Below are 54,179 nucleotides of genomic sequence, written 5' to 3'. Positions count from 1 at the left end.
AAACCAGTCGGCTCCGGGCCCTGGAAATTCGCCGACTACATCCAAGGACAACAACTCATCCTGGAACGCAACGACAACTACCACGGCGAAAAAGCGAAATTTGCCAAAGTGACCATCTTGTTGATGGCCTCAGACGCCGGATTGGCGGCAGCCAAAGCGGGGCAGGTGGACCTGGCGTTCACCTATCCGAACTTCTCGCAACAGGTCCCGACCGGGTTCACCATGGTCTCGTTACCGACCTTCGACTACCGTGTCATTTCGCTTCCCTGCCAGCAACCGGGAGCCTGGGAGGTCGATGGCAAGGCCGTCGGCAACGCGGTGACCAGCGACCGGGAGTTGCGTCGCGCGATGGCGCTGGGCGTTGATCGCAAACAACTCGTCGACCAGTGCCTGCTGGGCTACGGCGACGTCGCCTTCGATGCCTTCGACGTCTTCCCCTGGGGTGTGCGAGCCGAGGAGAACTCGCTCACCGACGGAGACGTCGAACAGGCACGCCAGATCCTTGACGCGGCCGGCTGGGCCACCGGCGCGGATGGAATGCGAGCAAAGGGAGACCTCAAGGCGAGTTTCACCCTTCACTATCCGCCAACCGACCCTGCCCGCCAAGCCTTGGCGGAAGGCTTTAAGAAACAGATGCAGGCCTTGGGCATCGACGTGCAATTAGATGCCTTGGATTTCACCGGCATCAAGGAGAATAACCGAGTGAACTCCGTCGTACTGGGCGGTGGCAAATTCACCCCCTACTCGGTTCACAATCAGCTCAGCAGCGAAGGCACCCGAGAGAAGGGATGGCTGAATATCGCCTGCTGCACCAATCCCACCGTGGAACAGAATCTCACGAAGGCCTTGGAATCCACCGATACCGAAACCGCTAACCAGCACTGGCGCGATGCCCTGTGGGATGGCGAGACCGGGGGTAGCATCCTCGGTGACAGCCCCTACATCATGTGTTGCTACGTCAGGAACAACTACTTCGTGCGTCAGGGGCTGGACATCGGTGAGCAGCACCTGCACCCGCACGATCACTTCCTACACGTCATCTACAACCTCAACACCTGGCAGGTGAGTTCCTGATGACGGCATCGTCTCCCGCGACGGCTCCCGAGAAACCTGGAACCACTGGAAGTGAACCACAACGCAATCCACTAGGCCGCTGGTCCGGAATTGCCAGCTACATACTGTGGCAGATCCTGAAATGCATCTCACTCATCGTCGCCGTCAGTGCGCTCACTTTCTTTCTGGCGAAGATCTCCCCCATCGATCCGGTCGCAGCCTATTTCGGTAGTGAATCCCAGGCCTCACCCGAGCAGCAGGCGGCGCTGGCCGCCAAATGGGGACTGGACAAACCGGCACTAGTGCAATTCGGACTGTGGTGGCGCAATCTGCTGCATGGAGATCTGGGAACCTCCCTGATGCTGGAACGCCCGGTCGTCACCGTGATCCGCGACGGTTTGGCCAATTCTTCGCTGTTGTTGTTCTCCGCCTGGTTGATCTCCGGAGTCATCGGAGCGTTCCTGGGAGTAGTCGCCGGAAAGAATGAAGGAAAATGGATCGACCGGATCATCTCCGGAGTGTGCTACGTCTTCGCCGCGATCCCCACCTTCTGGTTCGGAATGGTCATGCTGCTGTTGTTCGCGGTATGGCTCGGTTGGTTCCCGATCGGGCTGTCGGTGCCTATCGGCAGCACCCTGGGCGACGCCAGCCTCGGTGAGCGGATCCATCACGCAGCCTTGCCCGCACTGACACTGAGCCTGCTGGGAATCTCCACGATCACCATGCAGACCCGCACGAGGCTGATCAACGAACGCCACTGCGACTACGCCCTGTTCGCTACCTCGCGCGGAGAGACCCCGTGGCAGTTCATCTGGCGCCACGGCCTGCGCAATGCCTTGATGCCCTTCGTCACCCTGCAATTCGGCTCGATCTCGGAGATCATCGGTGGCTCGGTGCTCGCCGAGTCGGTGTTCAGCTACGCCGGATTGGGAGCGATCACCGCGTCGGCCGGGGTCAAGGGTGACCTCCCACTGCTCATCGGCATCACCTTGATCAGCGCGACACTTGTCTTCCTAGGCAACCTCGTCGCGAACCTGCTCTACCCCATCATCGATCCCCGCATCAAGGAGAAATGGTCATGAGTGCCCTGCTGCTGAATTCCGACCCGGTCGTCGAACGGTGGAACGGGCACAAGACCGCAACGCTAGTCTTCGCCCTCACCTTGGTTCTGCTGCTGACGGCAGGCATCGGAGGATCGCTGATCCCCGAGAGTACCTACGCAGTCCATTTTGATCAGACGAACCTCCCACCGAGCCCGGCCCACCCCTTCGGCACCGACTGGCTCGGACGCGACATGGGATTCCGGGCGCTCAAAGGATTGTCGATCAGTATTCGCATCGGCCTGTTCGCATCGATCGTTTCCTCTCTCATCGCCTTGCTGATGGGTATCGGGGCCGCGGTGCTGGGCGGGTGGTTCGACCGTTTCGTCCTATGGCTCGTCGACCTGATGCAGGGTATGCCGCACCTGATCTTCATGATCTTCATTGCCATTCTCGTGGGCCGTGGCATCCCGGGAGTGATGATCGGCGTTGCCGCCACCCACTGGGTGGGACTGTGCCGTATCGTGCGCGCCGAGACCATCCATCTACGCACCAGCCCCTATGTGATCGCCTCGCGGCAGATGGGGCGATCCAAATGGTTCATCGCCACACGCCACTACATCCCCTACATCGTCCCGCAGACCCTCGTCGCCACGGTATTGATGTTCCCTCACGCGATCCTGCACGAATCCGGTCTGACCTTCTTGGGGTTCGGCATACCGATGGAGTTGCCCGCCATCGGCGTGATCTTGTCCGAGTCGATGCGCTACCTCAGTTCCGGTTACTGGTGGTTGGCGGTCTTCCCAGGGCTGTTGCTGCTGGGATTGGTACTGACCATCGACCGCTGCGGCAACTCCCTGTCCACGCTGATCAGCCCGTCCACGGCACAGAAGTAGGTGTGAGATGGCACTTCTCGAAGTACACGATCTATGCGTCGGATTCCGGATGTACCGCAGCTTCTACCGCCGGTCGCTGGGATTCGCCGTCGACCACCTGAGTCTATCCGCCGAGCCCGGGCAGATCCTGGGCATCGTCGGAGCCTCGGGCTCGGGAAAGAGCTTGCTTGCCCACGCCATCATGGGTCTGCTGCCCCACAACACGGTGGTGCAGGGGGAGATCTCCTATGATGGTCAACCCATCACCAAACAGCGTCTCCCCGAGTTGCGACGCACCGAGTTGGCTCTCATCCCGCAGTCGATCAGTTACCTTGACCCACTCAAGCGGGTGCGTTCCCAGTTGATTGAGGGCAGGACTCCCGATGCCGAGGAATTGGAACAGATTGCCGAACGGTTCGGATTTCAGCCCGGCGATCTGGCCAAGTATCCCTTCCAGTTGTCGGGGGGCATGGCCCGGCGAATCCTGTTGGCCACAGCGATGCTCAGTTCCGCACGATTGATCATTGCTGACGAACCGACCCCTGGGCTACCGGTGGATCTTGCTCGGCAGATGCTCGCCGATTTCCGTTCCCTTGCCGACGAGGGCCGCAGCGTCATCATCATCTCGCACGACGTGGATCTCATCGCGGCCGTCGCCGACCGGGTGGCGATCCTCAACCGGGGCAGGCTCGTCGGCGAGATGAGCTCCCATGAATTCACCCATCCCGACGAATCAGACACCGATCCCTATGCCAAGGCGCTGTGGAAAGCCCTTCCGCAAAATGATTTCATTACCTCTGTCTCCGGAAAGGCCGATTCATGCTGAGCGCACGCAACATCACTTTCGGCTACCGGGGGCACCAGCCGATTCTCAACCATGTCACCCTTGAGGTAGCCGAAGGTGGAAGGACCGGGCTCGTCGCCCCGTCGGGATACGGGAAATCGACTCTCGGCAAGATCATGGCAGGGTGGATCCGTCCTCGCCATGGCACGGTCGAGGTAGACGGGAAGCCGCTGGCCCGCACCGGAGTCTGCCCGGTGCAGTACATCAACCAGAATCCGGAGCTGAGCGTCAACCCACGATGGCGGATGCGGGAAGTGCTCGTCGAGTGCTGGGACGTAGACCAGGAGACCAGGGATAGCTTGGGCATTGAGGATGCCTGGCTGGAGCGCTTCCCGGGGGAGCTCAGCGGTGGCGAGCTGCAGCGGTTCTGCATCGCTAGGGTGCTGCATCCCGGGCTGCGCTATCTCATCGCGGACGAGATGACGACGATGCTCGACCCGCTCACCCAGGCTCAGATCTGCACCCGGCTGGTTGCCCTGGCCTCCCAGCGCGGAATCGGCCTGTTGTTCATCAGCCACAATCCCGCCCTTCTCAAGAGATTGTGCACGACGATCATCCGGCTAGATGAGATCAACGTGCCTGGTGAAGTGCGGGTCGCGTCATGAGGTGCGGAATCGGCAGATGACACGTACCTCGGGGCAACGTGACCGACGGGTTCCCACGCCCAGAGTGCCACGACCCCAGATTGTGACCGGCAGAACTCGTCTCGGGTACTGCCGGTCACATTACGTGCGGGCAATTACGCTTGATGCATGGCCGACGAAGCGTTCTTCCGCAACCTGCCGAAGGTGTCCCTGCACGATCATCTGGACGGGGGCCTGCGCCCTGCAACGATGCTGGAGATCGCCGACGAGGTGGGCCACACGCTGCCCGCTTCCACCCCAGATGCCTTGGCAACGTGGTTCACCGATGCCGCGAACTCCGGCTCGCTGGAACGCTATCTCACGACCTTCGCCCACACGACTGCCCTCATGCAGCGCGCCGAGGACCTGCGCCGGGTGAGCGCGGAGTGGGTTCTCGACCAGGCTGCCGATGGGGTCGTCGCGGCCGAGACCCGGTGGGCTCCCGAGCAACACCAGACCATGGGGTTGTCCCTGGACGAGACGGTTGAGGCGGTTGCCCAGGGGCTTCGCGACGGCATGGCCCAGGCTAAGGCCGCAGGAACCCCGATCATCGCCCGGCAGATCTTATGCGCGATGCGGCACGCTGACCGTTCGCTGGAGATCGCCCGGCTGGCGCTGCGGCACCGCGACACCGATCTGGTTTGTGGTTTCGACATTGCGGGTGGCGAAGTGGGTAATCCTGCCTCGAAGCACAAGGCGGCCTTCGACCTGCTGCGTCATGAAGCTTTCTACTACACGATCCACGCCGGCGAGGAGGGTCCGCTGTCGAGCCTGCTCGATGCCATCGACTGTGGCGCGATGCGCATCGGTCACGGCGTGCGGACCGCCGACGACATTTCCCGGCGCACCGATGGCTCCTTCGTGCTGGGGCGACTGGCCTCCTTCATCCGCAACAACCGGATTCCGCTGGAAATCTGCCCCACCTCGAATGTGCAGACTGGGGCCGTTACGGAGCTTGCAGCTCATCCGCTCGGGGTGCTCGCCTGGCTGGGATTCACGGTGACGATCAACTGCGACAACAAGCTGATGGGCGGCACCACCCTCAGCCGTGAGTATGCGCTGGTCGCCAGCGCCTTCCAGCTCTCCACCACCGAAATGGCTCAATTCGCCCTGGCCGGGGCCTCCGCGCTGTTCCTGGATCACGACGAACGAGAAGCGCTGCTCCGGGATATGACGAGCGCCTGGATGGCTGCCTCCTTCACCGACCAGAGCGGTCAGCAGCACTGAGCCTCAGCGGGGAGCGGAAACGCATTCCGCGTCCCACGATGCCCATCTTCACGAATGGCTGTTCTGTTCTCTGGTTGGTTAGTGCTTTTGCGGAAGTGACCCTCGTTTGGGGTTAGCCTGTGGGAAATTGTGGGTAGTGGTCGTAGAATGAGGAGATGCTGTGATGCGTCGGTTGGTTGGCACTGTCGTGGCTGTGTTGGCGATGTTGTGTACGGGTGTGGTTTTTCCTGTTGCTCATGCTCAGGAGCAACCGCCGACGGTATTGATCTTGGATGCTTCGGGGTCGATGTTGGCTACTGATGTGGGTGGCGGCACTCGTATGGATGCGGCTAAAACAGCCATCTCGAATTATTTGGATAAGGCGACCGGAACACCACCGGGTCTGGTGGTGTATGGCACCAACACTGGTAGTTCGGATGACGAGAAACAAGCTGGGTGTCAAGACGTCACCACACTGGCTCGTCCTGGTCAGGCCACGACTGGGGATCTGAAAGCCAAGGTGGCGGGGATCAATGCCAGTGGATACACTCCGATTGGTAAATCATTACAAGAAGCTAACTCGTTGCTGCCTGGTGAAGGAGACCGCACGATCGTGTTGGTGTCTGATGGTATTGATACGTGTGCTCCGCCTCCGGTGTGTGATGTCGCTAAGCAGTTGAAAGCTACCGGTACTCAACTCGTGGTGCACACCATCGGTTTTCAAGTCGATGAACAAGCCCGTGCGGAACTGCAGTGCATCGCCGATGCTACCGGTGGCACCTATGCCGACGCGAAAGATGCTGGATCACTGGAAAACACCATCACTACCGCCAGCACCCGAACAGCCACCAGCTACACATTCCCCGATAGAACCATTCAAGGAGTATGGGCCTCACCCGATGCGCCAGTAGATGCAAGTGATCTGACTGCTGAGCAGATCGCTGGGTTCCCGCTAGTAGAACCCGGCACCAAAGACAACCCCGCACGCTTCCACCTCACCCTACCCAAGGTCTCCGGAGGAACCGACGCCGCCGATACGCGTGATGCATACCTTCGAGTACCAATGGCCGAAGGAACACGCCTACAAATGGGCGCCACCGCAGTACCCCCCACCAGAACCGGAACTATTCACACCGATCCCAATGGAAATACCAAATACGAGGCGATCCTTTCCATGTCGATCGACCAATATAACGAAAATGGCTTTGGCTGCTACAATGGCTGGCAAGGGTTCAGAATGGCTGAGCTATCGTTCGAGCTACCGGTTTCCCAGCGATACACCGGGTCGGTGATTGGCGGCGAAGACGATTGTGCCGTCGGTAATACCTTAGTGCGGTTCAGTTTCGGTGGCAGCGCGTTGTCGTTGCAGGAGCCGATTGATGTGGATGTGACGTTGGCTGCGGTGGCTGAGCCTACCGATCTGGGGGATCCGATCAACCACACCGAGCCCACCGAGCGCACCAATAGCCAGTTGGTGCCACCCACAGCTGGAAACGACACCCACGTGTCGGCGTCTTATACCCCCGATCACGCACAACTACTCAACGGCACCACGACCGCCGAGATCGTCGAAGGTGAAACCCAATACTTCGCCATCGACCTCGGCTGGGGACAACACCTCGACGCCAACCTCGAAATCCTCAAAGACGACTACATTGACAAGGGCCTTGAAGGCATCAACCGACAGCTGGAGGTCAGCGCTTTGGGGTCACTGGGACAACCTATAGACCTGGTCAGCCGCACCCACAAGGATGGCTTCAACTTCAACAACGTCCACGTTGAACCCGGAGACGGGCTAGATTTCGGGACTACTCTCCCGGTCACCTACGCCAACACCACCGAATTCAACTCAACCCGCAACGGTTCGTGGTTGGCTGGGCGTCACGTGATCGGGGTGAGCATGATGAACGCCACTGGCAGCAGAACCGATGCCACCACCCAGTCCACACCGGTCACTTACCGGCTCACCCTCACCCCAACCGGAAACACCGTCCAAGGCCCCACCTTCCCCGACACCCCCATCCTAAAACCCACCACCACCACTTCATCAACCAACACCACCACACCCGACCAACAACCCACCACAACCAACAACACCACCACCGGCCTACCCCTATGGGGCTGGGCAGCAATCGGCGCCACAACAATCATCACCGCAGCAATCATCGCAGCCATCCTCACCCTGCGACACACACGCAAAAACCACCACTAACCCAACAACCTGACCGAATCCATCTCATGGTTAGACGATTGACTGCGCCAACAACTAAAATGATCAACAACATTAGATCTGCGTGTTTCATGGGCAGTGATGAAAGACAAGTTTTTTCGGAGATGTGAGATGAAACCTGTGTTGTGTCGACATCGAGGTACGGTGAGGAGTTCAAGCAACTGGTCATGCTGAAGGCCGGTTGAGAGGTCCCACACGATCAGCAAGGTTGCCTAATTCTTACGGCTTGGTCGCGCAGGAGTCCCGGCGAAAGTATCGTATACGTACATCTATTGTGAAGAAAGCAACTACCTGACCTGTTTGATGTGCCGCTGTTTGGATATCGAGGGTTCCGGCTATTGGTCTGACGGAGCAGAAGTGCGCCAGAAACCCAATGTGTAGTGATCATGCATGGTTGGAAGTATCTTTGTTATTCTTCATTCCAGGGTTGGTCAGGCACCTTTGGTGATACAGCCTTTGAGTTGGTCACGGTGAGCACTGAGGTCACCGATGCTGGTAGTGGTGACCTCCCAGCACAGATCCTCACCCTGGTGGAAGAAGGTAATGGATACCAACGACTGGTAATCAAGAATTTGAGAATTCTCAACAGAGGCAACCACCTCAGCAACCGACGTAGAAGAAAACTCATTCACATCAAACGGATTACTACCCACCGTAGCCTTGGTATCACACGAGACCGGGAACGGAGTAGACGAAGAAGAAAGAAGCGCCGTCATACTAGGCACACACGATTCACCGAGCGCATTGGTAGCCACCGGCCCATCCAAACTAAGCAAAGCCTGATTAAAATAATAACTAAACCTGTGAACCTTCGAAGTACCCATCACCGTCACATAAGCTTGCTTGAGCACATCAAGATCAGCAGCAACCTGCGGATCAATCCGCGGAACATAAAACAACCCACCATCAAGCATCGACTGCTCATCGATGGCCTTCTTCTCGCGACCCAAACACTCGACTTGGGTACCGATGGCCCCTGTCGGCGTGACCATCGAGGTGACAATGGCCGAGTAGCATCCATCGGGGTTGAATGCACCGTTCGCAATGCTCACATAACTATCGAGAGAAAAATTATCAACACTCGTCGGACCCGTTGCCGCAAAAGAAGGATACCGTGAATCTTCGACAATAATTTTCCCGTCCTTCAACCAGGCGGACATCACTTTCCCAGCATCCACCCAGAATATCGAGACCGTAGGATTTCGCTCATCAGTTTTCACGACAACTTTCATGCCAACAATATCGTTTCCCGTCCTGGCGATGATTTTATCGAGCTGGGTTTGCGGATCATCCTTAAACAGGCTGCATCCGCCCAACAAGGACGCCAGAACAGCAACAACAACACCCACAGCAACCGGGCGAACACGTATCACGATACCTCCATGCTGACGATCAGAGTCGGTTCAGAACAGTGAATCGGTGCCCTTCTGACCCTTGGGAATATTGCACCGGCCGGTCTCGGCCACCGTGGTGCCGGAGCTATACTCCGACTCTCTGGTCAGCAACTGACGTGTCGCCTCGGTAGCTGCCTCTAGTTTGACCCCAAGCTGTTTGGCGGCCTGAATCCATGGTTGCGTCTCTTCCTCCGTGAACGCCACGAAATCAATCACCTCACACACGCAGGCATCAACCACAGCAGCCCGCATGAAAAAATCCTCATTTGAAATACTACCTGCACCAAAATCTCCAGTCTCTCGTGGCGCACTTTTGGCTGCTTCTTTGCACCATTTCAATCTTTTGCCGATGGCTCCGTGGATTGCCTCACTCACGATGCCTTGTATCAGTGACACTGATTCCACCAGGTCACGGGTGTTGGTCGTCAATGACTCCAACGACGCCAGCCGCTTGGTCTGGTCCAACGCATTCTGCCGGTAGGAATCACCTGCCGCCGACTGCCAACTGTTGATGGTCTCCGCCTGGGTGTCTGCCACGATCTACTCCAGTAGCACCGTGGCCTTCGCCCACCCGTCATAGGGAGACTGGTTCTTGCCCGGCCCATCAGCGGTAGCAGCCCACGGACCCATCACTCCGCCCACGACACTGTCTTCACCGATGCCCCCGACATTCTCCTCGCCCACCAGACGCCCCAGATTCGCAGTCACCCGCGCAATAAACGCATCAAAATCCTGCTGCGTGGTCGTCGCATCATACCCATCAGTGCACAACGGGCCATCCGCGGCAGCCTTCGCGTTCTCCACCTCCGCACGATCATTGCTCAACGCCAGATGGAAACAATCAACCAGCTCCCGCAATCTGTCAGTGATATCCCCACCAGTGAAAACCGTTGCCGTGCGATCCCCATGCACCGAAACAAATTTCCCTGACGGAACATAGGTCATCTCACTCTCAGCAGAAGAAACGCTCACTTCTCCACCACCTTTTCTCCGACGCCCGCGTTTTCCTGTTCGGTCTGGCTGTAGCCTGCGGCCGAGGCGCCCAGATTCGTCGATGTGCTGGTCATCTGCGTGGTCGAAGTCCCGGCAGTGTCCACCGCTGCCAGCTCTGCTCCGCTGTAAGCGGCCAGGGGCTGGGAAACTTTCTCGAAAGTGACCTTCTCCAGACCATCGATCAGCGATTGCACGGCTCTCATCCGCTCACCGAGATCGTCCCAGCGTTTCCTCGACCGGTCGATGTCGACGGGATCCACCTCAATGCCCGGTCTCCCACCAAATGAGGAGAGCTGGCTCTCTTGGCCAAGATTGCCTCCCGCAACAGGCCCCACCCCTGCACCGGAGTCCATGCCCGTTCCGGGGTCGGCACTTGGGGATGTTCCACCAGGGATAGCCGGAGCATGCTGCCCAGGCATACCGCTGGTTTCGTCAGTACCGTGGGTGACACCGGGGCTGGTGCCTGTCCCGGGGGTGGGTGTTATCCACGTTCCGGTGGCCGGATCATAAACATGCCCGGTGACCGGATTCGTGTACCTACCAGTGCCCGGATCATAGGTGCCGAACCGTTCGACGAACCCCGGATCAGACGGCGACCACGGCCTACCCGTCGCCGGATTGATACCAAATCCATAATCGGTACCCACTGAACTAGCAGCCACCGTCCCACCACCAGCACCAAGACCAGCCCCGCCCGGCGAACCAGTGCCCGCACCGCTGACTGGCCCACCGCTTCCAGCACTACCGAGCACCGAGCCCGTCGAACCCAGCCCACCACCAGCAGAACCAGCACCCAACCTGCCTGATCCACCAGCCCCAGTGACACCCACAGGATTCCCTACACCACCCATCATCGGCGGCATCGCCCCAACAGGACCACCAGCCGCGCTGCTGCGTTTCTGGGCTCGCACGGTCGGGTTGATGTCCTCCTCTGTCAGTTCAAGCTCCTTGAGCACATCATCGGTGTCTGCCCGGTAACCGGAGAGCTCCGGGGTGGCGGCACGAGCCTGGGCCGGAGTTTCTTGACTGATCGAGGGCTTCTTAACCATCAGCGGGAATCCTTCCGGTGTATGGGGACAGCACCATTATGGTTTGGCCAAGGACCATCACAGGCATGAGGTGGGCGGTCATCACAGGGACAATCCGTTTTGGAAACTCAGAAGGAGGCTTCGATCAAGCTTGTCATACTCCCGGGCCAGCAACTCCCGCTCACCGAATTCCACCCGTGGTGGCCGGAACTTCTTGAGGGCCTGCCGCCACGCAGTCATCACGCCACGCGACAGTTCACTTGAACGCACCGGACCCTCGATCCACTCCGGATCGAAGCGGGCCGACACCGGATGCCCGAACAGCCCCAAGGTCACAACAACTCCCTTGCCGAAAGCCGACCCGACAGCTGGTTCGCCGACCCACCGCGTCGGCATCGCATCAGTGAGTTCCGCCATCCGGGCATCAATCCGGCACCGCTCCCGGCGGACGATCTCCAAGGTCTGCCAGCTGATGGCGTCGCCGAAAGCCTTGGCAGGCAGCGGGGCAGGACGGGGAAGCGGATGCTCACCGGTGTGACACACCGCATTCATTGCAGCAAATGCGGTAAAGAATGCGTGGTCGAGGCGCGAATCGCGCAGTTTTTCCCGCCAGTTCAATGACACCCGCACGCGACCCGGAGCACCCTCGTCACCGGGCCACACGCGCACCGCCCTGAGCCCATCAGGGAACCCCTGCATTGGATTCCACGCTTCCTCCGCGGCACCAGGCCCAGCACCCTCATCGGTTTCGGGATCATCACCGGATTCCCCGGATACATCCTGCTGCCCGTAGATAGGGGCAGCCAAGAACTCGTCGTCGTCCTCCCAGACCACATCATTGTTCCTGCGGATCACACATCACGATGCTAGAACTCCCGCATCCGCCGGGAAAGGCAATGAAGACCAGGTCTCAGGATATGGACGTGACGTGCAACGCCCGCCCTCTCACCGAATATGGAAATAGGAGCGACGAGCACCGCTGACCAACGATGTGACCGGGCACTCCCCGTCTCCCAGTACTCAATTCACAATGTTGAGGCAAGCGCTTCCTCAGCGCACCGTGACCGAACAAATCCCAATGACAGGCGCCCAGCAATCACACCGACATGGCAGGAGCTACTCATCAAAATCCAAGCTCGGCGGTTAGTTCCTCCCGGATTCGGGCCAGCCGGTCAGCGGCCCGTCGCCGTGCTGCGCCGAGATCCTCACGACCGGACACCGGTTCGCGCACCTCCACGTAGCACTTGAGTTTTGGTTCGGTGCCCGAGGGGCGCACCACTACGCGATCACCCACGGTGCTCTCTATTCGATAACCGACGGTGGCGGGCAGCCCCCGGTATCCCAGCGACAAATCGGCGAACTCGCTCACCTGGTGTCCCCCAAGCCCGGTCGGCGGATCGGCGGCAAGACGTTCCAATCCGGCGACAATCACCGAGCGATCGGCGACCCGGAAGGTGAGTGGCGCAGTGACATGCAGCCCATGGGCGACGTCGAGGTCATCAAGAAGATCGTCGACACTCCTGCCCTTGGCGGTGAGTTCGGCGACCATCGCGCAGGCGATCAGTCCCGCCGTGATGCCGTCCTTGTCCCGGACTACCTCCGGATCCAAGCAGTAGCCGATGGCTTCCTCGTAACCGTAGACAACTCCGGGACCCCGGACGATCCATTTGAAACCGGTGAGGCTCTGACGAGCGGTGATGCCATGGGCCGCGGCAATGGCATCACACATTGATCCCGAGACCAGCGAGCGTGCGAAAACCGGTGGCTCCCCGCCGCCCTCGCCCACCGGAATCTTGGCGGCCAGGTGCTGGGCGAACAACGCCCCGAGCTGGTCACCCGACAATTGCCGCCAGGCCCCGGAGCGATCCGGCACCGCGACCGCACACCGATCGGCATCGGGGTCGAGGGCCACCACGAGATCGGCCTTCACCTCACGAGCCTTGTCACAGGCAAGATCGAGCGCCCCAGCCTCCTCGGGATTAGGAAAGGCGATGGTCGGGAAATCCGGGTCCGGGCTGCACTGGGCAGCAACTGGATACAGCCGGGAGACCCCTGCCGATTCCAGCAGCCGAGTTGCCACCGGCGCACCGACCCCATGCATGGCGGTGAGCACCACCGCCAACCTCGCCATCTGATCTTGGTCCACGCCCAGACGACCGGCGAGCTTCCCGGCAGCAGCCAGGTACTCGTCGACGATCGTCTCGTCCAGCACCCGCCATCCGTCATCGGCGACGGGCACCTCGTCGGCCCATCCGATCTCTTCAATCGCAGCCATCACCCGGGAATCCATCGGGTCGACGAGTTGCACACCACGTTCATGAGCCGCGACGATGCGCCCACCCAGATAGACCTTGTAGCCGTTGTCGGCGGCAGGATTGTGGGATGCGGTCACCATGATGCCCGCATCGGCTCCCAGATGCCGCACCGCGAAGGCGAGCAGCGGGGTGGGCAGCGCGCGGGGCATGACCATCACATCGCACCTGGCAGCCGTCGCCACCCCAGCAGCAGTGCGGGCAAACTGCGCGGAACGGTGCCTGGCATCGAAACCGATCACCATCCTCGGGTGCTCGGCCATCTGGCCGAGCACCGCACACAGCCCGGCGGTCGCGGTGGCGACAATTGCGGTGTTCATCCGATTCGGTCCAGGCCCCATCTCACCCCGCAGCCCGGCTGTCCCGAAGAACAGCCGACCAGTCATCGCCCCGGTAATCCGATCCAATGCACCGGCGTCGCCACGCTTAGCCCTTCCCACCCACTCGGACAGCGTTTTCCGATCGCTCGGATCCGGATCGTGGGCGATCCACCGCTCGGCCGCTGCAACGACATCCATCCTGGCCCCCTTCAATCATCCCGGTTCACCCATTGCACCGCATCCGGGTTCCGCAGGACAATCACTGCGATGAAGATCGGAGGATCCATGGCCACACCACATATCTGCGCTGCCCCCGGCGACTTCGCCCCGGCGGTGCTCATGCCCGGAGATCCCAGGCGAGCCGCCCGCATCGCTGGACAGTTGCTCGACGATGCGGTGATGGTGACCGACGTGCGCGGCATCCAGGGATTTACAGGCACCCACCGAGGCAAACCGCTGTCGGTGATGGCCTCTGGCATGGGGATGCCGTCGATGACCATCTACGCCACCGAATTGTTCCACTACTACGGGGTGCAGCGACTCATCCGGGTCGGCACCTGTGGGGGAATCTCGCCGAAAGTGCAGGTCGGTGACGTCATCATCGCGCTGGGTGCGCACACCGATTCGAATATGAACCAGCAACGCATTCCCGGGATCAACTTTTCGGCGGTGGCCTCCTTCGAGTTAGCCCGCGCCGCTATCGATGCCGCCGCCGACATGGACGAGGTGCACATCGGGATGGTCACCTCCCACGACCATTTCCACTTGCCATCATGGGATCCACTGCGCAACGAACGGCTGGCCGCCCACGGGGTACTCGGAGTGGAGATGGAAGCTGCCGGGTTATTCGGCGCCGCCGCAGAGTTCGATGCCCAAGCCCTGGCCGTGCTGACCGTCTCCGATGATCCGAACGATCCATCCAAGAATATGACCGCTGAGCAGCGGGAAACCTGTTTTCAAAAGGCCTTGGGGTTGGCGACGGCAGCAGCCCTCTCCTGAGACATTCACCGCATCATGCGGGAAAATTCATCCTCGCACTGACATCGTCTCAGCTGAGCGAAAAGACTTGGTGATCAATATCCCAGCCGCAAAACCTGGTCAGGGGCGCAGGAGCCCGATGACGAACAGGGCACCGCCTACGACGAAGATGAAGCCTCCAGCCAAGAAGCCTCCCTTCTTCCATGGGCTCGAGTTCACCAATCGTGCGGTGGCCGAGGGACTGGCTTCTGGTGTCGACGTGTCCTGCTGTGATGATGAGGGCACCGACCCGCCGCCGTCTGGGGCCGTTGTGGGCTGCGTTGCTGATGCAGGGGCGTCGGCCGCAGTGGACTCCGGCGTCTCAATGGCCGCCGTCGTCGTCTCGGGCAACGCAACCGACGGTTCACTCGTTGGCGGGGCTGCTGTCGTAGTCTCCTGGGCCGGAGCCGTGGTCGTCTGAGTCGGAGGCTGAGGCTTCTGGGCAGGAGTGGTGGGCGTGGGCGCCCCGCCGCTGACCGTCAGCTTCGAAGTATCCGGGTACTGGGCAAAATTCTGGGTTCCGTACCAGGTGCCTGAGACCGGATCCTGGGCGACACCGATCCCGATCGAGTTCGCAGCAGGATCGACCATGTTCGCGTAGTGACCTGGAGAATTCAGCCATTGCTCGTAAAAGCCAGCACCGACATCACCGCCGCCGCTTCGCCACGCGATGTTCTCGGAACCTGACTGATAACCAGCCGGATAGGATTTGATGAAATCCGGCCTATGCTCCATCTTCCGGGAGGCCGCCATCTGCTCGGACCAGTCCTGGGAAACCGAATCCAACTCAACGAACCGGGTGACCGGCTGCAGGCCCTTCGAGACGCGCAGGGCGTTCACCTTCGCGAGGATCGTCTCCGCATACTGCTGTCCTTCGGCGGTGATATTCGCCGGACGGACGATACCCCCTCGCTGCGGCGGAGCGGCGAACGCCGTCTGCGGGATGACGGCCATCGTCGCGACGGAACACAGCACCAGAACGGCGCGGGAGAGTTTCATGCTGCTCCTCGGTCGGGATCCACAGTCCCCCTAAGGCAAGCACATCAATGGGGCACGAACGGGTCACGCCAAGCAGTTGCCATGAAACTTCCACAAACCAGTTCAGTGCCGCTGAACGGCCTTGACCTATTATGGCCGCATCCCCGAACCAAGAATATGTCTTTGACAAGGCATCAACCCGTGAATCGGGGCTCTCGGAAGTGGAAATCGAAGGTGTGCGCCACCGAATAGCCAACCTGCTCGTAGGCACGGATCGCGCCGGTGTTGTGCGCATAGGCGGACAACAGACACACCCCGTCGCGGTCGATCATCCGCTGGGAAATGACTGCGAGCATGCTACGGGCCACACCCCGGCGACGATGAGCCGGAGCAACGACCAACCCGGCAAGATGCCCCTTGCCGGCACCGTTGGGATGCGCGGTAATACAACCAATGAGCCGACCCCGGTCGTCGCGCAGGCCAACCCACAGCAGGTTCTCACCGCGCCCCGGGTTACCTTCGAACAGCGGGTTGACCGGCAACGCGAAGGCATTGATCTCCTCGGCGTCGGCGATATCGTCCAACTCGACCAGGTCCCAGGCTGGATCGGGTTCGCAGGCCGGCTGTTTCGTCCACATCCACACCCAGTCGGACTCGTGGCCTTCGCCTCGCTGCCATTGCCCGCCGCCCGGCCAGTCGTTGTGGATATCGACGCTCAGCCAGCACAGTCGCTGTCTAGCTCGCATGCACCGGTCGTCGAGCAGGGACACCGCCTCGTCGACCGCGGAAGTCCCAAGGGTGTCGACACCCACGATGAGCGCGCCACACCGCCCGAAACGATCGGGGCTCTCCATTTCCATCCAGCCAGAATCGCTGACGAACAGTTGCCCATCTGGGTTCGCCTCGTGCAGCAGATAGGGGTCGGGGCCGAAGCGCTCAATGACCTCGGGAAGATTGGCTCTGCTCCACACAGGCATCAGATTACCGGCCGGGACGATGTCCCATCCCATGCCCATCGTGGCCGTTGGGGTCCGTAGCTGGCATCCAGCGGCCACGATGCGCAAGAAACATCAGACCTTGATCACCCGAACGGCGAGACCAAGTTCCTCGTCGCGCGCCCAGTCCGGGGCCGCATCACCGGATTGGATGTCCAAGGCCAGCACCTCGGACGCGATCTGGTCGGCGTACTCGGCCATCACCGAGGCAACATCCTCGCGTACGGAGGCCCACTCCAGCCGAATCCGGTCAGAGATCTCCAAACCAGTGGCTTTCCGGTTCTCCTGCACCAGCCGGATCACCTCGCGGGCAATGCCTGCGCGCACCAGTTCCTCTGTGAGGGTCAGGTCCAAGGCGATGGTCTGCCCGTCCTGTTCCACTACGGCCCACCCCTCGCGCGGGCGCTCGGTGATGAACAGATCGCCAGCCCCCAAGGTCACCTCTCCAATACCGGGCACCTCAATGGTCGCCTCACCGCTGGCAGCCAGTGCCGCAGACAATGCCGCCGCATCCGCGGTGGCCACTGCCCCGGCGACAACGGGAGTCTGCTTGCCGAAACGCTTTCCAAGAGCACGGAAATTCGCCTTGGCTGCAAAATCCACCACATCACCAGCGTCGGCGAAGGTATCGACTGCACCGATATTGAGTTCGGCAACGATCTCAGCGATCAACTCCTCGTCCAGTTGAGCGCGAACCCCCGACCCGATCAGAGCACGGGCCAACGGCTGACGAGTCTTCACCTTCGCATCGGCACGGGCAGCGCGACCCAGCTCGACAAGCTGGCGGGTCACCCCCATCGCCGAATTCAGGGAGGCATCGATCAGCGCGGTATCGGCCACCGGCCACGATGACAAGTGCACCGAGGTAGGCCCGGTGGGATCGGTGGGCACAAAGAGCTGCTGCCAGACGTGCTCGGTAATGAAGGGCACCAGCGGTGCCATCAGCCGGGTGAGCACGTGAAGAGTCTCATGCAGGGTCCACAGCGCCGACGGATCGCCATCCCAGAAGCGGCGACGTGAGCGGCGCACATACCAGTTAGACAGATCATCGACAAAGGCTGAGATCAAGTTGCCAACGTGCTGGGTGTCGAAGCTCTCCAGGTGCGCGGTCACCTCGGCCACCAGTTCCTGGGTGGCCGAGACCAGCCAGCGGTCCAGCACATGACGCCCGGCGACGACCGGTGCCTCACCCTCAGGGCCCCAGCCATTGGCCCTGGCGTACAAGGAATGGAAGGCCACCGTGTTCCAATAGGTGAGCAGGACCTTGCGGATAACCTCCTGCATGGCGGCATGCCCCACACGCCGACCCGCCCAGGGCGAACCCGAGCAGGCCATGAACCAGCGCACCGCGTCGGCCCCATGCCGTTCCATCAGCGGGAGCGGCTCCAGGATATTGCCCAGGTGCTTGGACATCTTGCGGCCATCCTCGGCAAGGATGTGACCTAGGCACAGCACATTGCGGTAAGAGGATTGGTCAAAGACCAAAGTGCCCACCGCCATCAGCGTGTAGAACCAGCCACGAGTCTGATCGATCGCCTCGCAGATGAAGTCAGCTGGATAGTGCTGCTCGAAGTGCTTCTTGGAGCCCTCGGCCCAGGGGTAGCCCCACTGGGCGAAGGGCATCGACCCGGAGTCGAACCAGGCGTCGATCACCTCGGGAACCCGGCGGTAGGTACCCGATTCACCCGGCAGGGCGAAGGTGATGTCATCGACGAAGGGCCGGTGCGGGTCGAGATCGGAAAGGTCGAGGCCAGCGAGTTCGCCCAACTCGGCGCGGGAGCCGACGCAGATCATCTTCGATGGGTCCTCATCGTTGCGCCAGATCGGCAACGGGGTACCCCAATAGCGACTGCGAGACAAGGCCCAGTCGATGTTGTTGTTCAGCCAGTCGCCGTAGCGGCCGTGCTTGATGTTGCCGGGGTGCCAGTTGGTGGCCTCGTTCTCGTCCAGCAAGGCTTGTTTGATCTGGGTGGTGCGGATGTACCAGGAGGGCTGCGAGTAGTAGATCAGCGGGGTGTCGCAGCGCCAGCAGTGCGGATAGGAGTGGGTGTAATCAACCTTGCGGAACAGGATTCCACGGGCGGCGAGATCCGCCAGGATCGGGGCGTCGGCCTGTTTGAAGAATAGCCCGCCAACCAGATCGAGACCCTCGGCGAAGGTGCCGTCGGGACGTATCGGGTTGACGACCTCCAGGCCATAGGCCAAACAGGTGAGCCGGTCTTCGGCGCCGAATGCCGGGGCCTGGTGCACCACTCCGGTGCCGTCCTCTGTGGTGACGTAGTCGGCCAGCAGCACATAGTTGGCGTCGTTGCGGAAGTTCACCTGGGTGAACGGACGCTGATAGTGCCAGCGCTCCATGTCACGCCCACTGACCTCGTCAACGACGCGATAGGCCGGTTCCTCAGCACCGAGCACCTCCTCAAACAGATCCTTGGCGACGACCAGCGTGTCGGTGCCGTTGGTCACCTTTAAATAGGTGACCTCGGGATGTACCGCCGCGGCGGTATTGGAGATCAGAGTCCATGGGGTGGTGGTCCACACCAGCAGGTCGGCGCCTTGCCAAGGCCCGTCAAGCAGCGGGAAGCGGACGAAGATCGAGGGATCGGTGACATCCCGGTATCCCTGGGAGACCTCATGGTCGGACAGGGCGGTCTCGTCCCTGGGGCAATACGGGGTGACCCGATAATCCTCGACAAGCAGGCCTGCGTCGAAGATCTGTTTGAGGGCCCACCACTCGGATTCAACGTACTGGGGATCCATCGTCCAATAGGCCTCGTCGAGGTTCACCCAGTAGCCCATGCGGTGGGTCAGTTCTTGGAATTCACCGACGTAACGCGACACCGAGGCACGACACATCTCGTTGAACTTGGATACCCCGAAGGCTTCGATCTGCGACTTGTCCTCAATACCGAGTTCCTTCTCGACGGCCAGTTCGACAGGCAGCCCGTGACAGTCCCAGCCGGCCTTGCGATCAACGCGGAAGCCTTGCATCGTCTTGAAACGCGGGAAGACATCCTTAAATACCCGGGCCTCGATGTGATGGGTTCCGGGGTGCCCGTTAGCAGTGGGCGGGCCCTCGAAGAAGGTCCATGGCTTGCCGTCAGCGGTGGCCCGCCAACTGCGGGTAAAGGTGTCGTTGTCATCCCAGAACTCAAGGATCCGGTGATCCATCGCAGGCAGGTCAAGTTGGGCAGGAACGGCTTTGTAGCCACGGGTGGTGTCGCTCATCAATGTCCTTGGTCGGTTGTCCACTCAAGGGACGAGCGGTCATTGCCGACCACCCGCGGTACCACCCCTGTTGGGAAAAATCCCCACTCATTTCGTGTCCTGCTGCCGGTTCTACTGAGCCCATGGGGGCTGTTCTTCCGGCGGCTCCGGGGTGATGGCCCCATCACTGCCTTGCAGGCACCCGGTCATTGTAGGGGCGGGGCCACGAGACCCGAAATCGGTGGGCATCACGTGGCATCCACTCCATGCCCGAAATCCGACACGCCCTGATACAGCTCTGCATCTTTTCACATTTACCCTTGTCAAACCGAATATTATTGAGGTTCAGCAAAGGATCGGCGTCATCCATGTAACGAAACACTTCCCCCGGGGCGTCTAGAGGTCGTGAGCGGTTGCCGCGACCTTTTCGGGGATGTGTCGCTGTCAACCTATTGCCGCAGGCGTGGTGACTCGGATGGAGTGCCCAAGAACCTTCGGTGCTGGGAAGCTGTCGGGGACGTGCTTCTCGCTCAGTGTGAGCAGGACCCGCTGTCCATGGGAAAGGACTGACGGGTCCTGCCACGCGCTCGCATGGTCGGGCGCTAAACCATGTCGCTTTGACAACGAGAATCATCTATTATCAGGAGGGGATCATCGAGTGGATGCCGCGCGCCGAATGACACCGCCCCCGATCCCCCACATACAGACAACCGAGAGCGAGACATGGCAACCCCCAACGGTTATGAAGCCTTGGTCCAAGACCAAGGTCCATCGCTGTTCCGCCGTGCACTGTTGCTCTCCCACGACTGGCATCTCGCCGAGGACTTGGTCCAGGAGACTGCCGTGACTGCGCTGATGAAGTGGAAGAAGGTACAAGCGGCACAGGACCCTGCGGCCTATCTCCACACGATGCTCACCAATGACTTCCTCTCCCGGGCGCGCAAGCGTTCTTTCTCGGAGGCTCCGACGGAGATCCGGGTACCCGATACCGTCGACCCATGGGTCAATCTGGACAACGAACTCCAAGTGGCGGAGGGCTTGTCGGTGCTCAGCCCCATCGAACGTGCGGTGGTGATCGGACGCTACATGGATGATCAACCGGCAGCCCAAGTGGCCGAGCGGCTGGGCCGCACCGAGTCATGGGTGCGGGTGACCGCGCATCGTTCGCTGGCGAAGATGCGCGCCACCATGACCGAGGCCCCGGCAGGAGGGGTGCGATGAACCTGCTCGACCGTCTTCACAAGCTCGGGGCCACTCCTGCCGAGCCGAACGACTTCTTCGCCGACCTCACAGCCTCGGCCATCGGAACAGCCCAGCAGCGTCAGCGCGTCCGCGCCCAGCACACGGCCGTGGCCAGCGGAATCATCATCTCGGTGATTGCCATCGTCATCGTGATCTATGCCATGGTCAACGGTTTCGGTGATGGTCAGGATCCGACGCATCCCCCGGCCAGCCAGTCAACTCCGGTTCCATCTGCCATGAAGCCGAGCCCTAGCCAGACCCCGGTGCAGCCGACTCCTTCCGCTTCGCCTTCTAAGACCGAGGAGCCGCCCGCCCCGTCGTCGTTCGAGAAGCCAGCGCCGCCGGTCGCTCCGAGTCCCGAGCCCACGGTCTCCACCAGTACCCCGACACCGGCGTCCAAGCCGCTTCCCCGGACCGACAACGTCCCGGAGCCGACCGATTCCTCTCCATCGGTCACCGCCATAGTCCAGATTCCCATCGTCGCACCCGCCAAACCAGTTGACACCGACGGCGATGGATTGCCCGACGACACCGAGCGGCTCATCGGTACCGATCCGAATAATCCGGACACCGACAGTGATCGCCTTGATGATCATCTCGAATACGTCGTGCTGAAGACGGATCCGCTACGCGTCGACACCGATGGTGATGGATTGCCCGACGGCGACGAATACCTGGTGTACGGGACCAACCCGCTACTCACCGACACCGATGGCGATGGGCTCGATGATCGTACCGAGATCATTGTCTTGGGGACCAATCCGCGAGCTGCCGATACCGATGGCGATGGCTACGACGATGCTTGGGAAGTCCAAGTCGCCACCGATCCGAAGGTTCCTTCCGACAATCCGATGACCCCAGCCAATATGCCAATCTGCCGGACCGATGGCCTGACCGCAGGAAGATGGGCCCTTTCCGATGAGCCTGCCGCCGGACAATTCTCGGCGACTCTGACCGTGGCGAACACCGGGCGGATCACCTGCTGGATCACCCACATGCGGGCGCTTTTCGACGACGGCCAGCACCACACCATCAGGATGCAGGGCGATGTCAACCGTGTCGTCCCACTGAATGGCACTGGAACCGTCGGCGTCGTCTACACGACCTCCTCCGGTTGCCCACAAATCCCCGGTGTCCTCACCCTCAGCTTCTTCGAGACGAGAACCTCGGCCGACCCTTGGTTCTCGGCCTCAACACCGGCCGCCTGGCCGGTATGCCGCACCGACCCGTAAAAAACGATTGTGCCGGTCTGATCACGACGGGCGCCCAAGCGGGCATACCGTACACTCATCGCATGACCGAAACATGGCCGTTCGTCCCCGAACCTTTGCCGAGCGAGGAGCAACGTCAGAAGGCCATCACCGGACTAAACCAGGCATGGCAATCCGGGCAGATCACCGCCGAGGAGTTCAATCAACGGGTCCGGGGTATTCTTGATGCCCAAAGCCTTACCGAGGTCGAGCAGGTGGCTCCCCCACCGAACCAGCTCGAGCCTGTCACCCACACCGGCGAGATGATCACTGATTCGTGGGATTCAGAAAGCCGGAGCAGAGTTCCGGCACGCTGGGCACCGGAAGAGGCCGTTGGCCGAGCAGCAAGCATCGCTATCCTGGGTGGATCGACCTTGGCCGGGAACTGGACCCTGGCCCGCAACCTGTGGAATTTGACCGTCATGGGCGGCAGCGTGATCGATCTGCAAGAGGCGGAATTCACCGCACCGGTCACCGTCATCACGGTAGGCGCGTTCTGGGGTGGAGTCGAGATCATCGTTCCACCCGATCTGAATGTCGAAGTCCAGGGAACCGGCATCATGGGTGGTTTCGACTGGAATTCCAAGAAGGCCGCCGCGCACAAGGTAGATCCCGATGGCCCGAAGGTGATCATCCGTGGAATCGCGCTGATGGCTGGCGTCGAGATCAAACGCAAACGCCGCTTCAAACACGACGACAAGGACGAAAAATCGTTCACTCGACGAAGCGACGACCAGAAAATGCGCGACCGAGAGTCACCTCATCGGCATACTCGAGATCGGCACCGACAGGAAGACCGGAGGCGAGACGAGACACACGGATACCGGGAGTCTGACCGAGAAGACGACTGAGGTAGGTGGCGGTTGCCTCTCCCTCTAGATTGGGGTTCGTCGCGAGAATCACCTCGACGATCGAATCGTCGGACAGCCGCCGAACCAGTTCAGCGATGTGCAGGTCACCGGGGCCACGCCCGGCGATCGGGGAGATCGACCCACCGAGCACGTGATAGCGCCCCCGGAACTCGCGGGTGCGCTCAATGGCCACCACATCCTTGGACTCCTCGACCACGCAGATTGCGCTCGGATCGCGACGCGGATCACGGCAGATCCGGCAGACATCCTGGTCGGTGACGTTGAAGCACACATCGCAGAAGTGCACCTGAGCCTTCACTTTGTTCAAGACCTCGGCAAGGCGTTCGACGTCTTCGGCTGGCTGGTCCAGTAACCAGAAAGCGATTCGCTGGGCCGATTTCGGGCCCACCCCCGGCAGGCGCCCCAACTCGTCGATGAGGTCCTGGACTGGTCCGTCGTACAAAGTGCGCCTCTCAGAAACCCATGGGACCCATGAGCGAGGCTGCATGGTTCGTCATGGAGGTGGATGCCTGGCGCACCGCCGCGATGATCAGATCGGACAGGGACTCCAAGTCATCCATGTCCACTGCCTCTGGCTTGATCACCAGCCCGACGAGTTCACCCTGCCCGGTCAGGGTCGCGGTGACCATGTCGCCACCCGCAGTGCCGGTAAATGTCTTGGTGGCAAGCTCCTCCTGAGCTTGGGCGAGCTGTTCCTGCATCGCCTGGGCCTGCTGTAACAGGGTGTTCATGTCCATGCCTTCAGGGAACATGGATGGTCCTTTCTGTTCGATGGCCCAGATCAGGACCGTTCGTTTTCCTCAATAATGTGTGCTCCCAGTTCCCTAGCCAACAATTCGGCGGCATCGGTTTCCGAATCGTCGATGACGATGTCATCGGGAGCCACCTCCTCGTAGGGGTCGTCCTCCGGTTCCGGGACTGGATCAGGAACATGGGCGGGAGCATGCCGGGACTCGTGCGGGGCCGAAGGTGTACCAGCGGGACGCTGCTGGGCAGGAATTTGCTGCCCAGGGGTCGGTGGGACAGCTGAGCGTTGGGTCGTGTGGGTGGGTTGAGTGGCGGGTGAGGAGGTAGCTTGCGCCACCGCCCGGGTCTCCTCACGGGACGGCCCGCCGTCCACTGAGGCCGTGATCCGCAGGTCGACGCCGATGACCTCGACGATGGAAGCTCGCAGCACGTCAGCCGAACCGCCACCATTGAACCGCTCCAGAGTGCCGGGGGAGCTGAAACCGAGCAACAACTCCCCAGCACGCACCTCGACGACGTGGGCATTCTGGGAGACCAGCGCGTGGGTGAACCGCTTACGCGCCTTCACCTCCTCAAGCACCTGGGCCCACAGCCGGCGGACGTCGGCGGTACCCGGACCACCCGAGGAACCCAGAGTTGCCGGATGCTCGGTTGGCTGTGGATCCTGCTGCGCGACCTTCCGCAGTTTGGCTGTTTCAACGGTGTGCCCATCTTCGGGGCGCACCGGAACTTCCCGGGATTCCTCAGGGGTCGATACGGGTGCTGAGGGCTGAGTCACAAGGTGCTGCGGAGTGGATCGGCTGCCAGATGCCCCACCCATCTGCTGCACCATCGTTACGGGTTCGTCCTGATCTCGGCTCACTGATCCGGCAGGAGCATCGGTGGGCTGCCCAGAGGCTGCCAGGACGGCAGCAGGTAGTGGCCCTCCCATCTCGAGGCGGCGTTCCAGCCGGTCGAGGCGGGCATGCACCCCACGGTCGCCGACATCAGATGTGGGCAGCAACACCCTGGAGCAGATCAATTCCAGGTGCAGGCGCGGGGCCGTGGTACCCCTCATCTGGACCAGACCCGCGGCGATCACCTCGGCAGCCCGGGTCAGTTCCCCCGGCCCCATTGCCGCGGCCTGCCCACGCAGGCGCTCCGCCTGGTCGTCGGCGACATCAATGAGCCGGGATTCGATGGCATCGGGCACCTGGGCGACGATCACCAAGTCGCGCATCCGCTCCAGCAAGTCCTCGGCGAACCTGCGCGGATCTTGTCCGGTCTCAATGACTTTGTCGATGGTGGCGAAGACTCCACGTCCGTCACCCGCAGCGAAGGCATCGACGACGCCGTCGAGCAGGCTATCGGGGGTGTAACCGAGCAGCCCGGCAGCCGCGGTGGCCGTGACTATCCCGTGGTCGGCTGCTCCCAGCAGTTGGTCGAGCACTGACAACGAGTCACGCACCGAACCGGCCCCGGCACGCACCACCAGCGGCAGCACACCCCGCTCAACCTGCACGCCCTCGTCATGGCAGATCTGTTCTAGGTATTCGCTCAGCACACGGGGGGGAACCAGACGGAACGGGTAGTGGTGGGTACGCGAGCGGATAGTACCGATGACCTTCTCGGGCTCGGTCGTCGCGAAGATGAATTTGACGTGCTCCGGAGGCTCCTCGACCACCTTCAGCAGGGCATTGAAGCCCTCCTTGGTAACCATGTGGGCTTCGTCGATGATGTAGATCTTGTAACGGGAACCGACCGGAGCGAAATAGACCCCCTCACGTAATTCCCGTGCGTCATCAACCCGGCCATGGGAAGCGGCATCGATCTCGATGACGTCGATTGATCCGGGGCCACCGGTGGCCAGGGCAACACAGGAATCGCACACCCCACACGGTGTGGGGGTGGGCCCCTGCTCGCAGTTGAGACAGCGGGCCAAGATACGTGCCGAAGTAGTCTTGCCGCAGCCGCGAGGCCCGGAGAACAGATAGGCGTGGTTGACCTTGTTGTTGGCGATGGCGCGCATCAACGGTTCGGTGACGTGTTCCTGGCCGATGACCTCGGTGAAGGTATCGGGACGGTAGCGCCGGTAGAGGGCCAGTGGAACCCCGCCGTCACCAGGCAAACCGCCCTCGCCGGTGGCCCACTGGTCGGCTGGCATGCCCGAGGTTGCAGGCATCTGCGCTGTCACAGCATCTGGCACCGGGGTTATGGAAGCAGGCTCATCGGCCAGTTCCTCTGGACCGGTTTCCTCGTCGATGTCGGCCCCTGCGACTGCGAAGACTGGCTCAACCTCACCATCTGCGTCTGAGGAACCATCGGCATCAGGGTCGTCGTCCTCGTCGGCCAGGGCCGCTGCCTCGATCACCGAATCGGGATCGACCTCACCGTCCACCACCGGATCCTCGGCGATGCCCTCATCAGATGCAATGTCGCAAGGTGGGATAGGTGGGGGAAGTTCCTCACCGAAGAGATCGACCCCACCCTGGACGAATTCGAGCGCATCAAAGGCGTCGGGCTCGTCATCAGGATTCAGAAGGTCAGGTTCGTCAGCCACGAACACAGACTAGTTGGTCACACCGACTGTGGCATCGTGGGCGAAACATGCCGCGGTAGGCCGGGAGCCGGGCACCGGCGAAACTCCCGTCCGTCCCACATGCTGGGTAGGGTGAGCGCGGAGGTGCAGCAATGGACAACATCACGAGGAGAACGATTCTGGGGCTATGCGCAGCGGCGGGTCTCGCGGCATGCCAGACGAACAGATCCGCGCCGACCCCGGTCAATGCACCCCCCAATCCCTTCGATGACTTCTACGACAAATCCTTCCGGTTGAGTGAGCTCTCCGCCGATCCGATCCCCGCAGTGTCCCGCCCCGAGGTGTCAGCCGGACTGGGCGACGCAGTCATCGACCCGACCTATGCGACCCGCATCTACCGGATAACCGCTGCAACCCCGGAGTCGGGAGCCTGGCTACGTCACGAGTACTCACGCCGACAGGTGTTCAACGCCGACAACAGCAGATTCTTGGCCCAGGGCGAGAACGGCAGCTGGAGCCTGCACGACGCCACGACCTTCGAGCGCATCCGGGTGCTGGAGCGTCTGGAGGGCGACTGTGAACCGCTGTGGGATCCACATGACCCCGCCCGGTTCATCCACACCGCACGCAACGGAGCCACCACGTGGTGGGACCAGGATGGCAATGTCGTGCTCGACCTGGCCGGCAAGACTCCGTGGGGCGATGCGACATCGTTTTGGACCAAAGGTGAGGGCGGGCTCAGCGCCGACGGGCGCCGCCTGGCCCTGATGGCGACACGCTACGACGAGGCCACCCAGAAGAACTCCTGTTTCGGCATCGTCACCGTTGACCCAACCATCGGGAAAGTGATCGGGACCCTAGATGCACAAGACTTCCCCACTCCAGGCGCTTTCCCCGATCATGTGAGCATCGCCCCAAGCGGGAAGCGGGTGGTGGTTTCCTGGTTGGCCGGGCAGGGTGGCACCGTCGCCTACGACGAAAAGTTCAAGGATCAACGTCGGCTGATCGACGCGTCCGAGCACTCCGACCTGGCGATCGGGGCCGCAGGTGAAGATCTGCTGGTCGTCGCCGACTACGGTGCGGGACAGATCACCGCCATCAATGTGGAGAACGGCGAACGCACCAACCTGCACACCCTCTACCCAGCCTCAGGGGAGGCCTATGCCTGTCACATCAGCGGCCAGTGCTTCGACCGCCCAGGCTGGGTGGTGGTCTCCAGTTACGCAGACCACACCGATTCAGCACCCGAACAACCGGCCCCAACGCTGCGCCCAGAATACCGCAAGGTATGGCTATTGGAGTTGCGGGCGGGCGGCAGGGCATTGAATGTGGCCCACATTCACGCCAATTGGGATGACGTGAGCGGCGATTCCTATTTCCTGGAACCGCATGCGAGCGCCTCCCGCGACCTGAGCCGCATCGTTTTCGCCTCCAACTGGGGTGGTGGGGAGATCAACGATTACCTGGTCGGCCTGCCCAGCTGGGTACTGGACTGAGTTCTAGGGCAAAGGCCAGTATCCTTAGGGCATTTGCTTCACGTCACCAACCTGGTTTCGGGCCTGCTCGGCAGAAGCTTCCCCGTGCTCAGCATTGGTCACTGTCGTGTTCCCTATCTGAACATACCTGTTGACATCATCTACGTGACTATTGGCGTTGTCAAGGGGAAGTCGGGCACCCGCTTCAGGGCTAACCATCCCAGGAAATTTCGGGCGCTGTCCGCCGACATCATCGAGTCCTTTATAGCCTATGTTCTCCAGCCTCTTCCCCAGTTTTGCCAACTGGTCTGCGAGCTTATCCGTGACGCTTGACAGCGTGTCCCCTGCGCCGTCCATTGCTCGGCCGCTCTTTCCAAGCTTTCGCAGCAGATCAGAAACCTTTCTCACCAACTCCGACAATTTCTTGGAAAACTTGCTGAACACAATCGCCATCTTCGCAGTGAACCACGCAGTGAAGGCCGCAATGGCCGTCCCAAGGGTCGGAATCGAAGCGGCCAAAGTGAGGAGAGCGTTCTTGATCACTTCCGTCAGAACTTCTTTCAGCAGGATCCACAAAATTTCGCGCACGATGGCAACCACCGCGCCAACCATTTGCATGAATCCGGCAACACTTCCCAAACTTTTTGCAAGCATTTGAAAGAAGTCACGAACCCCACGTGCCGTACTTCGGTAAAGATTAGCCTGCGGACACTTCCATGAATCGACATTCGCAATCATGTCCACGTAATTGTTCCCAAGATTTACGACAATATTTCCCCAGTCGATCCATCTTTGTGAACTCGAATAGATCCCATCCGGGTCCCCCGCGAGCATGTTCAGTGCTTCATTCAGCGGCTTCACATGTTCAAGGATCAATGATTTCAAACAGTCCAGTGCTGCACCAATGATAGCCCCGAGCGGATCCAAGACGGTCGTCAGGATATCCATCCCCGCATTGAGAACGGAGGTTGCATCACCAAAATTGAAATGACCATTGCCCAACTCTTTGCTCGCATCAGCGATCGCTGAGTAGATCGGAACGTTCATCTTCGCGCCGCCAGCCGTGACGTCGGGCAGCGCAAAAGTATTATTGTCATTCATGCCCGCGCCCCTCCAATTCCTGAGAGCATATCTTGAATATTCTTCGCTTCAGCAACATTCGCTTCCTCCGTCTGTTGATAGTCATCGGCCGTACCGGACAGATTGCCGCCGATACCCTCCACAAGATCAGCGACCCGGTCGACCATTTTCTCAGCACTCAAGAGCATCACCGATAACCCAGCACACACCATCGGGCCAACGAACATGCCATACATCTGAGCCTGATCAGCACTAGCGCTGGAAATTTCACCACTCATGGTGTGGACATCGCCCGCCAAATTGCCAACCGCGCTTGCATGGTCACGCAAATCGGCAACATTCACTTCAAAATCTTGCACTTTCACTCCTTCTCGTTTGCCAGCGCAACACGATCCTGCTGATTCTTGAACTCATCGTGCGCTTTTTGCAGCACCGAGTACGCTGGGTTTTCCGAATCTGGTTCCATCACCGCCACAAGCCCAAGAGCCTCGGTGCTGGCCTTAACACAAGCAGTGGAATACAGCTTGAGAAACTCCTTGGACAGCTCATTCGCACCGGCGTCCCCGAATCGTGGCCGAAAGACGACGTCAATCAGCTTCCCATGACCACTAACAACAACACTCAGATGAGAATTAGACTCCGTCACCTCGATCTGTTCAAGACGCTGAGCAAGTCCTTTCGCCTGATCCTGAATTCTGGCAATCTCCGCCTCGAACTCAGCTTGGGCCGTATGCGGATTGATCCGATTGTTCGGATCCCAGCCGGGAACGTCATCAAACAGGTCATCGAACGAGAAACTGTCACTATCATCGACCTGAATGTTGTTCTCCACCCACGCTAGAAGTTGCTCGTCAGTAAGATTTCCTGCCTGTACCCCACCAGCCCGGTCACGCTCTGTGGTTCCAGGTTCCTCATCATCTGTTATCGCGACCGATACATGGGCGCGGATGCCCGCCGCTAACTCCTCGTTGCCGGTGATACGGGCAACTCGATTGGCCAATCCGGAAGTGGCTTTCGATTCGAGTTCGGCGCATGCGGCCAACAGCTTCTCTCGCAGAGCCGTCGGCGCGGTGCGAAGCGCTCTGTCGGTGAAGGTCAGTTCGGTGATCTGAGTCGCTCCTTGGAGCTTGAGACAGAACTCGGGGCACTCCTTGGTTGACGCCGACTGAACGAGTGCTGCGGTGAGCTCCTCGCTCTGCGCCTGGAGCCGTTCAGACACGGCGTTCAGTTCATCAATCACGCGTTGGAAATCAGGAACTTGAGTCACATTGAGAACACTAGCCCCACCGATTCGGCGCCGGATCGTCTCGGAAGCTCATCTTCGGGGCGCAACCACCTGAGCTTGGATACTCACTTAGGACGAAAAGGGGCTCCCCGCGCACCCGACAGAGCTCACTTACCCTTGCTACCTTCCGGTCCTGGGGGAGTTAGGCGAGATGCCGCCGCACGGGGAACCTTCACCCATCATATGTGCTCGGGGCCGTCTGGCACCAACTCGGTGGAGTGAGTGACCACCACCGGGCACAGCGCCTCGCGCAGCACCTGCTTGGAGGTGGATCCCAACAACAGGCCCTTGAACCCACCCCGGCCACGGGAACCGACGACCATCAGGCCCATCCCCTTCGAGGCCTCAACCAGGGCAACCCCAGGACGCCCACGCTTGATCCGGGTCTCCACTTGCACGTCGGGGAACTGAGCCTTCTCCGGAGCCAGCATTTCATCGACCATCTGCTGACACTCGGCGGTGATCGACTCCATCGCAGCTGCCCAGATGTCGGCATTGAAGGCATCGTAGGGCCCGATGTCCCAGGAGTTGATGACGATCAACGGTACCCTGCGGGCGTTGGCCACCTCGAAACCGAGGTGTAGGGCAACCTTTGCCTGGGCAGAATCGTCGACGCCTACCACCACCGGGCCATCCGGGGTGATCTCGGCAAAATCAGAGATCACGGTGATCGGCCCGCGAGCGTGGGCGGTCACCGCATCAGATGTGCCACCGAGTACCTTCACCGAGACGGGGGCGCTCTGCCCACGGGCCCCGACGACGACCATCGCGGCCTGCTTGGATGCCTGGGCCAGCACATGGGATGCATGGCCGTGTACGAGCTGGCCACTCACCACTACACCGGGAAAACGCTGCATGACCTCAGCGACCCGCGCATTCAGACGTTCCTGGGCCGCCTTGGTGTACGCCTCCACATAGGCGACGCCATCATGGATACGAGAGGCCGCTGAGGTACGGCCCGGTAGGGGCATCTCCGGGATGACATTGACGATCACGAGTTCCAGACCGCGGGCCACCGCACGATCTGCGGCGTAGTCAATGGCCTTGGTCGCCCGGTCCGATCCATCGGTACCGACGACGATCTTTCCTGCGATATTGGTTGCGGTAGCCATGACGGCCTCCTTCGACGACTTCATCGGTGTCCGAATGGTTGTCACCAAGCCTAGTGCCCAGCGGCGACGTAAGTGCGATCCCCGCGCGGTATAGGGCTGGCCCATCACACTTGGCCCATGGGAAGACAAACTCGCCCACGGCGGAAAACCCGGAGCGCTGCCGGGATAGATCAATTCGACTGAGACAGAAAGGCGAGGATCGCACGGACCCGGCGATTCTCCTCGTCAGGCGCCAGGCCGAGTTTGGCGAAGATATTCGACACGTGCTTGGCCACCGCGGCGCTGGAGAGCACGAGCCGCCCGGCGATCTGTGAATTGGACTCTCCGCGAGCCATCAACTCCAGCACCTCAAGTTCCCGCCGGGTCAGCTCGCCAAGCCCGCTACGAGAGGTCATCATCATTGCCCGGGCAACCTCCGGGTCAATGACCACCCCGCCGCTAATCACCAGCCGCAGCGAGTCGATGAAATCAACCACCTGGGAGACCCGGTCCTTCAGCAAGTATCCCGATCCACCCGATTCCACAGGGTTGGGCAAAGCGAATAGTTGCTGGGCATAAACCGGGGCCACGTACTGGGAAAGCACCATCACCGACAGCCTGGGGTGAGCCGTCTTCAGGTCCAAGGCTGTCACCAGCCCGTCGTTGGACATCGTCGGGGGCATCCGCACGTCGGTGAGTAGGCAGTCGGGCGCATCGCCACTCTCGATCATCGCGGTCACCGTCTGGCGGACGGCATCGGCCCGGGACTCGGTGGCGACGATGTCGAATCCCTGGCGTTGCAGAAGTCCGACCAGGCCCTCACGCAACAGGGCGGAATCATCGGCCACCACCAGCCGGGGCCGCGCGGCGTTGGTGTCATTCACAGGTTCACTCCGGATTCTCCCCGGTGCAACAGCACCGGAATGGTTGCGATGAGTTGGGTTGGGCCACCTGGCGGGGAAGTGAGGGAGAGCCTCCCACCAAAGGTGGCGAGCCGTTCTACCATCCCGGCAAGACCATGGCCGGGAATGATCCGTGCCCCGCCGGGCCCTTCGTCGAGGACGGATATCCGCAGATCCTGGTCAGCACTGAGCAGAACGGTCACAGGGATTCCCGGGACATGCTTCGCAGCATTAGTGATTGCCTCGCACACGAAGAAATAACCGACGGCAAGCACCCCTTCAGGCAGTTTTGGCAGCGGATTGGGGCACACAATCCGCACCGGATTTGCCGCGGTGGTGGCGACATCGCCCAGCGCGGCTTCCAAGCCCCGCTCACCCAGCACCTGGGGATGGATGCCACGCACCGTGCGGCGTAGAGCCGACAGTCCATCGGAAAGTGCTTTCCCTGCCTCGGTGAGCAGGACTGCGAGCTCTGGATCGGAACGCACGGCAGGCGAGAGCTGGGCCTCCCCCAACTTCATGGATGCGGCCACCAGATATTGCTGGGCACCGTCGTGCAAATCCCGTTCGATGCGCCGACGCTCGATCTCGTAGGCCTCGACGATCACTCGCCGGGAATTCGTCAGCCGCTCAATGGTGCGTGCAGCATCCTCCTCCCCAGCAGGCATCCAGGCCGGCGGGATCTGCTTGTGTCGCCCAAACAGCACACCGTAAATCTATCCCCACTCTCCACCTGAGACGAACCGATCGGGTAGCGCTGGCACTACCCACAAATCATCCCCAGCACTGTGCCGCACCAGACGTCATCCCGGTTGGATGAAGCCATGAACACAACCACCGCAACCCAGCCTGTACTTCAGACCCACGACATCACCAAGTCCTTCGGCCAAGTCCCTGCCCTGCGCGGAGTCTCGCTGACGGTCGGAGCCGGCGAATCGGTGGCCATCATGGGCCCATCCGGTTCCGGCAAGTCCACTCTCCTGCACTGCCTGTCTGGTGTCCTCACCCCCGAGATCGGTCAGGTCAGCTTCTGCGGTGAAGAGATCTCCTCAATGAGCGATCGGCGGCGTTCCCACCTGCGTCTGGCAAATGCTGGCTTCGTCTTCCAGGACGGCCAGCTGATTCCCGAGCTCAGCGCCCGGGAGAACATCGCCCTGCCCCTCATGCTCACCGGCACCAAAAAGTCGAAGGCATTCGCTGCAGCCGACGAGGTAATCGGACGGATCGGCCTGATCGACCTGCGCAACCGTCGCCCCGGCGATATGTCCGGCGGCCAGGCACAGCGCATCGCCATCGCCCGGGCCATGGTGGCCCGTCCCAAGGTGATCTTCGCCGACGAGCCCTCCGGCGCTCTTGATCAGGCCACCGGCCACGAAGTCATTCAGTTGCTCACCACCACCGCCCGGATGGCCGGCACCACCCTGGTGATGGTGACCCACGACATCAACGTCGCCCGCTGGTGCGCGCGGCTGGTAGAGATCCGCGACGGGCTGGTGCACTCCGATCGTCGCCTAGACATCGAATCCTCCAAGAACAACAACACCCCGATCCATGAGGAGGTCATGCTGTGAGCACCACCCTCGTCGCCCCGCCCCGCGCCCAAGGACTCGGCTCCCTGGCTCTGCAACTGACCCGTGCCAGATTCAGCAGCAAGGAGGGGGAATCCCTGTTGTGGGTATCCGCCGTCGGCGCCTACAGCATCGTGACGGCCACTGCCCTGACCGTGACCGCCGGAACAGTGATGTTCTGGAATCGCTGGAAGCACCCGCATGGTCTCATCGCCGAGGTGCTGGCCGCCGACTCAACCTTCGATGCCCTGCCCATGTTCTACTTCATCTTGGCCCTCATCGCCTGTGCTCTGGTCGTCCCCTCGGCAATTTCCCTCGCATCCGGAGCCGCGGTGCTCGGGGCGCGCGGTCGGGAGCGCCGCCTGGCGACGCTGCGGTTGCTGGGACTGTCTTCGAGTGATGTCACAAACATGACCTTGGTGGACACCATGATCCAGGCCAGCATCGGCGCCCTCATCGGAGCCGTCATCTACTGGTGCACCCACGGCCTATGGGTCAACCTGGAGATGCTCGGCATGGCCATCACCGCCGATGAAATGACCCTTTCCTGGTGGATGGCGCTGCTGGTCTGCGCCGCGGTGGTGCTGCTGGGCCTATTCTCCTCATGGCGCGGCCTGCGCCAGGTGCGGATTTCCCCGCTGGGTGTCGCACGGCTCTCCTCCCGCCCAGCCATCAGCTGGTGGCGGATGGTCGCCTTCGCCGCGATCCTGGTGTTCGGCGGAATCATCTGGTCCTCCTTCGACCCCAAAGCCGGCACCGGACAGCTGCTGATCACGATCGCCGTCCTCATGGTCTTGGTCCAGTCGCTCAACATCGTCGGCCCACTGATCCTGCAGCAGATCTCCAAGCTCTTCGCAGCACTACCTACCCCCACCCTCATCTGGGCCGCCCGTCGCATTGAAACCTCGCCGAAGGCCACGTGGCAGCGGGTCTCCGGGCTCTCCTTGCTGTCGCTGATCGGTGGCTTCGTCGCCATCATGCCGATCGCCATCGACTCCTCATCAGCGACCGGCCCCGCAGCGACCCTCACGGAGGCCGCCCGCTGGGACTTCTCTAAGGGAACGGTCATCGTCTTGGCCTTCGGTCTGCTGCTCACTGCGGTATCGGTATTCGTCTCCCAGGCTTCGGGGGTCCTGGAGCGGGCAGAGCAGTCCCGCTCGATGCACAAGATGGGTGCCCCCGACGGTTTTTCAATGAAGGTCATGTGGGTCGAGACTCTCGGACCCTTCGCCCTCGCGATCATTCTCGGTCCGCTGATGGGCATGGGGCTGGCCTATCCGATGTACCAGTTTGCCGCCAGCCGAGGCTACGCACCGGAGGCCAGTACCGGGGTGCTCATCATGGCTGCAGTGTTGGTTTCCGGTCTCGTCCTCACGGTGGCGGCATTGGCCTTCTGTCATCCGCTGCACCACCGGATACTCACCATTCAAGAACGCGTAAACGATTGAAATTCAATAGAAAAAACCCGTGGGGGTATCGGCACGCAAGACCGGTATTCCCACGGCATGCACAACGGGCCCATCAAAAAGTCACCAACTGATTACAACCCTGTATCGGTCGCACTTTCCAAGGCGCGTCGCGAATGCATCAGAACATGTCTCTAACCTAGTCTCCCCAGTGGAAAGCCCCTGAGATGGAGACCCGACATGGATACACAGATCACTCGCCGTCGCGCAGAAACCCGGTCCAAGATCCTCGACGCCGCAATCGGTGTTTTCGCAGATCGCGGAGTGTTGGGAGCTAGTGTCGAGGAGATCTGTGAACGAGCTGGTTTCACCCGAGGCGCCTTCTACTCAAACTACTCCTCCAAGAACGAATTAGTAATCGCCATCCTCGAACTGGACCGTGACAACTCTGCCCAGGCCTTCGAGACGATGAGCAGCGAGGATGCAGCGCAAGTGATCGGTGAGCTGCTGGGCTCCCATGAGGGAGAGGTCACCCGCGAGTCGCTCCTGAAGTTCGCCACCGATTACTTCATGTCCCAGCAGAAGACCGACCGCGACTTCCTGCTTGTCTATCCCGAACTGCGGCTCTACGCGGCCCGCAATCCCGAAGTCCGTGACGCCTTCCTGAAGACCCACAAGCTGACGATGGAGGTGCTCAGCGCCCAGCTCGACCAAGTAGTCGAGTACTTCCAGATCTCGGTCACCATGCCCACCAGATCGTTTATCGAGAACATTGCTGGACTGTGGGATGTGATCATGCTGCACGCGGTAATGGAGATGACTCCGCGGATGAACTGCATCGCCGACCTGCCGCCAGAGGTCCTCGAGCGGGTATTGAAGCCGCTGTATGATTTCGTCTCCGGATGGGCAGTCGACGCTCCCCTGTTGCATCAAGACCAGGAATAAGGAAAGCGACCATAAGTCCTGACTGATCCGGTCAATTGAGACCTTGCCAACGGCAAACCGGCGTCATCCCAATACTCTGCGTAACGCTTGACCCAGGGCAGCCGACACCGCATCGTCGCGCACTGCGACGCGAATCCAGCCCGGACCCAGCCCGGGGAAGGTGTCCCCACGTCGCACCGCGAAACCATTTTCCGCGAGTCGCGCCACCGGGTCATCGCCAAGTGCCGAGGCATCCACCAAGATGAAGGGCGCACGGGACCCGGCCACCACCGACAGGCCGATATCGGTCAGGGTGCCGATCAACACCTCGCGTCGCGTAGCGGTCAGGGCACGTACCTGGGCAGCATGGTCTGCTGCTCGCGAGTCACCGATCAGCGACATGGCTCGCAGCGCCGGGGCCGACACCGGCCAGGGAGCCTGCAAGGCGCGTAGCCGCGCGATGAGCTCGGCGGGACCCACCAGGTATCCGGCGCGCAGCCCGGGGATGCCCCACATCTTCGTCACTGAGCGCACCACGAGGATGCCCTCCATAAACCGACAGATCAGCGAGGGTGCGTCGTCAACAAAATCCATGAAGGCCTCGTCGACGACCACGGTACGTCCAGGTCTGGCGAGAGAGGCGATCGTCTCAGCGGGGTGCAGCACCCCGGTGGGGTTCGTCGGATTGCCGACAACGACCAATTCCGCGGTACCGGGGATCTGCTGCGGGTCGAGGCGGAATCCGTCATCGGCACGCAGCAACACCCGGGAAACCTGATGGCCGGACGTCCGGGCTGCCTGCTCCGGTTCGGTGAACTGGGGATGGACAATGGTCGTCCGTCCGCCCGCAAAATACCGTGCGATGAGGGTGAAGGCATCGGCCCCTCCGGCGGTGCACAGCACCTGTTCCGGCCTCACCGCGTGGTGGGCAGCGAGTATGGCCTCGGTCGCGGCAGGGTCCGGGTAGGCGCCCCAGGCGGAGCGGTCCTCGACGATCTCATCAATCAGCCAGTCGGTCGACGGGTGGACGTTGACCGCCAGATCGACCAACCCGGGCGCGAGATCCCCATCGCCGTGGTGGCGCAGATCGGGTTCTGGGCGCCGCCCGGTGGTGGTGGCGATACGGACAGCAGCACGCCCACGGATGGCCCGGGCGTGAGCCCCGGCGACGAATCCGGCGACGATTCCCGGAGCCCCCACAGGATGAATGTGCTGGTAGCAGGCAAGCACATTGACCCCGACTAGTCCTTCGGTCTTGGTGGGGTTACCGGGAGATGAGACCTGCCAGGCCGCAGGCAAGGAGTCATCAAGCAAGGTGGTGGCGGTGCGATGGAACTCGTGGGAATTGACTTGCTCCCCCGCCCTGGTCATCAGGGAATCGGTGGTGGCAGTGAGGGTACGGTAGCCGAGGGTAAGCCGCGGGGTCATCGTGGCATCTATCGGCAGTGCACCAGCCATGTCCATGCCGTCCAGACGCCGGCACAGGTACAGCATCCCGGCGCATTCCGCCCATGTGGGCACCCCGTCGGCCACAGCACGACGGACCTCCTCTAGCAATGGCAGGTTCGCGGCCAGTTCTTCGGCGTAAATCTCGGGGAAGCCGCCACCCAGGTAGAGGCCGTGAACATCGCTGGGCAGATGTTCGTCGGTCATCGGGTCAAATTCGACGACCTCGGCCCCTGCGGCCCGGAACAGTTCGACAGTTTCGGCATAACGGAAAGTGAAAGCACGCCCGGCGGCAACCGCGATCCGGGTGCCCGGGTGCGGTACCGAACCGGCTTGCTGCAAGGCATCACGCAGATGACTGACGGGTGACCATGGAGTCACTTCCAGTTCGGGGGCGGCGGTGGCCACCCGGAGCACCGCATCGAGATCGACATGCTCGGCAACCAGGTATGCCGCGGCGTCGACCGCTGCCCGGGCTTGGTCGCGCTCCGCCGCGGGCACCAGGCCCAAGTGCCGCGAAGGCACCACAAGGTCGGTGGAGCGGGGAACGGCCCCCAGTACGGGCAGGCCGACGGCCTTGAAAGCGTCGCGCAGTTCACCGACAGCGCGGGCGGAGCCGCACTTGTTGATGATCACCCCGGCGATGTGGGGGGCCACCAGCCCGCCACCCAGCAGATCCCCGCTGCGGGCCAGCCCACCGACGGTGGCGGCCAAGGTACGAGAAACCCCGGTGGCGTCAGCAACCAGCACCACTGGTGAGCAGGTGAGGGACGCGACATGGGCGGTCGATCCGAAGCCACGCACTCCGTCAGTGACTCCGAGGCGGCCGTCGAGGAACCCCATCACTCCTTCGATGATCGACAGCTCGGCGGGGCCGTACTGGTCGTCGGGCAACAGTGCACCATGGGCGAGCAGCGGGGTGATGAGCTCGGTTCCACACAGCCAGGCATCCAAGTTGCGCCCCGGGTGGCCGGTGGCCAGCGTGTGATAGCCAGGGTCTATGTAGTCGGGACCCACCTTGAACGGGGCGACGCGATGCCCGGCTGCGGTGAGGGCACCCATCAACCCGATGGAGATGGTGGTCTTACCCGAGGAAGAGTTCGGTGCTGCAACAACGATGCGAGGAATTCTCATCTCACCACTCAATCCCGGCCTGCCCACGTTCACCCTTGTCGAAAGGATGTTTAATCTTGTCGAAGGTGGTCACCAGGTCGGCCGCGTCGATCAACTGCTGGGGGGCGTTGCGCCCGGTACACACCACGTGTACGTCCCCGCGTCCGTTCAGCACCTCGACGACCTCATCAACGTCGAGCCATCCCTTGTTGAGCACATGGTTGAATTCGTCGAGGATGATCAGTCGCTGCCCGCCATCGCTGAGACGCCGACGCACCAGTTCCCACCCCTCGCGCGCCAGCCGAGCCTGATCGGCTGTCTGTCCGGGACGCAGTTTGGTGCGTCCAGCCCCGAGGTTCACCCATTCGATCTCCCCGCCCACGCCGGTGAACCTGTGCTGCGCGGCGAGGGTGGTGAAAGCAAGGCGTTCCCCGGTTGGCCAACGGCCAGCCTTGATGAATTGAAAGATCCCGATATTCCATCCCTGCGCCCACCCGCGCAGACCGATGCCCATTGCTGCGGTGGTCTTGCCTTTGCCATCACCGGTGTGGACGATGAGCCGGGTAGAGTTCCGCTTCGACCAGGTGGTGGGTTGGGCGATGGAATGCGCTTCATCTGCAGATGAACCTGCACTGGTGGTCTTCGTATTGGTGTCAGACGGTTGTTTCTCGACGGCTTCGTGCCGCACACCGCGACGTCGCGCCTGGGCTGCGAGTTCCACCATGGTGTCCAGGTCGAGGTTCTCCTCGCAGGCATCTGCCAAGGTGTTGATCATGCGTTCCCGGGCTGCTGCATAACCCACCGCCGATTCGTCGGGGCGCCAGGGCGATCCGGTGACCTCAGCGACGTGCCGCAGGAACGCGAGCCGGAAAGCGTCGTTCTCTAAGGAACCGTGCAGCATGGTGCCGTACACCTCGCCGACCTGCCATCCGTCAAGGAAGGCGGTGGCCTGTCCGGTGCGGGTGCACTGACCGTGGTGTATCTCGTAACCGTGCACCTCATGACCGTTCCAGTGGTGGACGGATAGCTGGGTGGTCTTGGCGTCGGCGAAATCGACACGCACCGGCAACAGCCCCAGCCCGGGGACCTCACCGACCCCCGATTCGATGGTGTCGTTGATCACTTCGGCGAGCATCTGGTAGCCGCCGCACACCCCGAGTACCGGGCGCCCCGCCCGAACTCTCGTGGAAACAACCCCGTCAAGACCATGTTCTCGCAGCCAAGTGAGGTCGTGGACAGTGGACCGGGAGCCGGGCAGCACCAGCAGATCGGCCGCAGCCAGGAAGTGCGGGTCATCGGTCATTTCCACCTGCACCCCCACGGTGTGGGCCAGGGCCTCGACATCGGTGGCATTCGATATCCGCGGGAAGCGCACCACCCCGACCCGCAGGTCATTGACGCCGAGGGAGAGATCGGGTTGATTGCGCCACCGGTCCACCGATAGCGAGTCTTCCCCGTCGAGCCACACTCCACGCAACCACGGCAGCACCCCGAGATTACGCAACCCGGTCCGGGCCGACAGATCGTCCAGGCCTGGGGCGAGGATCGAGGCATCGCCACGAAATTTGTTGATCACATAGCCGACGAGCTGGGGACGGTCATCGTCGCGCACCAACCCCCAAGTGCCGAAGACCGAGGCTAGTATTCCACCCCGGTCGATGTCTCCGACGATGACGACCGGCAGATTGAACTCCCTAGCCAAACCCATGTTCACATAGTCCCCGTCGCGAAGATTCACCTCGGCAGGGGAACCAGCACCCTCGGTAATGACGATGTCGTGGGCAGCGGCGAGTTCCTCGTAGGCTGCGAAGGCGGCCTCGGCCAAGTGCTTTCGGCCAGTGGCGTATTGACCAGAGTCGAGTATCCCTCCGGGGCGCCCACGCAACACGATGAAGGAGCGACGATCGCTGCCGGGTTTGAGCAGCACCGGGTTGAGGGCTGAGGTGGGTTCTACCCCGGCGGCCATGGCCTGAAGGTACTGGGCCCGGCCGATCTCGGAGCCATCGGCACAGATCATCGAATTGTTCGACATGTTCTGCGCCTTGAATGGAGCCACGTCGAACCCACGACGACGTAATGCCCGGCAGATGCCCGTTGTCACCAGTGATTTGCCAGCATCGGATGAGGTGCCTGCAATGAGAAATCCGGTCATCGCAACTCCTGGTTGTGAAGGTGGGACGCAATTCGGCCCACCGTGGTGCGGATGGTGTGGGGTGAGTGGTCGGCTACATTCGCTGGGCGCGACGAAGCGGACCGGCCTGCCCCGTGGGTGGAGGTCGTCGGGTACATGCCCGGGACGGATGCGCAGGCCCCTGGGTAGCGGGCAGCCCGGGGGACCGAGAAAGCGGTGGGCTCATGCCTGGTGATAACCCCCGGTCCCGTGGCAAGAAGGCGGCAAGGTGCAGCGTCTATGGTGGTTGCGTGCGCATACTCCTGCTTGGCGGCACCGCCGATTCGCGTCATATCGCCGACGAGTTGACCGCTCGCGGCCATGAGGTGCTGGTCTCGATGGCAGGTCGCACCGCTGCGGCACGCGCCTCGGCCGCCCGGGTGGGAGGTTTCGGCGGGCCCGAGGGGTTGGCCGCTCACCTGACCGAGGAGCACACCGGAGCGGTCGTCGACGCCACCCATCCCTTCGCGGACCGGATGCACCACAATGCGGCCGCCGGATGTGCTGCCGCCAAGGTGCCGTTGATTCGTTTCGAGCGCCCAGGCTGGCGCACCCATCGATTTGCCGAAGAATGGGTGTGGGTCGGCTCCCACGCCGCGGCGGCAGGCGCCGCCGCAGGCCATCCGGGCACTAAGCTGCTCACCGTCGGTCGCCAACCACTTTCCCACTACTTGGAACTGCATCCAGTAGTGGCCCGCATCGCCGAGGCCGACGCAACAACGTACCCACCTGATTGGCAGATCTTGGAGGCCAGGGGGCCATTCGGTCTTGACGACGAACTGGACCTGCTTTCCAGCACCAATGCATCGGTACTGGTGACCAAGGATTCCGGGGGCGACTCGACCGCCGCGAAGCTCGACGCCGCACACCAGCTGCAGATTCCGGTGGTGATGGTCGCTCGTCCGGCCCCACCCGCGGGCGTGGTCACCGCGACCAGCATCGCCGAGGTGCTGGCTGCATTGGGCTGAGCGGGCGCGACCGCGCACCCCGGAACGATCACCAGGGTGCGGGATACGCAAGATGAAGGCACTCACGGCGAGGTGGGCAGTTCCAGGGCAGTGACCGCTCCGATGACCGTGATCGCCGGGGGCTGTATCCCTTCGGAGACGGCGAGTTCGGCGATCTGCCCGACGGGTGCCCGCCACACCTTCATCCGCGGCGAGGCCGCGTCGACAATGATGGCCGCCGGAGTCGCGGGATCGAGACCAGCCCCGGTGAGGGTGGCGACGATCTCGGTGAGGTATTCCACCCCCATCAACACGACGATGGTGGTGTTGGAGACTGCGACGGCCTCCCAGTTGGTGCGTGACTTGGGGTGGTCCGGAGGAAGGTGCCCGGAGACGACACTCACTCCCTGGATGACACCGCGATGGGTGACCGGGATACCAGCCAGGGAAGGAGCCGCGAATGCCGATGTCACACCAGGGATGACAGTCACCTCGACGCCTGCGGCCATGCAGGCTAGAGCCTCTTCGCCGCCGCGACCAAAGAGGTAGTTGTCACCGCCCTTGAACCGCACGACGTTGCGCCCTGCGCGAGCATAGGCGATGAGCATCTCATTGATCTTTTCCTGAGAGGTCTGTTCGCCCCGCGGAATCTTGCCGACGTCAATCAACTCAGCACCCTCGGGAGCCTCCTCCAATGCGGCGACCGGGGCCAGGTGGTCGTAGAGAATCACCTCTGCGGTGCGGATGGCACGCAGGCCTGCCACGGTCAGTAGGTCCGGATCGCCGGGACCGCCACCGACGAGGGTGACATGGCCTTGGTTCGTGGTGCTCATCGTTTCTCCTGATGTCGTTCGACCGCTGTCGAGTGATGCCTTCGGATGGGGATCGTAGAGCCGCTGCCGGGTACCCTGCCAGTTGTGAGCGACACGCAGTATCCCGACCTGACAGCCGAAGAGGTCACCGCACTCGGTGCGGTTCCCGGCCTTCCCGACGAGGCTTTCGAGCACGACGGGCTGATCACCAAACGCCATGTGCGGGCTTCGGCCTTCGCCTTCCTGCGCCCGCAGCCCGGCCAGCTGTTGTGGGACGTCGGCACGGGTTCGGGGGCCATGGCGATTGAGTGGTGCCGGGCGGCTGAACGAGCGACAGCAATCGGCCTGGAACGCAAGCAGGTACGCGCCGACCGGGCCCGTCGCAACATCGAACGGTTGGCGCCCGGGCTGGTCACCGTCGTGGACGGGGAGGCAGCCGAAACCTTGCTGGGGTTGCCGTCCCCGGATGCGGTATTCATCGGCGGCGGAGTGACCGACGGGGTGCTGAAAGGTTGCTGGGAAGCGCTGAAACCCGGCGGACGAATCGTGGCGCACGGGGTTACCTTGGAAACCGAGGCACTGCTGGCGGCCCAGTACCGCTCGCATGGCGGGACACTGAACCGGATCATGATCGATTCGGTGGACACCATCGGACGCTTCCTCAGCTGGTCACCGGCGCGACCGATCACCGCGTGGGCAGCGACGAAACCGGAAGCGGTGGGTTGAGGATACGATGGAGCCGTCGGCGAGCATCGCCCACGTCGGCCCATGATCTCTCCTTGAGATGGCGCGTCCCAATCAATCAACTGCACCCGGTGAGTCTCTGACTCCCGTGCCGCCGTCCCTCGGGGCGGTGACACGTCCACAGTGGCGCGACCGTGCCGGAGTTTCCCGGCTTCCTCAATCCGCGTGCTTGTGACATTCTAGACCCCATTCAGCAACCTGAAAGAGAGGCCGCAGTGACCGTGGAATACGAGTACCTCGTCGACGCCGGGAAAATCTACGAGGAGTCGTTCCGGATCATCCGCGAGGAATCCGACTTGTCGGAATTCCCCGACGATGTGATGCGAGTCGTCACCCGGATGATCCACGCCGCCGCCGATACGAAACTTCCCGAACTCATCAAGTTCACCCCCGGAGTCGTGAAAACGTGCCGCGATGCCCTGTGGAACGGCGCCCCGATCTTCTGCGATTCCCGGATGGTTGCCTCGGGTGTCATCCGTTCCCGGCTGCCCAAACAAAATGAGGTGGTCTGCCTGCTCGGCGACGAGCGACTGGCCGAGATCGCCAAACAGCACAACACCACCAAGACCGCTGCGGCGGTGGATCTGTGGGCACCGCGCCTGGAAGGTGCCGTCGTCGCAATCGGCAATGCCCCCACCGCCTTGTTCCGGCTGCTAGAAATCGTCCGCGACACTGGCGTGAAGCCCGCTGGTGTGGTGGGCATTCCGGTTGGTTTCGTTGGGGCTGCCGAGTCGAAACAAGCCCTGGTTGACAATCCCTACGGCTTGGAATACTTGGTGGTAAGCGGCCGTCGCGGAGGTTCGGCGATCACCTCGGCGGCGATCAACGCGATCTCCTCCACCGACGAGCGCACCAACGAGATCCGCAAGTGAGCGATCCGGCAGGGACCCCGGTGGACCACCGGACGACTTCCGAGGCCTCCGCTTCGGGGGTATTGGTTCCTGCCGAACCCAATGGACCCGCTCAGCTCGGGGTGGAACCCGGGGGTGGTTCCCAGGCGGGTGGGCGCCGCGGCCAGTTGGAATCCTCGAAACTTCGGCCCGGCTGGACGACGGGAGCCTGTGCCGCTGCGGGTGCCCGTGCAGCCTATGCAGCCTTGTTGACCGGCGAATTTCCCGATCCGGTGACAGTCGATCTGCCGCAGCACCGGTCACCCGCTTTCGCGCTGACCAAATACCGGTTGGATGAGGCTGGGTTTGCGGAGGTGTGCGTCACCAAGGACGCTGGTGATGATCCGGATGTGACTCACGGGGCGATCATCCGCACCCGGGTGTACCGGGGGTCGGCCGAGTCGGGAATCGTTTTCCGCGCCGGTCATGGGGTGGGGACGGTCACCCTGCCGGGGTTGCCGTTGGAAATCGGGCAGCCGGCCATCAATCCGATGCCGCGTGGCTACATCACCAGGAATCTGCGGGCAGCTGCGGGGCTCACCGATGGCGACCCAGACCCGGATGTGGTGGTCGAGGTGGGCGTCGACCATGGCGAGGAACTGGCCCGCAAGACGATGAATCCACGGCTGGGGATCATCGGCGGAATCTCGGTATTGGGCACCACCGGGGTGGTGGTCCCCTATTCGTGTGCGGCATGGATCGACTCGATCCGTCGCGGTGTGGACGTCGCGAAGGCGCTGGGGCACGACCACGTAGCCGGATGCACCGGCTCGACCTCGGAGAAGGTCGTCCGTTCGTTGTATGGGCTGCCGGAAACGTCCCTGCTGGATATGGGGGATTTCGTCGGTGCTGTGCTGACCTATCTGAAGAAGGTACCGCTGCCCAGGCTGACCATCTGTGGGGGTATAGGAAAGCTGGCGAAGCTGGCCGACGGGCATCTCGATCTGCACTCGGCGCGTTCCCGGGTCGACTTGGACTTCCTGGCCACTCTAGCGCGCGACAACGGTGCCTCCGACGAGGTGGTGGAAGTCATTCCTGCTTCCCAAACTGCCTTGGGCGCCTATAAGAAGGCGAAGGAGCTCGGATTCGATCTCGCGACCATGATCGCCGAGAAGGCCCGCCAAGAGGCCCTCGCGGTGTTGGCTGGAGCCCCAGTGGCAACCGACATCGTCGTCATCGACCGGGCAGGAAATATTGTGGGGCGCGCGGGCTGAGACCCTCCGGGCCGGGAAAGAACACGCATGGGCGGCGATCTGGCCGCATCCGCATATGAAAAGACCCGGTGGCCAGCCGGGTGCAGCTGGCCACCGGGTCACATTCATCATCGTCGGCTTGCGGCGACGGCGGCCACTGCCACCGTGCGTGAGGCGGCACTCACATGTGGGTCTCCGCTGCCCACGACGCCGACGACCATCCCATCGGCCACGCCGGTGGCTGGGGTCCATGCAGTACCCGAGGCACCGTCGTCGGAACGCACGCAGAAGATCCGCTCCGCGGTGGCCCACTCGACCACCTGCGCATTCACCTCGGGGGAATCGGTGCAAGCCAGCACATACCAGGCGCCATCAAGGTGCGCCTCGGCGATCTGACCGGCAATATGGGTAACCAATCCGTCGGCCACGAAACCGGCCATCCGCTCCCCGAGCTCGGGAGCGACGACCTCGACATTGGCACCTGCGGCCACCAGCTTGCCGACGCGACGGGCTGCCACACGCCCACCACCGGCGATAACGACCTTGCGATCCCGCAACACCAGCCCGGACAGGTAGACCGGGGTTTCGGCAGTTTGCCCCTGGCGGGCCTGCACGGCATCGCGGTAGCGGTCGACAACGATCTCGGCCAGGGCATCACAGTCGCCGATGACGCGGGCCACGCGCACCTCGGCATCCGGATGGTTTCGTGCCCAAGCCTCGGTTTGTTCGTGGGCCCAGTCCTCCAGCCGTCCGGGGAATAGGTAGTGGGGCATGACGACGATACGCCGCGCGCCCTGCCCGTGGGCTTGGTTCAAGGCGGTGGTGAGATCCGGGGATGCGACCTGGATGAATCCGTTGACGACCTCCGCATAGCCGCCCTCCTCACGCAGCACCCGGCCCAGGCGCACGTGGTCGGCATTCGCCTCGGTCAGCGAGGTGCCCCGGCCTAGGAAGATGACGGTGGTCTCCTCGGAGGTCCACTCGCCCATCGCCTCGGCGATACGTTCACGTGCGGCGGCCCGCAACCGCGGATCCGGGCCCAGGTGCGGTGCGTAGGAAACCGATCCACCTCCGCGCCTGGCCCCGGCGGTATAGGCCTCGGGGATGTCCTCCCGCACGTGGCCGCCGGTGCCGATCATCAGCGGCACCACGACGACATGCTTGTCCGAGTCCGACACAATGGCCTCGGCTACGGCATCGTCAATCGGCGGATCGGTCAGCTCCACGTAGCCATCGTGGACCTCCACCCCCTCAGGGGCGAGCATCCCCCGTACGCGGTCGATCAGGGCCTTGCAGGCCTCTTGTCCACGCCCGATACGGGTGCCGTGGCCAGCAATCACAAGAGCACTCATTTGTTCTCCAACCATGTGTAGTCACGCGGGGTCACCATGACCTCGTCGTCGGTGCCGGTGGCGATCATCCGCGTCGACGAGGAGCCGATAAGGACGATCGAATGCATGTCCACCCAGTCGACGTCGAAGTCGGCGATGGTGGAGATGCGGAAATTCTGGCCCGGGCGGGTGGCATCCTGCACCACGGCCACCGGGCAGGTCGGCGGACGGTGCGCGCCGATGATCTCCAAGGCACGCGGCAGATGCATGACGCGTTTACGGGAACGCGGGTTGTACAAGGCCACCACCAAGTCGCCCTCGGCGACGGCCTGGAGTCGGCGCTCGATGTCCTCCCAGGATGTGTGCAGATCGGACAACGAGATGGTGGCATGGTCATGGCCAAGCGGGGCTCCCAGGATTGAGGAGGCCGCCAGCTCGGCGGTGACCCCTGGAACGACCTCCACCTCGATACCCTCGGTGCCCAGTTCGTAGGTCGGCGAGGCCATGGCGTAGATCGCCGGGTCGCCGGAGCACACGATGGCGACGTTGCGGCCTTCCCGCGCTTTCTTGATGCCCAGCAAGGAGCGTTCTTCCTCGGACCCCATCCCAGATGCGACGATCTCGGTGCCAGGACGAAGCAGGTGCCTGATCTGGGCGACATAGGGGCGGTAGCCGATGACCACCTGGGATGTGCGAAGCACGTTGGCGGCGCGCGGGGTCAACAGATCTTCGGCACCCGGGCCTAGCCCGACGATGGCCAGATGCCCGACCGGAGCGATCCGCCCAACCGCGATGGTGGCTTCGGGGGTCTTGGTCTTCTCGACGATCAATTTGGCACCCGCAGCCAGCACGGAGGCTTCGGACACCGAGGGGGTGCCCACGGCATCGGCGGCGTGCTGAGAGGGGTTGGGGGCCTCGATCGCTGCCAGCGTCTTCGCGTCGATGGTGCGGAATTCAACCCCGAGTTCACCGGCCAGCTCGATCAGCCCTTGCTCGTCGGCCTTGGCATCGACACTGGTCAGCAGCTTGATCGAGGAGAGCGATAGATTGTTTGCGGCGAATGTGTCGGTGAGCAGGGAGCGCAACGATTCCACCGGGGTATCGCGGTTGCAGCCCATGCCCACCACGAGAGATTTCGGGTGGACCATGACGGTCGGCAGGTCGTCGGCGGCAGGGTTGGCTGCATCGGAGACGAGAATCCGGGCGACGGCCGGCGGGGCGGGCGGCAATACCTTGACGTGAGTGCCGCGACGCTCGACGCGTTCCACTCCCGGTTCCCAGACATTGTTCGGCAAGGCGGGCATCGGCCATGGTTCGGCGCGAACCAGTTCCACGGATTCGCCATCAAGCATGGCGCGGGTAACCCCTGCCAGATCGCCGGTGGTGTTCCAGCCCAGGGTGTCTAGGCCCGGAATGTCCTGGGCATCGGTGGCGGTGGTGACTACCGCGGTCGCCCCGATCTTTTCGGCGATGGTGCGGGCTAACTCGTTGGCCCCGCCCACGTGGCCGCCGACCAGTGGGATGACGAAGCGCCCCGCCTCATCGACGACGACAACGCCCGGATCGGTCTTTTTATTCTCCAGGTACTCCGCGATGAGCCGGGTGGTCGCGCCCAAAGCGATGTGGGAGATGATCAGGTCTGCGGAGCCCCAGGCCTCCCGTAGGCCGTCGGCGGCCGAGCCGGTGAGGATCGTCGTGCCTCCGAGGGCCTTGTCGATCTCCTCGGCGCGGGCGATAGCTGCGACGGTGGCGGCCACCTGGGTGATCTTGGGCTTGGTCATTATTTCTCCTGCTCAGCGCTGGTCGGTGAGAGAACCATCGGGATTGCGGGCACCTGAGATGGCGTGTTGTTCGCCGAGTGCCGCGGGGTCATCCGGGTGGTGGGCGAGCACCAGCACCACATTGGGTTGGGTGATGTCGCCGACCTGGCGGGCGGCGGTCTCGTCGAGCACCCGGATGCGCTCGTCGTCGGTGCCTAGGTGCTCAGCGAGTACGTACCAGCGCCCTAGCCCGGCGCTGGCCTCGACAATCTGCGGTAACCCGACCTTGCCGTCGGTGAGCAGGCCCACCTTCGGGTGGTGGCGGACGGCCTCCAGCGCGGGGGCTGAATCGTTGCCATGAGCAGAACACAGCAGCGCGTCGTCCCACGGCAGGGCGACGGCCGCGAAGGCGAGTTGCAGGGATGTGACCGCGGGGATGACCCGCACCGTCAAGCCCGCGGCACGCAACCGGCGCACTACCCCGTAGAACAAGGGGTCGCCCGAGGCGATGACAACGGCGTTTCGTTCCGGACCGAGCGCCTGGATAGCCTCGATCGCCGGGGCGATGCGGCCCAGTACCACCCGTTTGGCCTCGGGCACGCCTAGGGCGTCCAGGTGGCGGCGACCGCCGACGACTAGGTTGGCGGCGTCAGCTGCGGCCTGCATCCCAGGGGTGATCTCACCTATGAACCCGAAAACCTTGATCATGCTTGAGCTCCTTTCTCGGCCAGTTCGGCGGCGGCCTGTGGTTCGGCCTCCCGGTATTCGTGCCGAAAGCCGGGGTGGTAGAGATGTGAACGCTTCACCATCGGTTTCTCGGCCAGGGCCGGACCCACCAGGATGACGGTGTGCTTCCAGAATTTGTGTTCCTTCATCACCTGAGACAGATCCTTGAGCTGGCAGCGCAGCATCACCTCGTCGGGCCAAGACACTTGGTGGCCGATGATCACCGGGGTGTCGGGGGCGTAGCCACCGGCGAGCAACTCCTCCTGGAGCACCTTGTTGCGGGCAGCCGAAAGGTAGAGGGCCATGGTCGTGCCGTGGGCAGCGAATTCGCGGACGGTCTCCTTGGCGGGCATCGGGGTGCGGCCACCTTCCAGGCGGGTGAGGATTAGTGATTGAGCAACCTCGGGGAGGGTGATCTCCACGTTGGATCGGGCGGCGGCGGCGGAGAAGGCCGAAACTCCGGGAATCGACTCATGGGCGACACCCAGCTTGTCGAGGATCTGTCGCTGTTCGGCGGTGGCACCGTAGATGGCCGGGTCTCCCGTGTGCACTCGTGCGACGAGCAGTCCCTCGTCGCGAGCCCGCTCATAGGCGGGGGTGATGTCTTCCAAGGAGGCCGTCGCTGAATCGATCAGCTCGGCAGTTTCCTTGTGATCAGCCACGATCTCCGGACTGACCAGGGAGGACGCCCAGATGATGATGTCTGCCTCGGCAATCACGCGGGCACCGCGCACGGTGATTAGGTCGGGGGCGCCGGGGCCCGCACCGACGAAGACCACCTTTCCGGCGCCCTCAGGCACCTCGGTGTTCTTGACGACGCGATATTCCGGTTCGTTGTTCATCGACTCGCTGCTCATTGACGCCTTCCTCAGATGCGTTCGCCGGTGCCGCCCCGCTTGGGCGGCCAGATAACGGAGGTGAAGTACGGGGCCTCGTCGACCTCGGATAGCGGGGTGATCACCTGGTTCGGCAGCCCAATATTGGAACCGGCCACCGCAGGATCGTCGCCGACTAGTTCGGCGAGCTTCCTGACATGGCGTCCTGCCTTGTAGACCACGCAGGTGTCGACGACCTCGGAGATCGCGGTGAGCTGTTCGGTGCCCTTCTTTAACGGAACCAGGGCCAGAGTTTCGTCGCCTTCCACCAGTGGGGTGAGACAGGCCGCTGCGAGGGCCTGCATCGCCATGATGCCGGGCACTACCTCGACCTCTAGGCCTGCGATGTGTTCGCGCACCCCTGCGGCCAGGTAGGAGAAGGTGGAGTAGACCGAAGGGTCGCCGATGGTTGCGAACCCGACCTGGGTAGCCCCGGCTTCGAATGCCTCGACGGCTGCCTTCGCGGAGGTCTCCCAGGCTTCGGAGCGACGCTTGGTCACCCCGCTGAGGTCGGCCATTGAGAAGGGGACGCGGGTGATCCTGGTTCCTACCTCCGGGCAGGCAGCAACGATGATCTTCTCGGCTCGCCCGGCCCCGTCACCGCTGGCCTCGGTAGCCGGAACCAGGATCACGTCGCAGGTCCTGAGAACGTTGAGTGCCTTGACGGTGATGAGTTCTGGGTCTCCGGGACCGACTCCGATGCCGACCAGTCGCATGGCGGTTGCCTCCTAGCGGCCCTTCTTCCGAGGGCTTGTCGTAGGTTGTGGAGCACGGTCGACCGGGCTCATCCTGCGTCCGCAGGCATTACCGTTGCGGGACAGCGCCGGGATCTCACCGGCTTCGCGCGTTGCTCCACCCGGCCACTTTGACCGGTCCGGCCTCAGGGCCGACGGGGAAAGCATAGCCACACCATGATGTTCCTGCGCCACACGACGGCGTTGATCCCCTACTGGTTGCAGGTTTGAGTGGTTTGGTGAGGTGCTGACGAAGGATCGGCAGGCATGTGGAGGGATGCTTGGTCGTGGTACCGGCGTCGCGGTGTGGCCCCACGTCGTGGATCCGAGGGTTTTCTTTCGCAGCGACTAGGGTGTTTGCTGTCGATACAGAGGTGAATGCTTTGTTGGGTGTTGACCGGGCTGGTGTGCGGATGATGGTCTGGGGAGCAGGTGAAGCCACAGTGCAGGAAGGCATGTGATGTCGGAATCGTTTGTGGAGTTGGTACGCCAGGGTATCGAGGTCTCGCAGAAGGTAGCGACGGCGAATGCCAGTAATCCGCAGTGGGAGCTGGTCGATGTGCCGGAGCCTGTGGTTGGGGTTGATGCCGGTGGTTTGGTGGAGGTGACGATCCGCAACTACCGGGTGAGCCGGGTGCGGTTGGATCATCTGTGGTTCCCGGAAGCCGAGCTGGAGGAGATGGAGGCCCGTTTGGCGGAGGCATTCAATGATGGGTTGATGAAGTTCTTTGCCCGCCAGATGGAGACCGAGCAGGAACTGGCTGAGGCGATGGGTTCTGGAGGGTTGCAGGAGCTCTCGGAGCGGTTGTCGGGTGCGTTCGACCAGTTGGTCGATGAGTTGCGGGGGCGGGTTGGCTGATGGGTGACTATGAGGTGACTCCTGAGACCTGGCGCAGGGCTGCGGGGGTGTATCGGCAGGTGGCCGAGGCGTTGGGCGCGCAGGGTGTGATGGATGGTTTCGATGCGGGCCGGTTGTGTCCTGGTGGGCCACAGACCGTGGCCGATATGGCGATCTCGGTGGTGTTCCCGTTTGGCGCCCAGTTTGTCGCTGAACGATGCGGTGATGTCGTGGAGGTGCTTGGTGAGTCTGCTGCGGCGATGGAAGAGACTGCCGTGGCGTGGGAGCAGGTCGAAGCCGACAATACCGGTGTCGTGGAAGCAATGGGGTGATTCAGGTGGCGTTCATGCTTCCATCGCAGGCTGCGACGGCGCTCAATTATCTGGGGTTCAATTGGCCCACCACCAACGAGGATGTGCTCAAGGAGCTGGGGGATGCGTTTAGGCAGTTGTCGGCAACGATCGACGCCCAGCATGACGAGCTGGAATCTGCGGTAGGGCATGTGCGCAACAACAACCAGGGCGAGTGGGTTGAAGTGGCGTTGAATACGTTACGCAACGATGGCAGCGAACTGGATGTGTTGTCGTCGATGGGTGCCGGGGCGGTGGCGGGTGCCGAGGTGGCTGATGTGGCGTCCACGATCGTGTTGGCGATGAAGGTGGCAGTGGCGGCACAGTTGGTGATTGCTGCTGCCTCATTGGCGGGTGGCCCGTTATCGATCGGGGTGAAATTCGCGATCCGGTTCGCGATCAATGCCGCAATCGACAAGGTGGCGTCCACGATTATGGGTGAGGGTTGATGGCTGCCACCAGGGGGTTGGGTAAGGCTGGGGCGTCGATTCTGCGTAGCGTGTTGGAGCGGTTCAATAAGGCGTTGCGTCCTGGGTTGAAACAGATCGGGCCTGCTCCACCTCGTGCGGCGATCACCACCGGCGCCAAGAAGACTGGGCCGGGAGCGTGGCGTAATGTCAATGAGGCCATGTCACCGCGGGCTCGTGCTTATCAGGCAAAGGTCACCGGGTCGTCACCTAATACCGCCTACGTGGTCAACACTGTGAAGTTTGATGGCTTCGAGAACGGTTTCCTCGTCGAAGCGAAAGGCCCCGGCTACGCACACTTCATCAAGAATGGAAGATTCCAAAAATGGTGGCTCGACACCGGAGGCGAGGCCATGCTCACTCAAGCCAAGAATCAGCTCAAAGCAGCAGGCACTACTCCTGTTCAGTGGCGGGTAGCGGAACCAGAGGCAGTCGATGCCATTCGAAGGCTGTTTCACGACAATGACGTGTTTGGTATTGAGGTTGTTCACGTGCCAGCATAGGATGATGGCATGATGGAAGAAAGCAAATGCATCGCGCATTGGGGTAGCAGGCCGCAGCCCATTGCAGATGTTGGTCGGCAATGGGCTGGGTTCATTGCCGATATCGGTAGGTTGAATCCTACCCTGTCTCACTGGTTCACCCAGGGCAAAAAACGCTACTGCCTCGACAAACCCGTTGACCTTGACGCAGCCTCACTCACCGCCCGCCTCGAAGCAGGACGGCACTGGACTGATGCCACCATCGAAGAACCCCAACGATACATCATAGAAGAACTCGGTTACCATGATTTGTTGGTTAACAACCCAGACATTGATGTGACCATGAAAATCCAGGCAGGGGCATATGATCTACCCAAAACTCTTCCACTCAACTCCTGCTATCTAGAGTTTAATGATCCCCGCGAAGACACCACCGGAATCTACGACCCAGACATGGCCCTGGATCTAGTGAAATGCCAGATAACCCACTGGAACCCCGACGCCGTCACATGGCGCTGTTACCCATGGATACTGCTCCAAGAGCCATTAGAGTCTCGTCCTGTAGTCGGGTGGATCAACTACTTCAAAAACGTTCACCTCACCGACGTACCCATCGGCAAAACAATCCCGTTCAACGAGGGAACCATCATCCAAACAGCACCCCACTACCAAGACGTCACCGACCACATGATCACCACCCTCCACCACCACCTGCTGACCAACGGAACCCTCAAACCCATCCGATAAAAACACCAAACAAGTTGTTTCGTGACAATGACGTGTCCGGTATTGAGGTTATTCATGTGTCGGCATAGGATCATGTCAT

Annotated in this window: 49 protein-coding genes, 1 other RNA gene, 2 pseudogenes and 1 riboswitch; of the genes and pseudogenes, 24 read left to right on the top strand and 28 right to left on the bottom strand. The window is 62.0% G+C overall.

From position 1 onward, the window contains the following. The 7 genes from HMPREF1531_RS06095 to HMPREF1531_RS14315 all read left to right on the top strand — a co-directional run. A partial coding sequence (locus HMPREF1531_RS06095) for an ABC transporter substrate-binding protein (protein ID WP_016669055.1) occupies positions 1-1,074 on the top strand: 1,074 nt, incomplete at its 5' end. Continuing rightward, a complete protein-coding gene (locus HMPREF1531_RS06090) occupies positions 1,074-2,135 on the top strand; it encodes an ABC transporter permease (protein ID WP_016669054.1) in 1,062 nt (353 codons plus the stop codon). The genes HMPREF1531_RS06095 and HMPREF1531_RS06090, both read left to right, overlap by 1 nt. Further along, a complete protein-coding gene (locus HMPREF1531_RS06085; RefSeq protein ID WP_016669053.1) occupies positions 2,132-2,989 on the top strand; it encodes an ABC transporter permease in 858 nt (285 codons plus the stop codon). The genes HMPREF1531_RS06090 and HMPREF1531_RS06085 overlap by 4 nt, the downstream gene beginning before the upstream one ends. A 7-nt stretch (positions 2,990-2,996) precedes the next feature. Then, the gene (locus tag HMPREF1531_RS06080; RefSeq protein ID WP_016669052.1) at positions 2,997-3,794 is read left to right on the top strand and encodes an ATP-binding cassette domain-containing protein; all 798 of its coding nucleotides are present in this window, start codon (positions 2,997-2,999) and stop codon (positions 3,792-3,794) included. After that, on the top strand, positions 3,788-4,417 hold the full coding sequence (locus HMPREF1531_RS06075) for an ABC transporter ATP-binding protein (RefSeq protein WP_016669051.1): 630 nt from the start codon (positions 3,788-3,790) through the stop codon (positions 4,415-4,417). Before HMPREF1531_RS06080 ends, HMPREF1531_RS06075 begins: the two co-directional genes overlap by 7 nt. A gap of 147 nt (positions 4,418-4,564) precedes the next feature. Beyond that, positions 4,565-5,662, top strand: coding sequence for an adenosine deaminase (locus HMPREF1531_RS06070; RefSeq protein ID WP_016669050.1), 1,098 nt, complete (start codon positions 4,565-4,567; stop codon positions 5,660-5,662). Between the two features lie 163 nt (positions 5,663-5,825). After that, the gene (locus tag HMPREF1531_RS14315) at positions 5,826-7,853 is read left to right on the top strand and encodes a vWA domain-containing protein (protein ID WP_016669049.1); all 2,028 of its coding nucleotides are present in this window, start codon (positions 5,826-5,828) and stop codon (positions 7,851-7,853) included. Positions 7,854-8,302: 449 nt separating this feature from the next. On the opposite strand, the gene HMPREF1531_RS06060 is transcribed toward HMPREF1531_RS14315, so the two are convergent. From HMPREF1531_RS06060 to HMPREF1531_RS06035, 6 genes are all read right to left on the bottom strand, one after another. Next, positions 8,303-9,244, bottom strand: a complete 942-nt coding sequence (locus HMPREF1531_RS06060) for a hypothetical protein (RefSeq protein ID WP_016669048.1) — start codon at positions 9,242-9,244, stop codon at positions 8,303-8,305. A gap of 30 nt (positions 9,245-9,274) precedes the next feature. Beyond that, a complete protein-coding gene (locus HMPREF1531_RS06055) occupies positions 9,275-9,802 on the bottom strand; it encodes a hypothetical protein (protein WP_016669047.1) in 528 nt (175 codons plus the stop codon). A gap of 3 nt (positions 9,803-9,805) precedes the next feature. Then, entirely contained in the window at positions 9,806-10,237 is a 432-nt protein-coding gene (locus HMPREF1531_RS06050) for a hypothetical protein (RefSeq protein ID WP_156860195.1), read from the bottom strand. Further along, positions 10,234-11,307 carry a hypothetical protein gene (locus tag HMPREF1531_RS06045; protein WP_016669045.1) on the bottom strand — a complete coding sequence of 358 codons (1,074 nt, stop codon included), beginning with the start codon at positions 11,305-11,307 and terminating at the stop codon, positions 10,234-10,236. Before HMPREF1531_RS06045 ends, HMPREF1531_RS06050 begins: the two co-directional genes overlap by 4 nt. Before the next feature lie 81 nt (positions 11,308-11,388). Continuing rightward, a complete protein-coding gene (locus tag HMPREF1531_RS06040; protein WP_156860194.1) occupies positions 11,389-12,141 on the bottom strand; it encodes a hypothetical protein in 753 nt (250 codons plus the stop codon). Positions 12,142-12,409: 268 nt separating this feature from the next. After that, on the bottom strand, positions 12,410-14,116 hold the full coding sequence (locus HMPREF1531_RS06035) for a phospho-sugar mutase (RefSeq protein ID WP_016669043.1): 1,707 nt from the start codon (positions 14,114-14,116) through the stop codon (positions 12,410-12,412). 87 nt (positions 14,117-14,203) lie between these two features. Here HMPREF1531_RS06035 and deoD point away from each other — a divergent pair, with 87 nt between their 5' ends. Next, the gene (gene deoD, locus HMPREF1531_RS06030; protein ID WP_016669042.1) at positions 14,204-14,917 is read left to right on the top strand and encodes a purine-nucleoside phosphorylase; all 714 of its coding nucleotides are present in this window, start codon (positions 14,204-14,206) and stop codon (positions 14,915-14,917) included. 99 nt (positions 14,918-15,016) lie between these two features. On the opposite strand, the gene HMPREF1531_RS06025 is transcribed toward deoD, so the two are convergent. The 3 genes from HMPREF1531_RS06025 to ileS all read right to left on the bottom strand — a co-directional run bounded on the left by HMPREF1531_RS06025 (position 15,017) and on the right by ileS (position 20,136). Then, positions 15,017-15,934, bottom strand: coding sequence for a CAP domain-containing protein (locus tag HMPREF1531_RS06025; protein WP_016669041.1), 918 nt, complete (start codon positions 15,932-15,934; stop codon positions 15,017-15,019). Positions 15,935-16,107: 173 nt separating this feature from the next. After that, positions 16,108-16,923, bottom strand: a complete 816-nt coding sequence (locus tag HMPREF1531_RS06020) for a GNAT family N-acetyltransferase (RefSeq protein WP_198011000.1) — start codon at positions 16,921-16,923, stop codon at positions 16,108-16,110. A gap of 60 nt (positions 16,924-16,983) precedes the next feature. Next, a complete protein-coding gene (gene ileS / locus HMPREF1531_RS06015) occupies positions 16,984-20,136 on the bottom strand; it encodes an isoleucine--tRNA ligase (RefSeq protein ID WP_016669039.1) in 3,153 nt (1,050 codons plus the stop codon). Positions 20,137-20,838: 702 nt separating this feature from the next. On the opposite strand from ileS, the gene HMPREF1531_RS06010 reads away from it, so the two are divergent. From HMPREF1531_RS06010 to HMPREF1531_RS14145, 3 genes and pseudogenes are all read left to right on the top strand, one after another. Beyond that, positions 20,839-21,336 carry an RNA polymerase sigma factor gene (locus HMPREF1531_RS06010; RefSeq protein ID WP_016669038.1) on the top strand — a complete coding sequence of 166 codons (498 nt, stop codon included), beginning with the start codon at positions 20,839-20,841 and terminating at the stop codon, positions 21,334-21,336. After that, positions 21,333-22,589 carry a hypothetical protein gene (locus tag HMPREF1531_RS12870; protein ID WP_016669037.1) on the top strand — a complete coding sequence of 419 codons (1,257 nt, stop codon included), beginning with the start codon at positions 21,333-21,335 and terminating at the stop codon, positions 22,587-22,589. Before HMPREF1531_RS06010 ends, HMPREF1531_RS12870 begins: the two co-directional genes overlap by 4 nt. After that, positions 22,571-23,185, top strand: a pseudogene (locus HMPREF1531_RS14145) (LiaF domain-containing protein); the annotation flags it as partial. The gene HMPREF1531_RS12870 and the pseudogene HMPREF1531_RS14145, both read left to right, overlap by 19 nt. A 136-nt stretch (positions 23,186-23,321) precedes the next feature. Here the strand turns inward: HMPREF1531_RS14145 and recR are convergent. From recR to HMPREF1531_RS05985, 3 genes are read right to left on the bottom strand one after another with little or no spacing between them, the layout of a single operon-like run. Further along, positions 23,322-23,921, bottom strand: coding sequence for a recombination mediator RecR (gene recR / locus HMPREF1531_RS14140; protein ID WP_036897348.1), 600 nt, complete (start codon positions 23,919-23,921; stop codon positions 23,322-23,324). A gap of 10 nt (positions 23,922-23,931) precedes the next feature. Continuing rightward, positions 23,932-24,210 carry a YbaB/EbfC family nucleoid-associated protein gene (locus HMPREF1531_RS05990; RefSeq protein ID WP_442852400.1) on the bottom strand — a complete coding sequence of 93 codons (279 nt, stop codon included), beginning with the start codon at positions 24,208-24,210 and terminating at the stop codon, positions 23,932-23,934. A gap of 50 nt (positions 24,211-24,260) precedes the next feature. Beyond that, entirely contained in the window at positions 24,261-26,771 is a 2,511-nt protein-coding gene (locus HMPREF1531_RS05985) for a DNA polymerase III subunit gamma and tau (RefSeq protein WP_016669033.1), read from the bottom strand. A 125-nt stretch (positions 26,772-26,896) separates the two neighbouring features. On the opposite strand from HMPREF1531_RS05985, the gene HMPREF1531_RS05980 reads away from it, so the two are divergent. After that, positions 26,897-28,240 carry a hypothetical protein gene (locus HMPREF1531_RS05980; protein WP_016669032.1) on the top strand — a complete coding sequence of 448 codons (1,344 nt, stop codon included), beginning with the start codon at positions 26,897-26,899 and terminating at the stop codon, positions 28,238-28,240. 24 nt (positions 28,241-28,264) lie between these two features. Here HMPREF1531_RS05980 and HMPREF1531_RS05975 read toward each other — a convergent pair whose 3' ends face one another. The 7 genes from HMPREF1531_RS05975 to HMPREF1531_RS05950 form a co-directional block, all read right to left on the bottom strand. Beyond that, entirely contained in the window at positions 28,265-29,320 is a 1,056-nt protein-coding gene (locus HMPREF1531_RS05975; protein WP_016669031.1) for a hypothetical protein, read from the bottom strand. Then, entirely contained in the window at positions 29,317-29,658 is a 342-nt protein-coding gene (locus tag HMPREF1531_RS05970; protein WP_016669030.1) for a hypothetical protein, read from the bottom strand. The genes HMPREF1531_RS05975 and HMPREF1531_RS05970 overlap by 4 nt, the downstream gene beginning before the upstream one ends. A 2-nt stretch (positions 29,659-29,660) precedes the next feature. After that, a complete protein-coding gene (locus tag HMPREF1531_RS05965; protein WP_156860192.1) occupies positions 29,661-30,566 on the bottom strand; it encodes a hypothetical protein in 906 nt (301 codons plus the stop codon). Between the two features lie 95 nt (positions 30,567-30,661). After that, positions 30,662-30,758: signal recognition particle sRNA small type (ffs, locus tag HMPREF1531_RS13220), an RNA gene on the bottom strand. Between the two features lie 5 nt (positions 30,759-30,763). After that, positions 30,764-31,696, bottom strand: a complete 933-nt coding sequence (locus tag HMPREF1531_RS05960; protein ID WP_016669028.1) for a universal stress protein — start codon at positions 31,694-31,696, stop codon at positions 30,764-30,766. A 170-nt stretch (positions 31,697-31,866) separates the two neighbouring features. Next, the gene (locus HMPREF1531_RS05955; RefSeq protein WP_016669027.1) at positions 31,867-32,559 is read right to left on the bottom strand and encodes a response regulator transcription factor; all 693 of its coding nucleotides are present in this window, start codon (positions 32,557-32,559) and stop codon (positions 31,867-31,869) included. Continuing rightward, positions 32,556-33,284, bottom strand: a complete 729-nt coding sequence (locus HMPREF1531_RS05950; RefSeq protein WP_016669026.1) for a sensor histidine kinase — start codon at positions 33,282-33,284, stop codon at positions 32,556-32,558. Before HMPREF1531_RS05950 ends, HMPREF1531_RS05955 begins: the two co-directional genes overlap by 4 nt. Positions 33,285-33,401: 117 nt before the next feature. On the opposite strand from HMPREF1531_RS05950, the gene HMPREF1531_RS05945 reads away from it, so the two are divergent. From HMPREF1531_RS05945 to HMPREF1531_RS12865, 3 genes are all read left to right on the top strand, one after another. After that, positions 33,402-34,148, top strand: coding sequence for an ABC transporter ATP-binding protein (locus HMPREF1531_RS05945; protein ID WP_016669025.1), 747 nt, complete (start codon positions 33,402-33,404; stop codon positions 34,146-34,148). Further along, on the top strand, positions 34,145-35,593 hold the full coding sequence (locus HMPREF1531_RS05940; protein WP_016669024.1) for an FtsX-like permease family protein: 1,449 nt from the start codon (positions 34,145-34,147) through the stop codon (positions 35,591-35,593). Before HMPREF1531_RS05945 ends, HMPREF1531_RS05940 begins: the two co-directional genes overlap by 4 nt. 198 nt (positions 35,594-35,791) lie before the next feature. Continuing rightward, positions 35,792-36,496, top strand: coding sequence for a TetR/AcrR family transcriptional regulator (locus HMPREF1531_RS12865; protein ID WP_016669023.1), 705 nt, complete (start codon positions 35,792-35,794; stop codon positions 36,494-36,496). Between the two features lie 63 nt (positions 36,497-36,559). Here the strand turns inward: HMPREF1531_RS12865 and HMPREF1531_RS05930 are convergent, their stop codons facing one another. The 3 genes and pseudogenes from HMPREF1531_RS05930 to HMPREF1531_RS05925 form a co-directional block, all read right to left on the bottom strand. Further along, positions 36,560-39,055: a cobyrinate a,c-diamide synthase gene (locus HMPREF1531_RS05930; protein ID WP_016669022.1), complete on the bottom strand. Its 2,496-nt coding sequence runs from the start codon at positions 39,053-39,055 to the stop codon at positions 36,560-36,562. A 1-nt stretch (position 39,056) separates the two neighbouring features. Beyond that, a complete protein-coding gene (cobO, locus tag HMPREF1531_RS13885) occupies positions 39,057-39,635 on the bottom strand; it encodes a cob(I)yrinic acid a,c-diamide adenosyltransferase (protein ID WP_442852411.1) in 579 nt (192 codons plus the stop codon). 111 nt (positions 39,636-39,746) lie between these two features. Next, a pseudogene (locus HMPREF1531_RS05925) lies at positions 39,747-41,186 on the bottom strand (cobyric acid synthase); the annotation flags it as partial. 269 nt (positions 41,187-41,455) lie between these two features. Between HMPREF1531_RS05925 and HMPREF1531_RS05920 the strand changes: the two are divergent. Then, complete coding sequence (locus tag HMPREF1531_RS05920; RefSeq protein ID WP_036897343.1) at positions 41,456-42,172, top strand: cobalt-precorrin-6A reductase; 717 nt, start codon at positions 41,456-41,458, stop codon at positions 42,170-42,172. A gap of 62 nt (positions 42,173-42,234) precedes the next feature. Here HMPREF1531_RS05920 and cobA read toward each other — a convergent pair whose 3' ends face one another. Beyond that, positions 42,235-42,984 carry a uroporphyrinogen-III C-methyltransferase gene (gene cobA, locus HMPREF1531_RS05915; RefSeq protein WP_016669019.1) on the bottom strand — a complete coding sequence of 250 codons (750 nt, stop codon included), beginning with the start codon at positions 42,982-42,984 and terminating at the stop codon, positions 42,235-42,237. A 45-nt stretch (positions 42,985-43,029) separates the two neighbouring features. Between cobA and cbiT the strand changes: the two genes are divergently transcribed. From cbiT to HMPREF1531_RS05900, 3 genes are all read left to right on the top strand, one after another. After that, the gene (gene cbiT / locus HMPREF1531_RS05910) at positions 43,030-43,689 is read left to right on the top strand and encodes a precorrin-6Y C5,15-methyltransferase (decarboxylating) subunit CbiT (RefSeq protein WP_016669018.1); all 660 of its coding nucleotides are present in this window, start codon (positions 43,030-43,032) and stop codon (positions 43,687-43,689) included. Positions 43,690-43,928: 239 nt separating this feature from the next. Next, on the top strand, positions 43,929-44,579 hold the full coding sequence (locus tag HMPREF1531_RS05905) for a precorrin-8X methylmutase (RefSeq protein WP_036898501.1): 651 nt from the start codon (positions 43,929-43,931) through the stop codon (positions 44,577-44,579). After that, on the top strand, positions 44,576-45,811 hold the full coding sequence (locus tag HMPREF1531_RS05900; protein ID WP_016669016.1) for a cobalt-precorrin-5B (C(1))-methyltransferase: 1,236 nt from the start codon (positions 44,576-44,578) through the stop codon (positions 45,809-45,811). The genes HMPREF1531_RS05905 and HMPREF1531_RS05900 overlap by 4 nt, the downstream gene beginning before the upstream one ends. 107 nt (positions 45,812-45,918) lie before the next feature. On the opposite strand, the gene HMPREF1531_RS05895 is transcribed toward HMPREF1531_RS05900, so the two are convergent. Genes HMPREF1531_RS05895 through cobI form a run of 5 tightly spaced genes read right to left on the bottom strand, consistent with a single transcriptional unit; the run spans position 45,919 to position 51,198 of the window. Continuing rightward, a complete protein-coding gene (locus HMPREF1531_RS05895; RefSeq protein ID WP_016669015.1) occupies positions 45,919-47,142 on the bottom strand; it encodes a CbiX/SirB N-terminal domain-containing protein in 1,224 nt (407 codons plus the stop codon). After that, on the bottom strand, positions 47,139-48,902 hold the full coding sequence (gene cobJ, locus HMPREF1531_RS05890) for a precorrin-3B C(17)-methyltransferase (RefSeq protein WP_016669014.1): 1,764 nt from the start codon (positions 48,900-48,902) through the stop codon (positions 47,139-47,141). Before cobJ ends, HMPREF1531_RS05895 begins: the two co-directional genes overlap by 4 nt. A 12-nt stretch (positions 48,903-48,914) precedes the next feature. Continuing rightward, a complete protein-coding gene (cbiE, locus tag HMPREF1531_RS05885; RefSeq protein ID WP_016669013.1) occupies positions 48,915-49,589 on the bottom strand; it encodes a precorrin-6y C5,15-methyltransferase (decarboxylating) subunit CbiE in 675 nt (224 codons plus the stop codon). Continuing rightward, positions 49,586-50,464: a precorrin-4 C(11)-methyltransferase gene (gene cobM, locus HMPREF1531_RS05880; RefSeq protein WP_016669012.1), complete on the bottom strand. Its 879-nt coding sequence runs from the start codon at positions 50,462-50,464 to the stop codon at positions 49,586-49,588. Before cobM ends, cbiE begins: the two co-directional genes overlap by 4 nt. Positions 50,465-50,475: 11 nt before the next feature. Beyond that, positions 50,476-51,198, bottom strand: coding sequence for a precorrin-2 C(20)-methyltransferase (gene cobI, locus HMPREF1531_RS05875; protein WP_016669011.1), 723 nt, complete (start codon positions 51,196-51,198; stop codon positions 50,476-50,478). 39 nt (positions 51,199-51,237) lie between these two features. After that, positions 51,238-51,371, bottom strand: a riboswitch (cobalamin riboswitch). 305 nt (positions 51,372-51,676) lie between these two features. Between cobI and HMPREF1531_RS05870 the strand changes: the two genes are divergently transcribed. The 5 genes from HMPREF1531_RS05870 to HMPREF1531_RS05850 are packed head-to-tail and all read left to right on the top strand — an operon-like array spanning position 51,677 to position 54,100. Continuing rightward, positions 51,677-52,075: a YbaB/EbfC family nucleoid-associated protein gene (locus tag HMPREF1531_RS05870; protein ID WP_016669010.1), complete on the top strand. Its 399-nt coding sequence runs from the start codon at positions 51,677-51,679 to the stop codon at positions 52,073-52,075. Then, on the top strand, positions 52,075-52,386 hold the full coding sequence (locus HMPREF1531_RS05865) for a hypothetical protein (protein ID WP_016669009.1): 312 nt from the start codon (positions 52,075-52,077) through the stop codon (positions 52,384-52,386). Before HMPREF1531_RS05870 ends, HMPREF1531_RS05865 begins: the two co-directional genes overlap by 1 nt. A gap of 14 nt (positions 52,387-52,400) precedes the next feature. After that, complete coding sequence (locus tag HMPREF1531_RS05860) at positions 52,401-52,853, top strand: WXG100-like domain-containing protein (protein ID WP_016669008.1); 453 nt, start codon at positions 52,401-52,403, stop codon at positions 52,851-52,853. Then, positions 52,853-53,374, top strand: a complete 522-nt coding sequence (locus HMPREF1531_RS05855) for a Tox-REase-5 domain-containing protein (protein ID WP_016669007.1) — start codon at positions 52,853-52,855, stop codon at positions 53,372-53,374. The genes HMPREF1531_RS05860 and HMPREF1531_RS05855 overlap by 1 nt, the downstream gene beginning before the upstream one ends. Positions 53,375-53,383: 9 nt before the next feature. Then, positions 53,384-54,100 (top strand): hypothetical protein, encoded by a 717-nt coding sequence (locus HMPREF1531_RS05850; protein ID WP_016669006.1) that lies wholly within the window; start codon positions 53,384-53,386, stop codon positions 54,098-54,100. Positions 54,101-54,179 lie beyond the last annotated feature (79 nt).

Source organism: Propionibacterium sp. oral taxon 192 str. F0372, assembly GCF_000413315.1.
Lineage (GTDB): Bacteria > Actinomycetota > Actinomycetes > Propionibacteriales > Propionibacteriaceae > Brooklawnia.
The sequence above is the reverse complement of the archived record's forward strand: the minus strand, read 5'-3'. Positions and strand labels throughout refer to the sequence as shown.

Bases quoted from the DNA above. Each gene is read 5' to 3' on its own strand.
- HMPREF1531_RS05855 (WP_016669007.1), top strand. From the start codon at position 52,853: ATGGCTGCCACCAGGGGGTTGGGTAAGGCTGGGGCGTCGATTCTGCGT.
- deoD (WP_016669042.1), top strand. From the start codon at position 14,204: ATGGCCACACCACATATCTGCGCTGCCCCCGGCGACTTCGCCCCGGCG.
- HMPREF1531_RS06070 (WP_016669050.1), top strand. From the start codon at position 4,565: ATGGCCGACGAAGCGTTCTTCCGCAACCTGCCGAAGGTGTCCCTGCAC.
- HMPREF1531_RS05895 (WP_016669015.1), bottom strand. From the start codon at position 47,142: ATGAGTGCTCTTGTGATTGCTGGCCACGGCACCCGTATCGGGCGTGGA.
- HMPREF1531_RS12870 (WP_016669037.1), top strand. From the start codon at position 21,333: ATGAACCTGCTCGACCGTCTTCACAAGCTCGGGGCCACTCCTGCCGAG.
- HMPREF1531_RS12865 (WP_016669023.1), top strand. From the start codon at position 35,792: ATGGATACACAGATCACTCGCCGTCGCGCAGAAACCCGGTCCAAGATC.
- HMPREF1531_RS05860 (WP_016669008.1), top strand. From the start codon at position 52,401: ATGCTTCCATCGCAGGCTGCGACGGCGCTCAATTATCTGGGGTTCAAT.
- ileS (WP_016669039.1), bottom strand. From the start codon at position 20,136: ATGAGCGACACCACCCGTGGCTACAAAGCCGTTCCTGCCCAACTTGAC.
- HMPREF1531_RS06090 (WP_016669054.1), top strand. From the start codon at position 1,074: ATGACGGCATCGTCTCCCGCGACGGCTCCCGAGAAACCTGGAACCACT.
- HMPREF1531_RS05975 (WP_016669031.1), bottom strand. From the start codon at position 29,320: ATGAATGACAATAATACTTTTGCGCTGCCCGACGTCACGGCTGGCGGC.
- cobJ (WP_016669014.1), bottom strand. From the start codon at position 48,902: ATGACCAAGCCCAAGATCACCCAGGTGGCCGCCACCGTCGCAGCTATC.
- cobM (WP_016669012.1), bottom strand. From the start codon at position 50,464: ATGAGCAGCGAGTCGATGAACAACGAACCGGAATATCGCGTCGTCAAG.
- HMPREF1531_RS06075 (WP_016669051.1), top strand. From the start codon at position 3,788: ATGCTGAGCGCACGCAACATCACTTTCGGCTACCGGGGGCACCAGCCG.
- HMPREF1531_RS05865 (WP_016669009.1), top strand. From the start codon at position 52,075: ATGGGTGACTATGAGGTGACTCCTGAGACCTGGCGCAGGGCTGCGGGG.
- HMPREF1531_RS05870 (WP_016669010.1), top strand. From the start codon at position 51,677: ATGTCGGAATCGTTTGTGGAGTTGGTACGCCAGGGTATCGAGGTCTCG.
- HMPREF1531_RS05850 (WP_016669006.1), top strand. From the start codon at position 53,384: ATGATGGAAGAAAGCAAATGCATCGCGCATTGGGGTAGCAGGCCGCAG.
- HMPREF1531_RS14315 (WP_016669049.1), top strand. From the start codon at position 5,826: ATGCGTCGGTTGGTTGGCACTGTCGTGGCTGTGTTGGCGATGTTGTGT.
- HMPREF1531_RS06010 (WP_016669038.1), top strand. From the start codon at position 20,839: ATGGCAACCCCCAACGGTTATGAAGCCTTGGTCCAAGACCAAGGTCCA.
- cobI (WP_016669011.1), bottom strand. From the start codon at position 51,198: ATGCGACTGGTCGGCATCGGAGTCGGTCCCGGAGACCCAGAACTCATC.
- HMPREF1531_RS06085 (WP_016669053.1), top strand. From the start codon at position 2,132: ATGAGTGCCCTGCTGCTGAATTCCGACCCGGTCGTCGAACGGTGGAAC.
- HMPREF1531_RS06020 (WP_198011000.1), bottom strand. From the start codon at position 16,923: ATGGGATGGGACATCGTCCCGGCCGGTAATCTGATGCCTGTGTGGAGC.
- HMPREF1531_RS05990 (WP_442852400.1), bottom strand. From the start codon at position 24,210: ATGAACACCCTGTTACAGCAGGCCCAGGCGATGCAGGAACAGCTCGCC.
- HMPREF1531_RS06035 (WP_016669043.1), bottom strand. From the start codon at position 14,116: ATGGATGTCGTTGCAGCGGCCGAGCGGTGGATCGCCCACGATCCGGAT.
- HMPREF1531_RS05945 (WP_016669025.1), top strand. From the start codon at position 33,402: ATGAACACAACCACCGCAACCCAGCCTGTACTTCAGACCCACGACATC.
- cobA (WP_016669019.1), bottom strand. From the start codon at position 42,984: ATGAGCACCACGAACCAAGGCCATGTCACCCTCGTCGGTGGCGGTCCC.
- HMPREF1531_RS06045 (WP_016669045.1), bottom strand. From the start codon at position 11,307: ATGGTTAAGAAGCCCTCGATCAGTCAAGAAACTCCGGCCCAGGCTCGT.
- HMPREF1531_RS05960 (WP_016669028.1), bottom strand. From the start codon at position 31,696: ATGGCTACCGCAACCAATATCGCAGGAAAGATCGTCGTCGGTACCGAT.
- cbiE (WP_016669013.1), bottom strand. From the start codon at position 49,589: ATGATCAAGGTTTTCGGGTTCATAGGTGAGATCACCCCTGGGATGCAG.
- HMPREF1531_RS06025 (WP_016669041.1), bottom strand. From the start codon at position 15,934: ATGAAACTCTCCCGCGCCGTTCTGGTGCTGTGTTCCGTCGCGACGATG.
- HMPREF1531_RS06080 (WP_016669052.1), top strand. From the start codon at position 2,997: ATGGCACTTCTCGAAGTACACGATCTATGCGTCGGATTCCGGATGTAC.
- HMPREF1531_RS05930 (WP_016669022.1), bottom strand. From the start codon at position 39,055: ATGAGAATTCCTCGCATCGTTGTTGCAGCACCGAACTCTTCCTCGGGT.
- cbiT (WP_016669018.1), top strand. From the start codon at position 43,030: ATGGGGATCGTAGAGCCGCTGCCGGGTACCCTGCCAGTTGTGAGCGAC.
- HMPREF1531_RS05980 (WP_016669032.1), top strand. From the start codon at position 26,897: ATGGACAACATCACGAGGAGAACGATTCTGGGGCTATGCGCAGCGGCG.